General features: G+C 63.5%; 56 protein-coding genes, 2 tRNA genes and 1 riboswitch. Of the genes, 25 read left to right on the top strand and 33 right to left on the bottom strand.

The genetic code is table 11. The features are described from left to right. Positions 1 to 2226: 2226 nt before the first annotated feature. On the bottom strand, positions 2227 to 2541 hold the full coding sequence (locus NKJ94_RS09395; RefSeq protein WP_352524475.1) for a hypothetical protein: 315 nt from the start codon (positions 2539 to 2541) through the stop codon (positions 2227 to 2229). Between the two features lie 111 nt (positions 2542 to 2652). On the opposite strand from NKJ94_RS09395, the gene NKJ94_RS09390 reads away from it, so the two are divergent. After that, positions 2653 to 3714, top strand: coding sequence for a tyrosine-type recombinase/integrase (locus NKJ94_RS09390; protein ID WP_352524474.1), 1062 nt, complete (start codon positions 2653 to 2655; stop codon positions 3712 to 3714). A gap of 25 nt (positions 3715 to 3739) precedes the next feature. On the opposite strand, the gene NKJ94_RS09385 is transcribed toward NKJ94_RS09390, so the two are convergent. Next, positions 3740 to 3824 (bottom strand) — tRNA-Leu (locus NKJ94_RS09385). Positions 3825 to 4001: 177 nt separating this feature from the next. Here NKJ94_RS09385 and lipB point away from each other — a divergent pair. Beyond that, a complete protein-coding gene (gene lipB, locus NKJ94_RS09380; protein WP_352524473.1) occupies positions 4002 to 4745 on the top strand; it encodes a lipoyl(octanoyl) transferase LipB in 744 nt (247 codons plus the stop codon). A gap of 388 nt (positions 4746 to 5133) precedes the next feature. Here the strand turns inward: lipB and NKJ94_RS09375 are convergent, their stop codons facing one another. From NKJ94_RS09375 to NKJ94_RS09265, 23 genes are all read right to left on the bottom strand, one after another. Then, on the bottom strand, positions 5134 to 5817 hold the full coding sequence (locus NKJ94_RS09375; RefSeq protein WP_254818120.1) for an ABC transporter ATP-binding protein: 684 nt from the start codon (positions 5815 to 5817) through the stop codon (positions 5134 to 5136). Continuing rightward, complete coding sequence (locus tag NKJ94_RS09370; RefSeq protein WP_352524472.1) at positions 5814 to 7100, bottom strand: lipoprotein-releasing ABC transporter permease subunit; 1287 nt, start codon at positions 7098 to 7100, stop codon at positions 5814 to 5816. The genes NKJ94_RS09375 and NKJ94_RS09370 overlap by 4 nt, the downstream gene beginning before the upstream one ends. Further along, complete coding sequence (proS, locus tag NKJ94_RS09365; protein WP_352524471.1) at positions 7097 to 8425, bottom strand: proline--tRNA ligase; 1329 nt, start codon at positions 8423 to 8425, stop codon at positions 7097 to 7099. Before proS ends, NKJ94_RS09370 begins: the two co-directional genes overlap by 4 nt. A gap of 561 nt (positions 8426 to 8986) precedes the next feature. After that, the gene (locus NKJ94_RS09360; RefSeq protein WP_292663027.1) at positions 8987 to 9271 is read right to left on the bottom strand and encodes a DUF1467 family protein; all 285 of its coding nucleotides are present in this window, start codon (positions 9269 to 9271) and stop codon (positions 8987 to 8989) included. Further along, positions 9268 to 9672, bottom strand: a complete 405-nt coding sequence (gene mce / locus NKJ94_RS09355) for a methylmalonyl-CoA epimerase (RefSeq protein WP_352524469.1) — start codon at positions 9670 to 9672, stop codon at positions 9268 to 9270. The genes NKJ94_RS09360 and mce overlap by 4 nt, the downstream gene beginning before the upstream one ends. Positions 9673 to 9796: 124 nt before the next feature. Beyond that, complete coding sequence (locus NKJ94_RS09350; protein ID WP_352524468.1) at positions 9797 to 11467, bottom strand: ribonuclease J; 1671 nt, start codon at positions 11465 to 11467, stop codon at positions 9797 to 9799. A gap of 66 nt (positions 11468 to 11533) precedes the next feature. Beyond that, a complete protein-coding gene (locus NKJ94_RS09345) occupies positions 11534 to 12355 on the bottom strand; it encodes a biotin--[acetyl-CoA-carboxylase] ligase (protein WP_352524466.1) in 822 nt (273 codons plus the stop codon). Positions 12356 to 12359: 4 nt separating this feature from the next. Continuing rightward, positions 12360 to 13796, bottom strand: a complete 1437-nt coding sequence (gene nuoN, locus NKJ94_RS09340) for an NADH-quinone oxidoreductase subunit NuoN (RefSeq protein WP_352524465.1) — start codon at positions 13794 to 13796, stop codon at positions 12360 to 12362. Positions 13797 to 13814: 18 nt separating this feature from the next. After that, positions 13815 to 15320, bottom strand: a complete 1506-nt coding sequence (locus NKJ94_RS09335) for an NADH-quinone oxidoreductase subunit M (protein WP_352524464.1) — start codon at positions 15318 to 15320, stop codon at positions 13815 to 13817. Further along, positions 15320 to 17293 carry an NADH-quinone oxidoreductase subunit L gene (nuoL, locus tag NKJ94_RS09330; RefSeq protein WP_352524463.1) on the bottom strand — a complete coding sequence of 658 codons (1974 nt, stop codon included), beginning with the start codon at positions 17291 to 17293 and terminating at the stop codon, positions 15320 to 15322. The genes NKJ94_RS09335 and nuoL overlap by 1 nt, the downstream gene beginning before the upstream one ends. 10 nt (positions 17294 to 17303) lie before the next feature. After that, entirely contained in the window at positions 17304 to 17612 is a 309-nt protein-coding gene (gene nuoK, locus NKJ94_RS09325; RefSeq protein WP_023676620.1) for an NADH-quinone oxidoreductase subunit NuoK, read from the bottom strand. Position 17613: 1 nt separating this feature from the next. Continuing rightward, complete coding sequence (locus tag NKJ94_RS09320) at positions 17614 to 18234, bottom strand: NADH-quinone oxidoreductase subunit J (RefSeq protein WP_352524462.1); 621 nt, start codon at positions 18232 to 18234, stop codon at positions 17614 to 17616. Positions 18235 to 18352: 118 nt separating this feature from the next. Further along, positions 18353 to 18844, bottom strand: coding sequence for an NADH-quinone oxidoreductase subunit NuoI (gene nuoI, locus NKJ94_RS09315; RefSeq protein WP_023676622.1), 492 nt, complete (start codon positions 18842 to 18844; stop codon positions 18353 to 18355). Further along, positions 18844 to 19887 carry an NADH-quinone oxidoreductase subunit NuoH gene (gene nuoH, locus NKJ94_RS09310; protein WP_352524461.1) on the bottom strand — a complete coding sequence of 348 codons (1044 nt, stop codon included), beginning with the start codon at positions 19885 to 19887 and terminating at the stop codon, positions 18844 to 18846. The genes nuoI and nuoH overlap by 1 nt, the downstream gene beginning before the upstream one ends. 2 nt (positions 19888 to 19889) lie before the next feature. Then, positions 19890 to 21971 (bottom strand): NADH-quinone oxidoreductase subunit NuoG, encoded by a 2082-nt coding sequence (gene nuoG, locus NKJ94_RS09305; RefSeq protein ID WP_352524460.1) that lies wholly within the window; start codon positions 21969 to 21971, stop codon positions 19890 to 19892. Positions 21972 to 22045: 74 nt separating this feature from the next. Next, positions 22046 to 22741, bottom strand: coding sequence for a helix-hairpin-helix domain-containing protein (locus NKJ94_RS09300; protein ID WP_352524459.1), 696 nt, complete (start codon positions 22739 to 22741; stop codon positions 22046 to 22048). A gap of 77 nt (positions 22742 to 22818) precedes the next feature. Then, positions 22819 to 24123, bottom strand: coding sequence for an NADH-quinone oxidoreductase subunit NuoF (gene nuoF, locus NKJ94_RS09295; protein WP_352524458.1), 1305 nt, complete (start codon positions 24121 to 24123; stop codon positions 22819 to 22821). Positions 24124 to 24133: 10 nt separating this feature from the next. Further along, positions 24134 to 25204: an NADH-quinone oxidoreductase subunit NuoE gene (nuoE, locus tag NKJ94_RS09290; RefSeq protein ID WP_352524457.1), complete on the bottom strand. Its 1071-nt coding sequence runs from the start codon at positions 25202 to 25204 to the stop codon at positions 24134 to 24136. Next, positions 25205 to 25579: a hypothetical protein gene (locus tag NKJ94_RS09285; protein WP_352524455.1), complete on the bottom strand. Its 375-nt coding sequence runs from the start codon at positions 25577 to 25579 to the stop codon at positions 25205 to 25207. A gap of 2 nt (positions 25580 to 25581) precedes the next feature. Beyond that, positions 25582 to 26772 carry an NADH-quinone oxidoreductase subunit D gene (locus tag NKJ94_RS09280; protein WP_352524454.1) on the bottom strand — a complete coding sequence of 397 codons (1191 nt, stop codon included), beginning with the start codon at positions 26770 to 26772 and terminating at the stop codon, positions 25582 to 25584. Next, a complete protein-coding gene (locus NKJ94_RS09275; protein ID WP_352524453.1) occupies positions 26773 to 27375 on the bottom strand; it encodes an NADH-quinone oxidoreductase subunit C in 603 nt (200 codons plus the stop codon). A 5-nt stretch (positions 27376 to 27380) separates the two neighbouring features. After that, the gene (locus NKJ94_RS09270; RefSeq protein ID WP_192257659.1) at positions 27381 to 27962 is read right to left on the bottom strand and encodes a NuoB/complex I 20 kDa subunit family protein; all 582 of its coding nucleotides are present in this window, start codon (positions 27960 to 27962) and stop codon (positions 27381 to 27383) included. Beyond that, positions 27953 to 28318 carry an NADH-quinone oxidoreductase subunit A gene (locus NKJ94_RS09265; protein WP_023798850.1) on the bottom strand — a complete coding sequence of 122 codons (366 nt, stop codon included), beginning with the start codon at positions 28316 to 28318 and terminating at the stop codon, positions 27953 to 27955. The genes NKJ94_RS09270 and NKJ94_RS09265 overlap by 10 nt, the downstream gene beginning before the upstream one ends. Before the next feature lie 334 nt (positions 28319 to 28652). Here NKJ94_RS09265 and NKJ94_RS09260 point away from each other — a divergent pair, with 334 nt between their 5' ends. From NKJ94_RS09260 to NKJ94_RS09225, 8 genes are all read left to right on the top strand, one after another. Beyond that, positions 28653 to 29861, top strand: coding sequence for a winged helix-turn-helix domain-containing protein (locus tag NKJ94_RS09260; protein ID WP_352524483.1), 1209 nt, complete (start codon positions 28653 to 28655; stop codon positions 29859 to 29861). An 18-nt stretch (positions 29862 to 29879) separates the two neighbouring features. Next, a riboswitch (cobalamin riboswitch) is annotated at positions 29880 to 30085 on the top strand. A 37-nt stretch (positions 30086 to 30122) separates the two neighbouring features. Further along, on the top strand, positions 30123 to 30557 hold the full coding sequence (locus NKJ94_RS09255; protein ID WP_352524452.1) for a DUF1636 family protein: 435 nt from the start codon (positions 30123 to 30125) through the stop codon (positions 30555 to 30557). Then, positions 30554 to 31591, top strand: a complete 1038-nt coding sequence (cobW, locus tag NKJ94_RS09250) for a cobalamin biosynthesis protein CobW (protein WP_352524451.1) — start codon at positions 30554 to 30556, stop codon at positions 31589 to 31591. The genes NKJ94_RS09255 and cobW overlap by 4 nt, the downstream gene beginning before the upstream one ends. Positions 31592 to 31607: 16 nt before the next feature. Then, positions 31608 to 35126, top strand: coding sequence for a cobaltochelatase subunit CobN (gene cobN, locus NKJ94_RS09245; RefSeq protein WP_352524450.1), 3519 nt, complete (start codon positions 31608 to 31610; stop codon positions 35124 to 35126). Further along, entirely contained in the window at positions 35123 to 36607 is a 1485-nt protein-coding gene (cobG, locus tag NKJ94_RS09240; RefSeq protein ID WP_352524448.1) for a precorrin-3B synthase, read from the top strand. Before cobN ends, cobG begins: the two co-directional genes overlap by 4 nt. Then, positions 36604 to 37257, top strand: coding sequence for a precorrin-8X methylmutase (locus NKJ94_RS09235; RefSeq protein WP_352524447.1), 654 nt, complete (start codon positions 36604 to 36606; stop codon positions 37255 to 37257). Before cobG ends, NKJ94_RS09235 begins: the two co-directional genes overlap by 4 nt. After that, positions 37254 to 38015 (top strand): precorrin-2 C(20)-methyltransferase, encoded by a 762-nt coding sequence (locus tag NKJ94_RS09230; protein WP_352524446.1) that lies wholly within the window; start codon positions 37254 to 37256, stop codon positions 38013 to 38015. The genes NKJ94_RS09235 and NKJ94_RS09230 overlap by 4 nt, the downstream gene beginning before the upstream one ends. Next, positions 38012 to 38776, top strand: coding sequence for a precorrin-3B C(17)-methyltransferase (locus NKJ94_RS09225; protein ID WP_352524445.1), 765 nt, complete (start codon positions 38012 to 38014; stop codon positions 38774 to 38776). Before NKJ94_RS09230 ends, NKJ94_RS09225 begins: the two co-directional genes overlap by 4 nt. Here NKJ94_RS09225 and NKJ94_RS09220 read toward each other — a convergent pair. Then, complete coding sequence (locus tag NKJ94_RS09220) at positions 38740 to 39507, bottom strand: cobalt-precorrin-6A reductase (RefSeq protein WP_352524482.1); 768 nt, start codon at positions 39505 to 39507, stop codon at positions 38740 to 38742. The genes NKJ94_RS09225 and NKJ94_RS09220 overlap by 37 nt on opposite strands. Before the next feature lies 1 nt (position 39508). Here NKJ94_RS09220 and cbiE point away from each other — a divergent pair, with 1 nt between their 5' ends. From cbiE to NKJ94_RS09180, 8 genes are read left to right on the top strand one after another with little or no spacing between them, the layout of a single operon-like run. Further along, the gene (gene cbiE, locus NKJ94_RS09215) at positions 39509 to 40753 is read left to right on the top strand and encodes a precorrin-6y C5,15-methyltransferase (decarboxylating) subunit CbiE (RefSeq protein WP_352524443.1); all 1245 of its coding nucleotides are present in this window, start codon (positions 39509 to 39511) and stop codon (positions 40751 to 40753) included. Beyond that, on the top strand, positions 40750 to 41136 hold the full coding sequence (locus NKJ94_RS09210) for a cobalamin biosynthesis protein (protein ID WP_352524442.1): 387 nt from the start codon (positions 40750 to 40752) through the stop codon (positions 41134 to 41136). Before cbiE ends, NKJ94_RS09210 begins: the two co-directional genes overlap by 4 nt. Beyond that, the gene (gene cobM, locus NKJ94_RS09205) at positions 41133 to 41897 is read left to right on the top strand and encodes a precorrin-4 C(11)-methyltransferase (protein WP_352524441.1); all 765 of its coding nucleotides are present in this window, start codon (positions 41133 to 41135) and stop codon (positions 41895 to 41897) included. The genes NKJ94_RS09210 and cobM overlap by 4 nt, the downstream gene beginning before the upstream one ends. Beyond that, on the top strand, positions 41894 to 42709 hold the full coding sequence (gene cobA, locus NKJ94_RS09200; RefSeq protein ID WP_352524440.1) for a uroporphyrinogen-III C-methyltransferase: 816 nt from the start codon (positions 41894 to 41896) through the stop codon (positions 42707 to 42709). The genes cobM and cobA overlap by 4 nt, the downstream gene beginning before the upstream one ends. Beyond that, positions 42706 to 44055 (top strand): cobyrinic acid a,c-diamide synthase CobB, encoded by a 1350-nt coding sequence (locus tag NKJ94_RS09195; RefSeq protein WP_352524439.1) that lies wholly within the window; start codon positions 42706 to 42708, stop codon positions 44053 to 44055. The genes cobA and NKJ94_RS09195 overlap by 4 nt, the downstream gene beginning before the upstream one ends. A 3-nt stretch (positions 44056 to 44058) precedes the next feature. After that, positions 44059 to 44832: an adenosylcobinamide-GDP ribazoletransferase gene (gene cobS / locus NKJ94_RS09190; RefSeq protein ID WP_352524438.1), complete on the top strand. Its 774-nt coding sequence runs from the start codon at positions 44059 to 44061 to the stop codon at positions 44830 to 44832. A gap of 24 nt (positions 44833 to 44856) precedes the next feature. Beyond that, positions 44857 to 45867: a nicotinate-nucleotide--dimethylbenzimidazole phosphoribosyltransferase gene (gene cobT, locus NKJ94_RS09185; RefSeq protein ID WP_352524437.1), complete on the top strand. Its 1011-nt coding sequence runs from the start codon at positions 44857 to 44859 to the stop codon at positions 45865 to 45867. Between the two features lie 7 nt (positions 45868 to 45874). Further along, entirely contained in the window at positions 45875 to 46573 is a 699-nt protein-coding gene (locus tag NKJ94_RS09180) for a hypothetical protein (protein WP_352524436.1), read from the top strand. Positions 46574 to 46724: 151 nt separating this feature from the next. Here the strand turns inward: NKJ94_RS09180 and NKJ94_RS09175 are convergent. Both NKJ94_RS09175 and NKJ94_RS09170 read right to left on the bottom strand, forming a co-directional pair. Further along, positions 46725 to 46800, bottom strand: a tRNA-Lys gene (locus tag NKJ94_RS09175). A 105-nt stretch (positions 46801 to 46905) separates the two neighbouring features. Then, on the bottom strand, positions 46906 to 47808 hold the full coding sequence (locus NKJ94_RS09170; RefSeq protein ID WP_352524435.1) for a PhzF family phenazine biosynthesis protein: 903 nt from the start codon (positions 47806 to 47808) through the stop codon (positions 46906 to 46908). A gap of 111 nt (positions 47809 to 47919) precedes the next feature. Here NKJ94_RS09170 and NKJ94_RS09165 point away from each other — a divergent pair, with 111 nt between their 5' ends. The 4 genes from NKJ94_RS09165 to NKJ94_RS09150 all read left to right on the top strand — a co-directional run bounded on the left by NKJ94_RS09165 (position 47920) and on the right by NKJ94_RS09150 (position 51489). After that, positions 47920 to 49212 carry an efflux RND transporter periplasmic adaptor subunit gene (locus tag NKJ94_RS09165; protein ID WP_352524434.1) on the top strand — a complete coding sequence of 431 codons (1293 nt, stop codon included), beginning with the start codon at positions 47920 to 47922 and terminating at the stop codon, positions 49210 to 49212. Between the two features lie 2 nt (positions 49213 to 49214). Continuing rightward, positions 49215 to 49925: an ABC transporter ATP-binding protein gene (locus tag NKJ94_RS09160; RefSeq protein ID WP_352524433.1), complete on the top strand. Its 711-nt coding sequence runs from the start codon at positions 49215 to 49217 to the stop codon at positions 49923 to 49925. 2 nt (positions 49926 to 49927) lie between these two features. Further along, complete coding sequence (locus NKJ94_RS09155) at positions 49928 to 51145, top strand: ABC transporter permease (RefSeq protein WP_352524432.1); 1218 nt, start codon at positions 49928 to 49930, stop codon at positions 51143 to 51145. Positions 51146 to 51246: 101 nt separating this feature from the next. Further along, on the top strand, positions 51247 to 51489 hold the full coding sequence (locus NKJ94_RS09150; RefSeq protein ID WP_352524430.1) for a hypothetical protein: 243 nt from the start codon (positions 51247 to 51249) through the stop codon (positions 51487 to 51489). An 11-nt stretch (positions 51490 to 51500) separates the two neighbouring features. Here the strand turns inward: NKJ94_RS09150 and NKJ94_RS09145 are convergent, their stop codons facing one another. Further along, positions 51501 to 52217, bottom strand: a complete 717-nt coding sequence (locus NKJ94_RS09145) for a hypothetical protein (RefSeq protein ID WP_352524428.1) — start codon at positions 52215 to 52217, stop codon at positions 51501 to 51503. A 7-nt stretch (positions 52218 to 52224) separates the two neighbouring features. After that, positions 52225 to 53337 carry an endonuclease/exonuclease/phosphatase family protein gene (locus NKJ94_RS09140; protein ID WP_352524427.1) on the bottom strand — a complete coding sequence of 371 codons (1113 nt, stop codon included), beginning with the start codon at positions 53335 to 53337 and terminating at the stop codon, positions 52225 to 52227. On the opposite strand from NKJ94_RS09140, the gene NKJ94_RS09135 reads away from it, so the two are divergent. From NKJ94_RS09135 to NKJ94_RS09125, 3 genes are all read left to right on the top strand, one after another. Then, positions 53336 to 53473 (top strand): hypothetical protein, encoded by a 138-nt coding sequence (locus NKJ94_RS09135; RefSeq protein ID WP_352524426.1) that lies wholly within the window; start codon positions 53336 to 53338, stop codon positions 53471 to 53473. The genes NKJ94_RS09140 and NKJ94_RS09135 overlap by 2 nt on opposite strands. 51 nt (positions 53474 to 53524) lie before the next feature. Further along, positions 53525 to 54109 carry a BA14K family protein gene (locus NKJ94_RS09130; protein ID WP_352524424.1) on the top strand — a complete coding sequence of 195 codons (585 nt, stop codon included), beginning with the start codon at positions 53525 to 53527 and terminating at the stop codon, positions 54107 to 54109. 191 nt (positions 54110 to 54300) lie between these two features. Then, the gene (locus NKJ94_RS09125) at positions 54301 to 54585 is read left to right on the top strand and encodes a PilZ domain-containing protein (RefSeq protein ID WP_352524423.1); all 285 of its coding nucleotides are present in this window, start codon (positions 54301 to 54303) and stop codon (positions 54583 to 54585) included. Positions 54586 to 54596: 11 nt separating this feature from the next. Here the strand turns inward: NKJ94_RS09125 and NKJ94_RS09120 are convergent, their stop codons facing one another. From NKJ94_RS09120 to NKJ94_RS09110, 3 genes are read right to left on the bottom strand one after another with little or no spacing between them, the layout of a single operon-like run. Next, positions 54597 to 55220, bottom strand: a complete 624-nt coding sequence (locus tag NKJ94_RS09120; RefSeq protein WP_352524422.1) for a hypothetical protein — start codon at positions 55218 to 55220, stop codon at positions 54597 to 54599. Further along, the gene (locus NKJ94_RS09115; protein WP_352524421.1) at positions 55213 to 55485 is read right to left on the bottom strand and encodes a hypothetical protein; all 273 of its coding nucleotides are present in this window, start codon (positions 55483 to 55485) and stop codon (positions 55213 to 55215) included. The genes NKJ94_RS09120 and NKJ94_RS09115 overlap by 8 nt, the downstream gene beginning before the upstream one ends. 24 nt (positions 55486 to 55509) lie before the next feature. After that, the gene (locus tag NKJ94_RS09110) at positions 55510 to 55734 is read right to left on the bottom strand and encodes a hypothetical protein (RefSeq protein ID WP_352524420.1); all 225 of its coding nucleotides are present in this window, start codon (positions 55732 to 55734) and stop codon (positions 55510 to 55512) included. Positions 55735 to 56074 lie beyond the last annotated feature (340 nt).

Genomic DNA, 56074 nt, shown 5'->3' with positions numbered 1-56074 from the left:
GGAGTGGGCGATCGGCTCTCCGACTGGACAACGATGAAGCAAGCGCTCGACGAGTCCGATGCCGCATGAGGATCTCGATCCGAGACTACAGCCGCTCACGGAAGCGGACCAACACTCTGCGGCGCAAGCTTGCGCCACGTCACCCAACAGCAGGGAGTCAACGGATACGGTCAGGCTTCGTAACAATGCTCATCGGCAGGCACTGCATTGCCTCTTCTGCATCCGAAGAAGTGACCGCATCGGAGGGTGGAAAAGTTGAACTCTATCCAACTTTCTAAATGGTGTTGCGAACTTTTCCGACGAAGTCGGCGAAAGGGCGTCTAAAGGTAATGAGCATGCGTCCGAGTGGTGGCACGGGTACTTAGCCCCGATGATCGAAGGCATCTAACCGACCCTTGCGGTCATGCCATTGTAGGTTGGCAACGTACCTTGCAACCATGCCTCTACTCCCCGGCTAGGCGGCCTCTTACACTGAACGGGCTTTCGGTTCGCGTGAGGCTGGCACCCCAATTTGAGCAATGTGCAGCCCGGATGCGATCGGCTTGCCGTCGGCATCCCTTTGTGACGACGGCCTCCACGGCAGCCTTCGTTCGAACCTCACCTGCCTTTCTTCAAGACATCCATCATCGTCCCCTGCGGAGAAACAGGGGCCGCGTCCCAACCACGTGGCAACAGCAGAACCTTGGTGCCGCTGAACTATCCAATCCCAAAATTGAGAACCTCCATGCTGATCAATCTTGAGCACTTGACCGTCCGTAAGAATTCCGATGGGACCCTTCGATACTATTTCCGGCGCCGGGGCCGACCCTTGAAGCGCATCTATGGCGAGCCGTTGTCCGACCACTTCATGAATCAGTACCGCGCTTGCTTGGAGTGGGTGGCGCTAGACAACGCTTCAGAAGACAGCTGCAAATAGATCTACATTGGAACCGTCGGCACCAACTCCAAAACCATAGCTGGCGGACAGCACTAGCGTCACCAATTGCGTCGTTACCAAGCTGGCAGCTCTACCCGGCAACCGCGTCCCTCTTCCATTAAAGTCCGATGGAGCCCGCATAGATCTTCCACAGCGCTACGCGCCGCAGCGTGGGTTGGAAGCGAAGGCGGGCGGGGCCCCCTACCTCGCCCGCCTTCAAAAGTGAACACCTGAACTAGCCGCAGCAACGCGTCCGGTATGGTGGATTGGAAGTTGTAAATGTTGAGCCCCGCCGCGACATCGGCTGGAACCCTCTAAATGCTATTTTCGACTTCCCACCTCAAAAGGCGATAGGGCGTCTAAAGGGTAACGGCCAACCTCCGCCAACGGTAGTTAGGCGGCAGACGAGCGCGCCCAGCCAAATGTGAAAACAAGCACCGGAGCCGAACGCTCCTTGGCGTTCATCGCAGAGACGCCTTCCAATTAAACGATAATATATTCTGCGATTTTCCGATGATTATCTCTTAATAATATGAAAGTTAATCGCCCCAGAATCCCACAATATATTGTGGTACACGGACAGCACAAGGGTCTTGCCCCCTAAATATTTCACGAATAAAGTTTTCACAAGAAGGCCGACGGAGCTACCGGATAGAATAGTTCCGAGGCAAAGGGGACTTGATCCTAGCACTTATCAAAAGCTTTGCTCGCGCTTGAATGATTGCCGGTCCTCGAAAAGCACTATCTGGCGACCGGATCAAGGGCTCGCTGACGCCGTCATTGAGCGGATAGAGATGAAATGAAAGGGCGCCAAGAGTCATGAACTTTCCCAAGGTCTATACGCCGGCGATGCTCGCCGATCGGTGGGCATGTTCGGAGCGCCATGTCCGCAATATGATTGCGTCGGTCGAACTGCCTGCCTTTAGATTGGCCGGCAAGCTATTGCGCATCAGAGGGGAGGACGTGGAGAATTTCGAATGTCAGGATCAGATCAGTGGAGAGCCACCATGTTTCGACGAGAACTTGCCGCCCTCTGGTACTAAGGAACCAGCCGCCCACGTTCGACCCTTGGAACCAACGATCCGGAAGAGGCGGCCCCCTGCGCCCCGTCTCGATAGGCGGTGACCAGGCCTAGGTCCGCCGTCAAGAATCTCTGGCGTCCCCTGCATCAGGCAGGGACCGACGTGCCGCACCGAGCCAGGCGAGATGGATCGAGTGCTGAAGGCGAACGATCCGCTTAGCACACAGCAACGGCCCCACATAACTATAATCGCTAAATAATATATTATCCCGATTTTCAGACCATTATCTTAAATAATATTCTTGATAATCAAACTAACACCCCACACTATAACGTGGTTTTCGGAAGTATTAATGTCTTGCTCGCCAAATACTTCCTGTTTACGGTTCTTATTCGAAGCCACCGCCAAGCTGCGCACCAGCAACAGCGACCAAACCCTCCGGCAGCCACCGAGCTGCAACTCAGCAATCCACCTGCAGCGGAGGTCGTCAAAAACCTCCGCACCTGCGCCGACTATTGGATGAACGAAGATGACACGTTCCCTCGCCATCTCGCAGCGGCAAGCCCAGACTTTGATCCGGGCAGCCGAAGCAGAGAAAGCCATCGTTGAGGTCCAGGTCGGAAATACGACCTACCGCCTCATTCCCAAATGCCACGCCCCTAAGCCGGCCGTGACTCTTGACGAACCGAAAGATTTCCGTCTTTGAGCGAGCACATGCCCCGCAAGCTGCCTCCCTTCGTGACACGCGAACGAAGCCGCCACGGCACGCTCGTGTTTTATTTCAGGAAGGGCAAAGGCCCCCGGACTCGTCTGCCCCTGCTTGGCTCGCCTGAGTTCGAGATCGAATATCAGGCAGCCCTGGCCGGCTCACCACCACCCAGGAAGACCGTAGCCGGGGTCGGGAGCCTCAAATGGCTCATCGATCGCTACCGGGACGGCAGCGCCTACAGGGGCCTCTCCGAGGCCACCAAGAAGCAGCGTGACAATATCTTCAAGGGCATCGTCGAAAAAGCGGGTGATGCGCCCTACAAGGCCGTCACCCGCAAAAAGATCGTCGACGGCAGGGAAGACCGGGCGGCTACACCAGCTCAGGCCAGAAACTTCCTGGATGCCATACGTGGTCTGTTCCGCTGGGCACTGGAGGCCGAGCTCGTCTCTATCGATCCGACCGCCGGCGTAAAGAACCCGCTTCGACCCAAGGGTGAAGGCTTCGCAGCCTGGACGGAAGATGACGTGCTTGCCTATGAGGCGAAATGGCCGGCTGGAACCAAGGAGCGAGTATGGCTCCATGTGTTACTCTATACCGGGCTCCGCCGAGGCGATGCTGTCGTCATTGGCAAGCAGCATGTTCGCAATGGTATTGCCAGTCTACGGACTGAGAAGACCGGGACGGAAGTCCATATTCGGATCTTGCCGGACCTGGCCGAGACCCTTGCCACCGGACCCACCGGTGACCTGGCATTCATCGTCGGCGAGAACGGCAAGCCCCTCACCAAGGAGAGCTTCGGAAACATGTTCCGGGTCGCCTGCAATGAAGCAGGCGTCAAAAAGTCAGCTCATGGCGTGCGTAAAATTGGCGCTACCCGAGCGGCCGAGGCCGGCGCAACAATGCGAGAGCTCGAAGCTTTGTTCGGTTGGACCGGTGGAACTATGGCCTCGCTCTACACGAAAACGGCCGATCGCAAGCGCCTGGCAATGGCCGCTTCGGAAAAGATCGAGAACGCCCAACGCCCGCACCCCCCGGTTCAGGTGCGGGGGAGTGAGGAAATTTCGTAATGATTTCAACGGTTAAAAAATCATATGGTGCGGTCGAGAAGACTCGAACTTCCACGGGTTGCCCCACAGCGACCTCAACGCTGCGCGTCTACCAATTCCGCCACGACCGCACGTGGTAGGAGCCGGAACGAACCGGCCCGCGGCGTGTAGCAAATCGTTTCCGGTGAAACAAGTGCGCGGCCAGCAATAATCGGCCGGACATCGGCATAAGTCTTCAAAGAGCCGAACGCGCCCGGAACTGGACGTTTGTACCGATTGCCGCCATATGAGTGGCGAGACGAGATATCATGACAGAACGCAGCCAGATCGCCACGTCGTTCCTGCCCTCGCCCGGCTCGGCGCCGGTCGAATGGTGCATCGAGCCCGGGCTCACCGCCTATCCCGATGCGCTCGCCGTGATGGAGGCGCGCGCCGAGGCAATCCGCAGCGGCGCCGCCGGCGAGATGGTCTGGCTGGTCGAGCATCCGCCGCTCTACACCGCCGGCACCAGCGCCAGCATCGCGGACCTGATCGAGCCAGACCGCTTCCCGGTCTTTGCCGCCGGGCGCGGCGGCGAATACACCTATCACGGGCCGGGCCAGCGCGTCGCCTATGTGATGCTCGACCTGAAGCGGCGGCGCGAGGATGTCCGCGCCTTCGTCGCGGCACTCGAACAATGGATCATCGGCACGCTCGCCGTCTTCAACGTGCGCGGCGAACGCCGCGAGGACCGCGTCGGCGTCTGGGTGGTGCGGCCGGATCGCCCCACACTGCCCGACGGCTCAGCGGCCGAGGACAAGATCGCCGCCATCGGCATCAGGCTGAGGCGCTGGGTGAGCTTCCACGGCATCGCGATCAATGTCGAGCCGGACCTTAGCCATTTCAGCGGCATCGTGCCGTGCGGCGTCCAGGATCACGGCGTCACCAGCCTTGTCGATCTCGGCCTTCCGGTGACCATGGCCGACCTCGACTTGGCGCTGAAATCCGCTTTCGAGGACGTGTTCGGCCCCGCCGTGGTGTCGCCCGTCGAAGCCGCCCGCAGGGCCGGCTGAAACACTCGTCCAACAGCTGCGCCAAGGTTCGAAGGTGTCCCTCGATCATCAGCGTCGAGCCACATCTTTCAGCGATCCTCACATCGCGCCGATCCAGATCGCCATGGAAATGAGGAACGTGCTCATGCACACCAGCGAGACAACATCCTGAACAAGATCGGTCATAACTCTCTCCTGTTGTTAGTATGTTCGTATTTTGTTCTAATTTTGTTCGAATGTCAACGGCCGGAATCCGCGGATGACCGGAATTGCGCGCGGTCAATTCGGCAGGGTTAAGAAAGGGTTGAGAGGGAGATTGCCGATCCGTTCGCGCCGAGAGAGCGCACGGAAAACGGCGCGACAGCTTGCGCCAGTTCACAAGCCGGCATCACCTGAATATCGATATACCCTAAAGCGGCACGACCTTGCCGTCGGCCAGCGTCACGCGGCGGTCCATGCGCGAGGCAAGCTCGTGATTGTGGGTGGCGATCAGCGCCGCCAGGCCCGATTGCCGGACCAGCGCTGCCAGCGCCTCGAACACATAGGAAGCAGTCACCGGGTCGAGATTGCCGGTCGGCTCGTCGGCCAAAAGCACCAGCGGCGCATTGGCGACCGCACGGGCTATGGCGACGCGCTGCTGCTCGCCACCGGAGAGCTCGGAAGGGCGATGCTGCGCCCGCTTGCCGATCTGCATATAGTCGAGCAATTGCGCCGCCCGCTCGGCCGCCTCCTTGCGCGGCAACCCTTTTATCAGCTGCGGCATCATGATGTTTTCCAGCGCCGAGAATTCAGGCAGCAGATGATGGAACTGGTAGACGAAGCCGACGTCGTTGCGGCGGATCGCCGTACGCTCGTCGTCGGAAAGCCGGCCGCAGGCACGGCCCGCCAGGATCACGTCGCCGGCGTCCGGCCGTTCCAGTAGCCCGGCGGTGTGCAGCAGCGTCGACTTGCCGGTGCCTGACGGCGCCACCAGTGCCACCATCTCGCCGCGCTTCAGCGAAAAATCGGCGCCGTTCAGAATGGTCAGCTTGCGTGGCCCCTGGACATAGTGCCGCTCGACGCTCTTCAGCTCGATAATGGCCTCGGCCATCATTCATACCTCAGTGCTTCGACCGGATCGAGCCTGGCCGCGCGCCACGCCGGAAACAGCGTCGCCAGGAACGACAGCGCCAGCGCCATGAGAACGACGGAGATCGTTTCGCTGGCATCCATGCGGGCCGGCAGCTGGCTAAGGAAATAAAGCTCGGGATTGAACAACCGCTCGTTGGCCAGCCAGGAGAAGAACTGGCGGATGCGCTCGACATTGAGGCAGATCAAGATGCCGAGCAGCACGCCGGCGATGGTGCCCACAACGCCGATCGCAGCCCCTGTCATCAGGAAGATGCGCAGGATCGCGCTACGCGTGGCGCCCATGGTACGCAGGATGGCGATGTCGTGGCCCTTGTCCTTCACCAGCATGATCAGGCCCGAGATGATGTTGAGCGCCGCCACCAGCACGATCAGCGTCAGGATCATGAACATGACGTTGCGCTCGACCTGCAGCGCGTCGAAGAACGTCTTGTTGCGTTGCCGCCAATCGACAAGGCTGATCGGCCGCTGCGCCGCCTCTTCGACCTTCGGCTTCAGCGCGTCGATATCGTCGGGATTGTCGGCGTAGATCTCGATCGTCTGCGCCCGGCCGTCCATGTTGAAATAAAGCTGCGCTTCCGAAAACGGCATGTAGACGATGGAGCTGTCATATTCCGACATGCCGACCTCGAAGATCGCCGTAACCGGATAGCCTTTCATGCGCGGTGTCGTGCCAAGCGGCGTGATGTCGCCCTCGGGCGAGATCAGCGTGATCGTATCGCCGAGCACAAGGCCGAGATTCTCGGCCATGCGGCTGCCGATGGCGACGCCCTCGCCGGTATCGAAGCCGACAATCGAGCCTTCCTTGATGTTGTTGGCGACGATCGTGATCTTGCCGAGATCCTCGCCGCGTATGCCGCGCACCAGCGCGCCTGACCCGCCGCCGACATTGCCTTGCGCCAGCACCTGTCCATCGATCAGCGGAATGGCGTATTTGACGCCGGGCAGGCCGGTGATGCGGCCGGCGACCTGGGCGTAGTCCTCCAGCGGCATGTCGAGCGGCTGCACGATCAGATGGCCGTTGACGCCGAGAATGCGCGTCAGCAGCTCGGCGCGAAAGCCGTTCATGACGGCCATGACGACGATCAGCGTGGCGACGCCCAGCATGATGCCGAGGAAGGAGATCGAGGCGATGACCGAGATCACCGTCTCCTTGCGGCGCGAGCGCAGATAGCGCCACGCCACCATGCGCTCGAAGCCGGAAAAAGGTCCCGCGGCCGAAGGTTTGGCTGCTGCCGCTTCGCTCATACGGTGGCACCGAAACGCTTTTTCACATCGCCGATCGGCAGCGTCTCGCGCTCGCCGGTCCTGCGGTTCTTAATCTCGATCTCGCCGGCTGCCACACCCCGCGGCCCGACGATCACCTGCCAGGGAAGACCGATCAGGTCGGCGGTGGCGAACTTGCCGCCCGGCCGCTGGTCGGTGTCGTCGTAGAGCACCTCCTTGCCGGCGGCGGCAAAGGCGGCATGCAGCTCGCCGCAGACGCGGTCGCATTCGGCATCGCCCGCCTTCATGTTGATCAGGCCGATATCGAACGGCGCAACCGCTTGCGGCCAGATGATGCCGTTATCGTCATGGCTGGCTTCGATGATCGCCGCGACCAGCCGCGACGGGCCGATGCCGTAGGAACCTCCAGAGACAAAATGATCCTTGCCGTCCGGACCGGTCACCTTGGCGCCCATCGGCTTGGAATATTTGTCGCCGAAATGGAAGATATGGCCGACCTCGATGCCGCGCGCCGAGACCCGGTCGCTCGCGGGCACCTTCTCCCACGCCGCCTCGTCATGCATTTCGTCGGTGGCGGCATAGGGCGTCGTCCACTGCTCGACGATGCCGCCGATCTCGGCGTCGTTCGAAAAATCGGTGTTCGCGCCGGGCACTGCCAGCGAAAGATAATCGCGGTGGCAAAACACCTCGCTCTCGCCGGTGTCGGCCAGGATGATGAACTCATGGCTGAGGTCGCCGCCGATCGGCCCGGTGTCGGCGCGCATCGGGATCGCCTGCAGCCCCATGCGCGTAAACGTCCTGAGATAGGACACGAACATGCGGTTATAGGCGGACTTGGCGCCTTCATAATCGAGGTCGAAGGAATAGGCGTCCTTCATCAGGAACTCGCGCGAACGCATGACGCCGAAGCGCGGGCGCACCTCGTCGCGAAACTTCCACTGGATGTGATAGAGATTGAGCGGCAGATCCTTGTAGGACTTGACGTAGGAACGGAAGATCTCGGTGACCATCTCCTCGTTGGTCGGCCCGTAGAGCATATCGCGGTCTTGCCGGTCCTTGATGCGTAGCATCTCCTTGCCATAATCTTCATAGCGGCCGCTTTCGCGCCACAGCTCGGCCGATTGGATGGTCGGCATCAGGATTTCGAGCGCGCCGGCGCGGTTCTGCTCTTCGCGAATGATCCGGCAGACCTTGTCCAGCACCCGCTTGCCGAGCGGCAGCCAAGAAAAGCTGCCCTGCCCCTGCTGGCGGATCATGCCGGCGCGCAGCATCAGCCGATGCGAGACAATCTCGGCCTCGCGCGGATTTTCTTTGAGGATGGGCAGGAAATAGCGCGACAAACGCATGGACTGATCCGTGAGAGAGGATGGCGGCGCCGGAATCGGCGCGGCGCAGGCTTGCTTGCCCCGGCTTCATAGCCATTTCATGGCGGAATGGAAACCCGGCCCAGGCGCTGCACAGGCGCCACAATTGCCGCACACGGCTTGCTGGACGTTTCGCAAGCAACGCCTGCCGTACTATTGTGCAGTGCAGCACGAGATTGCCTGTTTCCGGGCAAAATTCTTCGTGACATTTTCACCCGCCTTAGGCTAGTGTGCCCCGATAACCGAGAGGGCGGAGAAAAATCTGCCCTCCTACGCGGTCAAAGTCTTGGGAGGATGCGATCTAGGCGCGGTAACTCGCTGCCGCCGGACACCGGAAACAGATCGGACGCGTTTAAATTGCAAGGCCTCGCGCCTTGCATTTTTTTTGTGCAATCATTTGGTTAGCGCGACAGATTGCCAAACTACATGACGTTGCGTCAGCCCAAACCCGGCCTCCGGCCTTTACTTGGGTTGACCTTGATGGCTCAGCTTGATTTCAGGGCGTCGGCGTAGGCCTTGGACAGCCGGACATCGGGTAGCCGGCTAATGTGCGGGGCTCTGGTTGAAATCCGGCACGATGTGCGGGATGTCGTCGATGCCGAGACCGAGCCCTCTCGTGATGCCGTAGAAGATGCCCATGAGGACCAGCGTGGCGATCGTCGTGCGCAGCGCGGCGCGCAGCATATGCGGTCCGCGCGGTGCACTCGGAACCGTGCCAAGCGTCACGTCCTGGTCCTCGTCCTGCGTCCTCATGCTGAACGGCAGGACTGCGAACAGCACCACCCACCATGTGGCGAAGAACAGGGCGACAAACGAAACCCAGCTCATGCTTGCTCCAGTTCGACCAGCGTGCCGAAGAAATCCTTGGGGTGCAAAAACAGCACCGGCTTGCCATGCGCTCCGGTCTTCGGATTGCCGTCGCCTAGCACCCGCGCGCCGCTGGCTTTGAGACGGTCGCGCGCCGCAAGAATATCATCCACCTCATAGCAGACATGGTGCATGCCGCCGGACGGATTCTTCTCAAGGAATGCCGCGATCGGCGAACCTTCGCCGAGCGGCTCGAGCAACTCGATCTTGGTGTTGCCGACATCGACGAACACCACCGTCACGCCATGGTCCGGCAGCGCCTGCGGCGCGGTCACCCGGGCGCCAAGCGTATCGCGATAGGCCGCCGTCGCCGCGGTCAGATCCGGCACGGCAAGCGCGACATGATTGAGGCGTCCGAGCATAAGGGCTCCAAGTCTGGGGTAGTGAGTAGTGGAGTAGTGGAGTGGTGAATGGTGAATGGAATATTGCGCATTGCAAAACCGCTAACCCACAACAGCCTGCTCACTACTTGCTATTCACTATTCACTACCTCGTCACAAACACCGTCACCAGCGGCTTCTTGCCCCAGGCCTCGTTGGCCGCGCCGCGCACTGCGCGCCGCACCGCCTCCTGGACCAAGTCGAGGTCTTTTCGGCGCTGGCGGGGTATGGAGTCCACAGCGCCGATTGCCGCATCGATCATCAGGTCTTCCAGGCTCTCGCCGCCGGCATCGGCCTCGGCCACGCCGATGGCGACGAGATCGGGATCGCCGGCGAGTTCGTATTTGTCGTCGAGCACGACATTGACGGCGACATGGCCGGCAAAGGACAGCTTGCGACGGTCGCGAATGCCCATCGCCTGGTCGGTGCCGATCAGCCGGCCGTCCTTGTAGATGCGGCCGAACGGCACCTGGTCGATAATCGCGGCAGCACCTGGATAGAGCCTGAGCATGTCGCCGTCGCGCACCTGCGCCACCTGGCCGATGCCGGACGTCGACATCAGCGAGCCCTGCGCCACCAGATGCGCCGCCTCCCCATGCACGGGAACGCCGATCTGCGGCCGCACCCATTCATACATCTTGCGCAATTCGCTGCGGCGCGGATGGCCGGAGACATGCACCAGCGCATCGCCGTCCTCGATGATCTTGACGCCGAGATCGATCAGGCGGTTCTTGATCTCGAGGATCGCCTTCTCGTTGCCGGGAATGGTGCGCGAGGAAAACACCACCGTGTCGCCGGCCGTCAGCGCCACCGACTTCATCTCGTCGCGCGACAGCTTGGCAAGTGCGGCAAGCGGCTCGCCCTGGCTGCCGGTGCAGATGATGACGAGGTTTTCGCGCGGAATGAAGCCGTAATCCTCCTCGGCGATGAATTCCGGCAACCCGTCCATATAACCGAGTTCATCAGCCACATCGATGACGCGCTTCATGGAGCGGCCAAGTACCAGGCACTGGCGGCCGGCATCCCGCGCTGCCTTGGCGATGGAGACGATGCGCCCGACATTGGAGGAGAAGCTGGTGATGGCGACACGGCCCTTGGCATTCTGGATGACACCCTTGAGGCCCTCGCCCACCGCCACTTCCGACGGTGAGTCCCCTTCCCGCAGCGCGTTGGTGGAATCGCAGATCAGCGCCAGCACGCCCTTGTCGCCATAGGCGCGGAAGCGTGCCTCGTCGGTCATCGGCCCCACCGTCGGCGCCGGATCGATCTTCCAGTCGCCGGTGTGGATGACGACGCCGACCGGCGTGGTGACCGCCAGCGACATCGGTTCGGGAATGGAGTGCGCGACGGGGATGGCTTCGATCTCGAACGGGCCGACGGTGAATTTCTCGCCGGCCCGGTAGATCGTCACCGGGATCTTCGGTGCCCCTTGCTCGCCCTGCCGCTTGGCTTCCAGCAGACCGGCGCTGAACGGCGTCATCCAGACCGGCGCCTTGAGCTTCGGCCAGATGTCGTGCAGCGCGCCGTAATGGTCCTCATGCGCATGGGTAATGACGATGCCGCGCAGATTGGCGAGGTTCTCCTCGATGAAACGCGTGTCGGGCAGCACCAGGTCGACGCCGGGCAGGGTGGCATCGGGAAAGGTAACGCCGACATCGACAACGATCCATTCGCGCGCATTGGCCGGCCCATAGCCGTAGAGGGCGAAGTTCATGCCGATCTCGCCGACGCCGCCGAGCGGCACGAAGACAAGTTCGGCGTTTTCCGCTTTCGCCATGATCTTTCCTTCCTTGCCGGTCAAAATCTTGGGCCGTCAAATTCAAGCTGGTCAAATATTGGCCAGTCAAACGCCGGCCGATGCAACCGCGCCGAAATGCACGTCGCCGGCGGCAATCGTCAGAACCGAACCTTGATCGTCGCGGATCACGAAACGGCAGTCCTCGTCAATGGTCTCGAAGGTGCCGCGCACCACATTACCGTCAATTCTGACAGCAACCTGCCCGCCAAGCCCCGCCGCACGCGCCAGCCAGCGCCGCCTGACGGCGGCAAGCCCACGTCCTTCGTTCCACAGCCGGGCATTCTCGCTCCATGCATCCGACAGCGCCAGAAACAGCGTCTCGGCATCGCAAGCAGACCCCAGCGCGTTGAGCGACGTCGCTGGATAGGGCAAATCCTTGGGATAAGCCACCACATTGACGCCGATACCGACGGCCACCGCGGACTTGCTGCCATCGAGCATCGCCGATTCCAGCAGGATGCCGGCAAGCTTGGCGCCGGAAGCGAGCACGTCGTTCGGCCATTTTAGCTCGAAGCGGTTCTTGCCTTGGCTCGCGCCGTCGAGGCCGATTGCGATCCTGTCCTTAGGCACGACGGCGTCGAGCGCGTCGGCCAGCGCCAGTCCGGCAACGAAGCCGAGCGTAGCGGCGAGACGAAGCTCGGCATCGGTGATCACCAGCAGTGTCGCCGCCAGATTGCCCTCGGGCGTCGCCCAGGCGCGCCCACGGCGTCCACGCCCGCTTTCCTGTTTTTTCGATACGACCCAGAGTTTCCCCGGGTCACCGGCCCGCGCGTGCTCCAGCGCCAGCGCATTGGTGGAGCCGACCGTGTCGTGCGCCTCGAGCCGGAACCCTTCCGACGCCGCGGTTGGAGCCAGCCTGAACGTCATTCCGTCAGAAGAAGGTCTTGGCTGCGGCAGCGGCATACGTGCCGATCGGGCCGCCGATCAGCACGTAGAACAGCACGAAGGCGCCACAGAGGCCGAGCACGACCCGCAACTCGGTTGCCATCGGCACGAAGCCGCCGACCGGTTCGTCGAACCACATGATCTTGATGATGCGCAGATAATAATAGGCGCCCACCACCGAGGCCAGCACGCCGATAATCGCCAACGCGTAGAGATTGGCATTGATGGCGGCAAGGAATACGTACCACTTCCCCCAGAAGCCGGCGAGCGGCGGGATGCCGGCCAGCGAGAACATCAGGATGGTGAGGATGGTCGCCATGATCGGATTGGTCGCCGACAGGCCGGCGAGATCGCTGATCTGCTCGACATTGCCTTCCTTGCGCCGCATGGCGAGGATGAAGGCGAAGGTACCGAGCGTCATCACCAGGTAGATCAACATGTAGATGGCGACGCCGCGCACGCCGTCCTGGCTGTTGGCGGCAAGACCGACCAGCGCATAACCCATATGGCCGATGGAGGAATAGGCCATCAGCCGCTTGATGTTGGTCTGGCCGATCGCCGCGAAGGCGCCGAGGGCCATCGAGGCGATCGAGATGAAGACGATGATCTGCTGCCAGTCAGAGGCGATCGGCTTGAACGCCCCCATAGTGACGCGCACCATCAGCGCCATCGCCGCCATTTTGGGTGCCGCCGCCAGAAAAGCCGTCACCGGCGTCGGCGCGCCCTCATAGACGTCGGGCGTCCACATATGGAACGGCACCGCCGAGATCTTGAAGGCAAGGCCGGCCAGCACAAAGACCAGGCCGAAGACGAGGCCAAGCTGGCGCTCGCCGCCGCCCAGCGCCGTGGCGATCTCATGGAAGCCGGTGTTGCCGGTGTAGCCGTAGACCAGCGAGATGCCATAAAGCAGCATGCCCGACGACAGCGCGCCAAGCACAAAATACTTCAGGCCGGCCTCGGTCGAGCGCAGATTGTCGCGGTTGATCGCCGCCAGCACGTAGATCGCCAGCGATTGCAACTCGAGGCCGAGATAGAGCCCGATCATGCCGTTGGCCGAGATCATCAGCATCATGCCGAGCGTGCAAAGCAGGACCAGCACTGGATATTCGAACTTGTCGAAATGCTCCGCCTGGGCGAAGCGGACGGACATGACCAGCGTCACCGCCGAGCCGATCAGCGCCAGCATCTTCATGAAGCGGGAGAACGGATCCTGGACGAAGGCCTCGCCATAGGCATTGCCTTGCCCCGGGGAAAAGATCAGCCAGGCGCCGGCGATCACCAGCACGGCGACGGCAAGGCCGCTCACCGTGACGGTGGTGTTGGCGCGCGAATAGGCGCCGAGCATCAACAGCGCCAGCGCGCCGGCAGCGAGGATCAGCTCCGGCGTCGAGAGCGAAAGGCTGGAGAAAAGGTCCGCCGTCATGGTTCGCTAAATCCTCAGTCAGTTCGCCGCCGCGGTCTGCGCGGAGTCGATGGATGCGGTGACATTTGTGACGAGCGCCTTGACCGATTCGGCCGTCGCGTCAAACACCGGCGCCGGGTAGACGCCGAAGAAGATGACCAGCGCGACGAGTGGGTAGATGATCACCTTCTCGCGCGTCGAAAGATCGAGCAGGCCCTTCAGGCTTTCCTTGGTCAGCGCGCCGAAGATCACCCGGCGATAGAGCCACAGCGCATAGGCTGCCGATAGGATGACGCCGGTCGCCGCGACGAACGCCACCCAGGTATTGACCCGGAACACGCCGAGCATGGTCAAAAACTCGCCGACGAAGCCGCTGGTGCCGGGCAGGCCGACATTGGCCATGGTGAAGATCATCAGCACGGTGGCGTATTTCGGCATGTTGTTGACCAGCCCGCCATAGGCATCGATGTCGCGCGTATGCATGCGGTCGTAGATGACGCCGACGCAGAGGAACAGCGCGCCGGAGACGAGGCCGTGCGACAGCATCTGGAAGATCGCCCCCTGCACGCCTTCCTGGTTCATCGCGAAGATGCCCATGGTGACGAAGCCCATATGCGCGACCGACGAATAGGCGATCAGCTTCTTCATGTCCTCCTGCATCAGCGCCACCAGCGAGGTGTAGATGATGGCGACGACCGACAGCGAGAAGATCAGCGGCGCAAACATCTCCGAGGCGATCGGGAACATCGGCAGCGAAAAGCGCAGGAAGCCGTATCCGCCCATTTTCAGCAGGATGGCGGCCAGGATCACCGAGCCGGCCGTCGGCGCCTCGACATGGGCATCAGGCAACCAGGTATGCACCGGCCACATCGGCATCTTCACGGCGAAGGAAGCGAAGAAGGCAAGCCACAGCCAGGTCTGCATGCTGATTGGGAAATTGTGCGTCAAGAGCGTCGGGATGTCGGTGGTGCCGGACTGGAAGAACATCGCCATGATGGCGAGCAGCATCAGCACCGAGCCGGCCAGCGTATAGAGGAAGAACTTGAACGAGGCATAGACGCGTCGCTTGCCGCCCCACACGCCGATGATGATGAACATCGGGATCAGACCGGCTTCGAAGAAGACGTAGAACAAGACGATGTCGAGCGCGCAGAACACGCCGATCATCAGCGTCTCGAGCAGCAGGAAGGCGATCATGTAAGCCTTGACGCGCTTCTCGATCGATTCCCACGAGGCGAGAATGCAGAGCGGCATCAGGAAGGTGGTCAGGATGACGAACAGCATGGAGATGCCGTCGACGCCCATATGGTAGGAGATGCCGGAATCCAACCAGGCGAACTTCTCGACGAACTGGAAGCCGGGCTGCGAATTGTCGAAGCCGGTCCAGATGAACAGCGAAACCACGAACGTGAAAATCGTCGTGAACAGCGCGATGGCGCGGATGTTGCGGCGCGCGTTCTCGCTGTCGTCACGCACGAAGAGGATGAGCAACACACCAACCAGCGGCAGGAAGGTGACCAGCGATAGGATCGGCCAGGCGGTCATCAGAGCATCATCCAGGTGACGAGTGCGGCAACGCCGATCAGCATGGCGAAGGCATAGTGGTAGAGATAGCCGGTCTGTAGCTTGACAACCCGGTTGGTGACGTCGACGACGCGCGCCGAAATGCCGTCCGGCCCAAGCCCGTCGATGACGGTGCCGTCGCCGGTCTTCCACAGGAAGCTGCCGAGGCGCTTAGCCGGCCGCACGAACAGCAAATCGTAGAGCTCGTCGAAATACCATTTGTTGAGCAGGAAGGCGTAGAGGCCGCGATGATGGGCAGCGAGGTTCCTCGGCATTTCCGGCGCGCGGATATAGAACTGCCAGGCAATCGCAAAGCCGATCAGCATGGCGATGAACGGCGACAACTCGACCCACAACGGCACTTCGTGGATTTCGTGCAGGATGTGATTTACCGGCAGCGTGAACAGCGACGCCTTCCAGAATTCGGCATAGCCCTCGCCGATGAAGGCGCCATGGAAGATCACGCCGGCGAACAGTGCGCCCGCCGCCAGGATGAACAGCGGCACCAGCATGACCGGCGGCGATTCATGGACATGGTGCATGACCTCGTGGCTGGCCCGCGGCTCGCCATGGAAGGTCATGAAGATCAGCCGCCAAGAGTAGAAGGAGGTGAAGCAGGCGGCAACGACCAGCAATATGAAGGCAAGCCCGGCGACCGCATTGTGGCCGGCAAACGCAGCTTCGATAATGGCGTCCTTGGAGAAGAAGCCGGCCGTGCCGATGATCGTCACCGGGATGCCGACGCCGGTCAGCGCCAGCGTGCCGATCACCATCATCCAGTAGGTCGTCGGAATGAGCGTCCTGAGGCCGCCCATTTTGCGCATGTCCTGCTCGTCGGAGACGGCGTGGATGACCGAGCCGGAGCCGAGGAACAGCAGCGCCTTGAAGAAGGCGTGGGTGAACAAATGGAAGATCGCCGCGCCATAGGCGCCGACGCCGAGCGCCACGAACATGTAGCCGAGCTGCGAGCAGGTCGAATAGGCAATGACGCGCTTGATGTCGTTCTGGACGAGGCCGACTGTCGCCGCGAAAAACGCGGTGAAGGCGCCGATGAAAGTGACCACGGTCAGTGCCGAATGCGACAGCTCGAACAGCGGCGACAGCCGCGCCAGCATGAACACGCCGGCCGTCACCATGGTCGCGGCATGGATCAGCGCCGAGACCGGCGTCGGCCCTTCCATGGCGTCGGGCAGCCAGGTGTGCAGCGGCACCTGCGCCGACTTGCCCATGGCGCCCATGAACAGGAGCAGGCAAACGACAGTCATCGCCGCCTGCTTGTCTAACGCATAGCCGAGGAACGTCAGTACGGCCGGACCCTGTTGCGCGCCTTCGGCCGGAATGAACGTCGCCGCATTAGCGAAGATGGTGCCGAGGTTGACCGAGCCGAACAGCACGAACACGCCGAAGATGCCGAGCGCGAAGCCGAAATCGCCGACGCGGTTGACGACGAAGGCCTTGATCGCCGCGGCATTGGCCGACGGCTTCTTGTACCAGAAGCCGATCAGCAGATAGGAGGCAAGGCCGACGCCTTCCCAGCCGAAGAACATCTGCACGAGGTTGTCGGCCGTCACCAGCATCAGCATGGCGAAGGTGAACAGCGACAGATAGGCGAAGAAGCGTGGCCGGTCCGGATCGTGGTGCATGTAGCCGATCGAGTAGATATGGACCAGCGACGACACCGTGTTGACGACGACCAGCATCACCACCGTCAGCGTGTCGATCCTGAGCGCCCATGCCGCCTCGATGCCGCCCGACTGGATCCAGCGCATCACCGGCACGGTGAACACCTCGCCGCCGCCGAAGCCGACCGAGAAGAAGGCGACCCACGACAGCACAGCCGCGATCACCAGGAAGCCGGAGGTGATGTATTCGGAGGCCTTGGCGCCGAGCGAGGTGCCGAACAGGCCGACGATCAGAAAGCCGAGCAGCGGAAGGAAGACGATGGCCTGATACATTTTGGTTCCGTCAACCCTTCATCATGTTCACGTCTTCGACCGCGATCGAGCCGCGGTTGCGGAAGAAGACGACGAGAATGGCAAGGCCGATAGCTGCTTCGGCCGCCGCGACCGTCAGCACGAACAATGCGAACACCTGGCCGACCAGATCGCCGAGCGCCGCCGAGAAGGCGACGAAATTGATGTTGACCGCAAGCAGGATCAGCTCGATCGACATCAGGATGACGATGACGTTCCTGCGGTTCAAAAAGATGCCGAACACGCCGAGCGTGAACAGTATCGCCGAAACGGTCAGATAGTGCGCGATGCCGACGACCATCTCAGACTCCTTCGCCCGTCTTGACCTTGCGAATTTCCATTCCGGTTGCCGGCGTGCGGCCGACCTGGGCGGCGATCGACTGCCGCTTGACGCCCGGCTTGTGGCGCAGTGTCAGCACGATGGCGCCGATCATGGCGACCAGCAGCACCAAGCCCGCAATCTGGAAGTAGTAGAGGTAATCCGTATAGAGGATGTCGCCGAGCCCTGCCGTGTTGGAGCGCGTGGCCAGGTCCGGGATGGGCTTCGCGACCGTCGCCGCCAGTTTCGGCGCGAATGTGTAGCCGCCGAGCACGACGATCAGCTCCGCCGCCAGAATCAGCCCGACCAGCGCCCCGATCGGCGCATATTGCAGGGCGCCTTCCTTCATCTCGGCGAAGTCGACGTCGAGCATCATGACGACGAACAGGAACAGCACCAGGACGGCGCCGACATAGACGACGAGCAGGATCATCGCCAGGAACTCGGCGCCGGTCAGCATGAACAGGCCGGCGGCGTTGAAGAAGGTCAGGATCAGGAACAGCACCGAATGCACGGGATTGCGCGACGAAATGACCATGAACGCCGATGCCACCGCGACAAAGGCGAAGAGGTAGAAAAAGGCCGCCGCTAGTCCACTCAGCATGGGTTCCCCCGGGTTTCCTGTCAGAACAGGACGTTCGTCCTGTTTTTTGCCACCGCCTCCGGTCGGCAAGTTGCGTGTTCCTTAAACGAGGCCCTTTGCCCCGTCCATGCGTCAAATATCAGCGGTAAGGCGCATCCAGCGAGATGTTGCGCGCCAGTTCGCGCTCCCAGCGGTCGCCATTGGCCAAAAGCCTGTCCTTGTCGTAATAGAGTTCCTCGCGCGTCTCCGTCGCGAACTCGAAATTCGGCCCCTCGACGATGGCGTCGACCGGGCAGGCTTCCTGGCAGAAGCCGCAATAGATGCATTTCACCATATCGATATCGTAGCGCACGGTGCGCCGCGTGCCGTCATTGCGGCGCGGGCCGGCTTCGATGGTGATGGCCTGCGCCGGGCAGATCGCCTCGCACAATTTGCAGGCGATGCAGCGCTCCTCGCCGTTCGGATAGCGGCGTAGCGCATGCTCGCCACGGAAGCGCGGGCTGACCGGCCCCTTCTCATGCGGATAATTGATCGTCTCCTTCGGCGCGAAGAACTGGCGCATCGACAGGAAGAAAGCGCTGACGAAATCCTGCAAAAGCAGTGACTTGGCGGCCTGGGACAATGCTGACATCACGCAAACCCCGTGATCTTGAGGAAGGCGGCGGTGGCGACCACCATGAACAGCGAGATCGGCAGGAAGACCTTCCAGCCGAGCCGCATCAGCTGGTCGTAGCGATAGCGCGGCACGAACGCCTTCACCATGGAGAACATGAAGAACACCAGGCAGACCTTGAGCACAAACCAGATCAGCCCCGGCACCCAGGTGAACGGCGCGAAGTTGAAGGGCGGCAGCCAGCCGCCAAGGAACAGGATGGTCGCCAGCGCGCACATCAGGACGACGGCGACATATTCGCCGAGGAAGAACAACAGGAACGGCGTCGAGGAATATTCGACCATATGGCCGGCGACGAGTTCCGATTCGGCTTCCACGAGGTCGAAGGGCGGCCGGTTGGTCTCGGCCAGCGCCGAGATAAAGAAGACGATGAACATCGGGAACAGCGACAACCAGTGCCAGTCGAGGAAGGTATTCGGCAGGCCGATCCGCGTGCCCAACCCGTCCTGCTGCGACAAAACGATGTCGGACAGGTTGAGCGAGCCGACGCAAAGCAGCACGGTGACGATGACGAAGCCGATCGAGACTTCGTAGGATACCATCTGCGCCGCCGAGCGCAGCGCGCCGAGGAACGGGTATTTCGAATTGGACGCCCAGCCGCCCATGATCACGCCATAGACCTCGAGCGAGGAGATGGCGAAGACATAGAGGATGCCGACATTGACGTTGGCGATCGCCCAGCCCTCATTGACCGGGATGACCGCCCAGGCCGAGATCGCCAGCACCGCCGACACCAAGGGCGCCAGCAGGAAAACGCCCTTGTTGGCGCCGGACGGAATCACCGGTTCCTTGAAGACGAATTTCAGCAGGTCGGCGAAAGCCTGCAGCGTGCCCCATGGGCCGACGACGTTCGGTCCGCGGCGCAATTGCACCGCCGCCCAGATCTTGCGGTCGGCATAAAGCACATAGGCGACGAAGATCAACAGAACGACGATCAGCACGACCGACTTCAGCAGGATCAGCAGCGCCGGCAGCACGTAGAAGGAGAAGAAGGTGTCCATGTCTACTCCGCCGCCTGCCTGAAGCCGTTTTTCGCCAGCGCCGAACATTCCGCCATCACCGCGGAGGCCCGCGCAATCGGGTTGGTCAGGTAGAAATCCTTGACCGGCGAGGTGAAGGTGCCCTTGTTCAGCCGCCCGCCGAGCTTCGCCACCCTGGCGATATCGTCGGCGTTGCCTGCCTCGACCTTGTCGATGCGGGCAAGATGCGGATACTCACCGTAGAGTTTTGCGCGCAGCTGCGGCAGCGAATCGAACGGCAGTTTCTTGCCGAGCACATCCGACAGTGCCCTGAGAATAGCCCAGTCCTCGCGCGCTTCGCCTGGCGCGAAGCCGGCACGATTAGTCTGCTGCACGCGGCCTTCGGTGTTGACGAAGGTGCCCGACTTTTCGGTATAGGCGGCTCCCGGCAGGATGACGTTGGCGCGGTGCGCGCCCTTGTCGCCGTGCGTGCCGATATAGACGACGAAAGCGCCGCCGGTTTTGGCCATGTCGATTTCGTCGGCGCCGAGCAGGAACAGCACGTCCATCTCGCCCAGCATACCGGCGACGTTCTTGCCGCCCTCGCCCGGCACGAAGCCGACATCGAGGCCGCCGACCCGTGCCGCCGCAGTGTGCAGCACGGCAAAGCCGTTCCAGTCGGCCCTTGCGGCGTTGACGGCGACGGCGAGCTTCGCCGCCTGGCCGAGCACGGCCGCACCGTCCGGACGCGCCAGCGCGCCCTGGCCGACGATGATCAGCGGATGCGTCGCCTTCTTCAGCAGCTGGAAGAATTTGCCGTTGCCCTCTGCGAGATCCTTCAGCGATTCCGGTCCGGCGCCGAGCTGCTCGTAATCGTAGCGCGTATCGCCGACATCGCCGATGACGGCGACCGGCAGATTGCCGGCCCGCCAGCGCTTGCGGATGCGGGCATTGAGCAAGGACGCCTCGAAGCGCGGATTGGCGCCGATGATCAGCACCGCATCGGCCTGTTCGATGCCTTCGATGGTCGGGTTGAACACATAGCTCGCCCGGCCGAGCGACGGATCGAGTGCGGCACCGTCCTGGCGGCAGTCGGTGTTCTTCGAGCCGAGCGAAGCCATCAGCAGCTTCAGCGCGTAGATTTCCTCGACGGCCGCGAGATCGCCGGCAATGGCGCCGATCTTATCGGAAGCGGCGTTCGAAACGGCCTCCCTGATGGCGGAAAAGGCCTCGGCCCAGCTTGCCGGCACCAGCCGGCCATCCTTGCGCACATAGGGACGGTCGAGGCGCTGCGTGCGCAAGCCGTCCCAGATGAAGCGGGTCTTGTCGGAAATCCACTCCTCGTTCACCGCCTCGTTGGTACGCGGCAGGATGCGCATCACCTCGCGGCCCCGGCTATCGACGCGGATCGCCGAGCCGACGGCGTCCATGACGTCGATGGATTCGGTCTTGGTCAGTTCCCACGGCCGTGCCTGGAAGGCGTAGGGTTTGGAGGTCAGCGCACCGACCGGGCAAAGGTCTATGACATTGCCTTGCAGTTCCGAAGTCATGGCGCTTTCGAGATAGGTGGTGATCTCGGCATCCTCGCCGCGGCCGATCAGCCCAAGCTCCGATATGCCGGCAATCTCGGTGGTGAAGCGGACGCAGCGCGTGCAATGGATGCAGCGGTTCATGATCGTCTTGACCAGCGGCCCGATATACTTGTCTTCGACCGCTCGCTTGTTCTCGTGGTAGCGCGAGGAATCGACGCCGAACGCCATCGCCTGATCCTGCAGGTCGCACTCGCCGCCCTGGTCGCAGATCGGGCAATCCAGCGGATGGTTGATCAGCAGGAATTCCATGACGCCTTCGCGGGCCTTCTTGACCATCGGCGTGTTGGTGAAGATTTCCGGCGGCTCGCCATTCGGGCCAGGGCGCAGGTCGCGCACGCCCATGGCGCAGGACGCCTGCGGCTTGGGCGGCCCGCCCTTCACCTCGATCAGGCACATGCGGCAATTGCCGGCGATCGACAGCCGCTCATGGAAGCAGAAGCGCGGCACTTCAGCACCTGCGTCCTCGGCCGCCTGCAGCAGCGTGTAGTGGTCGGGTACAGTGATCTCTTTCCCGTCGACCTTGAGCTTTGCCATTTCGCCTCAAACCCCTGCGGACGTTCCGCAATCTTTCCTTCCGGGCGCAGCCGAGACCGCGCACGGCATCGAATTCACTTTTTGGCCCCGGCCAACGCGGCCGCCTGACCGATCCAGCCGTCACGACCGATACGGCCCTTCAACGACAGGTAATCCTCGACCCAGGCGATCTCTTGCGGCGTCCACGCGGCAATCTGGGCGTATGTCCAGATGCCAAGGCCGTTCAGCACCTTTTCCAGTTTCGGTCCGATGCCCGATATTGCCTTGAGGTCGACGGGCACGGCTGGCCGGTCCATCGGCTTGGGCTGCTTGAAATCTTCCGGCATCAGCCCGGCCGATGCGTCCGCTGCAACGGTGCTCGCATTCGCCACGCTCCGCGCCGCAGTGCTTGTCGCAATGTCGGTCACGTCATTGGCGAAGGACTGCGCCTCGGCAATCAGGGTTTTGGTGGCTGCGCGCGCCTTTGTCGACGAGCTTTTGCCGGTCGCAGACACGCGTTCGGTCCGGGCCTCGAAATCCTCGGTGACCGGCTGCCAAAGGCGCTGCGAGGTCTCGGCTGCGCCTGAAAGCACGCCCATCCAGATGCCAAAGGCGTGGTTGGCAAGGCCGATGCCGAGTGCCGTCATCGCCGCCGCGCCGGCGACAGGATGCGCCAGGAGATTGACGGCGCTGGCCATCTCCTTCGGCATCATCCTGGTCAGGTCCTGGTTCATCTTCAAGAACGGGTCCATATCGGGCGTCAAATCGTCGGGTATCGAAAACAGCGACATAGGTGGTCTCCTGGTCGTTTCCGTCTGCCCCGCGCTCGTTTCCTCGTTTCGGACATTCGCCCGCATTTCGAATTCTTCTATTCCGCCGCCGCCAACACCGGTTCGGCGCGGTGCGCGTTGCGCGAAAACTCGTCGATGCGCCGCTCCACCTCGCCGCGGAAATGCCGCATCAGGCCCTGGATCGGCCACGCCGCCGCATCGCCAAGCGCGCAGATCGTGTGGCCCTCGACCTGCTTGGTCACGTCGAGCAGCATGTCGATCTCGCGCTTCTGCGCCTCGCCGCGCACCAGCCGTTCCATCACCCGCCACATCCAGCCGGTGCCTTCACGGCAGGGCGTGCACTGGCCGCAACTCTCATGCTTGTAGAAGTAGGAAAGCCGGGCGATCGCTTTCACGACATCGGTCGATTTGTCCATGACGATGACAGCCGCCGTGCCTAGGCCCGATTTCAGGTCGCGCAGCGCGTCGAAATCCATCGGCGCGTCGATAATCTGCTCGGCCGGCACCAGCGGCACCGAGGCGCCGCCCGGAATGACCGCCAGCAGATTGTCCCAGCCGCCGCGAATGCCGCCGCAATGCGTCTCGATCAGTTCGCGGAACGGGATCGACATCGCCTCTTCGACGGTGCACGGATTGTTGACGTGGCCGGAGATGCAGAACAGCTTGGTGCCGACATTGTTGGGCCGGCCGAAGGACGAAAACCACGCCGCACCGCGGCGCAGGATGGTCGGCGCGACCGCGATAGACTCGACATTGTTGACCGTCGTCGGGCAGCCATAGAGGCCGACATTGGCCGGAAATGGCGGCTTCAGCCGCGGCTGGCCCTTCTTGCCCTCGAGGCTTTCGAGCAGCGCCGTTTCCTCGCCGCAGATATAGGCGCCGGCGCCATGGTGCATGTAGATGTCGAAATCGTAGCCGGAGGTATTGTTCTTGCCGATCAGCTTGGCCGCATAGGCCTCGTCGATGGCGCGTTGCAGCGCCTCGCGCTCGCGGATGAACTCGCCGCGCACATAGATATAGGCGGCGACCGCGCCCATGGCGAACCCGGCAAGCAGGCAGCCTTCGACCAGCGTGTGCGGATCGTGGCGCAATATGTCGCGGTCCTTGCAGGTGCCGGGCTCGGATTCGTCGGCATTGACGACGAGATAGCTCGGCCGGCCGTCGCTTTGCTTGGGCATGAACGACCATTTCAGCCCGGTCGGGAAACCGGCGCCGCCGCGGCCGCGCAGGCCGCTGGCCTTCATCTCGTTGACGATCCAGTCACGCCCCTTGGCGATGATGCCCGGCGTGTTGTCCCAGGCGCCGCGCGCCATCGCGCCGGCCAGCGACTTGTCGAAGCGGCCGTAGATATTGTTGAAGATGCGGTCTCTGTCCTGAAGCATTGCTCGTTCCTCAGACCGGCTTCTTGCCGGTCGGCCGGCTCTTGTTTGCGGGCGACGGCTTGGCCGGCTTGGCGGCAGCCTTCGCCGATGCGCCCTTGACCTCCGGCGCTTTGAAAGCAGACGCCGGCTCGGCCTTGTTCTTGGGGCCTTTGCGCTGTTTCGAGACGTCTTCGACCTGCGGCTCGGCCTTGTTGGCGTTGGCGGCCGAATGCAGCGGGGCTGCAACACTCGCCGCCTTCTCTGCCGCGGGCGCGACTTTTGTCGCCGATGGCGATTTCAGCGCGGGGCTGGTCTCGACTGCATCGGTCTTCGGCTTACTGGCATTCGACGGCGCAACAGGCGCCGGTGCGGGCGCGGCAGCAGGCGGAACCGGCGCTGCGGATGCTGCGGCAGCGGCGGCTGGCGCCGTTTCCTTGGCGGCTTTGGTTGCCGCTTTGGCTTCCCGGTCGCGGGTCGCCTTGAGGATCGCCTTTTCACTCTTAAGGGTCGTCAGGCCGCTTGCCGGCTCGGAAGTGACGCGGCCGTTTTGCGGTCCCGGTTTCACCGTGGCGCCCTTGCCGGCGTCATAAAGGTCGATGATCTCGGCAAGCCGCTTCGGCGTCAAATCCTCAAAAGTGTCCCTAAAGATCATCACCATCGGTGCGTTGACGCAGGCGCCGAGGCATTCGACCTCCTCCCACGACAGCGTGCCCTTGTCGTTGGTGTGGAACTGGTCGTGATGGATCTTCGAGCGGCACACATCCATCAGCGCTTCCGAGCCGCGCAGCATGCAGGGCGTGGTGCCGCAGACCTGGATGTGTGCGCGGGTGCCTACCGGATTGAGTTGGTACTGCGTATAGAAGGTGGCGACTTCCAGCCCGCGAATATAGGGCATGTCGAGCATGTCGGAGATCGTCTCGATCGCCGCCTTGGTCACCCAGCCTTCCTGCTCCTGCGCCAGCATCAGCAAGGGGATGATGGCGGACTGCTCGCGCCCCTTCGGGTATTTCTTGATCCACTGCTTCGCCGCTGCCGCATTCGCCCGGTTGAAGGCGAAGGAGGCTGGCTGGACGCTGGCTTCTGCGAGACGACGGACTGACATTTAGTTTTGAGCTCTGTTGTAGCAGTCGAAATAAAAACGAGGGTCGGACCTGGCCAAGACCGCGGTACTCTCATCGTTTCCGATCTTTTCCCAAGTAGTGTCGACATAGTCGCGATATTCGCGGTACCGATCCGAGCAATCCGCGCCAAGTGCCACCTTCCAATCCGGGTAATGCGCATCGGCACTGACATACCAACCCGAATCCAGGTTCCAAAGCCTGCCCATCTTGGTCACCCTGCACTTGACATCTGTCTTCACGCCCTCAAGCCCGCAGGACACCCAATAGGCTTGCGGCGAGCTGCCCCAGGCGGCAATTGCACCCATGCCGGCGACACCGGCGGCAAAACCGGCAGCAACGTGCAGGGCGCTCCCCATCTTCACCGGTCCACCTCACCAAACACGATATCGAGGGAACCCAACACGGCGGTGACGTCGGCCAGCATGTGGCCGCGGCACAAGAAATCCATGGCCTGGAGATGCGCAAAGCCCGGCGCGCGCAGCTTGCAGCGGTACGGCTTGTTGGAGCCGTCGGAGACGAGATAGACGCCGAACTCGCCCTTCGGCGCCTCGACGGCCGCATAGACCTCGCCGGCCGGCACGCGGTAGCCTTCGGTGTAGAGCTTGAAGTGATGGATCAGCGCTTCCATCGAGCGCTTCATCGCCGCGCGCTTCGGCGGCACCACCTTGCCGTCGAGGTTCGACACCGGCCCCGCGCCTTCCTTGCCGAGCAAAAGGTCGACGCACTGGCGCATGATTTTGGCCGATTGCCGCATCTCTTCCATGCGCACCAGATAGCGGTCGAAACAGTCGCCGTTCTTGCCGATCGGAATGTCGAAATCCATCTCGGCATAGCATTCGTAGGGCTGCGATTTGCGCAGATCCCAGGGAGCACCCGAGCCGCGCACCATGACGCCCGAAAAACCCCAGGCCCAGGCATCGGCCAGGGAGACGGTAGCGATGTCGACATTGCGCTGCTTGAAGATGCGGTTGCCGGTCAAAAGCGCATCGAGATCGTCGAGCGATTTCAGGAACGGGTCGATCCAGTTGCCGATGTCCTCGATCAGCTTCTGCGGCAGGTCCTGGTGGACGCCGCCGGGGCGGAAATAGGCGGCATGCATGCGCGACCCCGAGGCGCGCTCGTAGAAGACCATCAGCTTTTCGCGCTCGACGAAGCCCCACAGAGGCGGCGTCAGCGCACCGACATCCATCGCTTGCGTCGTCACGTTGAGAATATGCGACATGATGCGGCCGATTTCCGAATAGAGCACTCGGATCAACTGCCCGCGCTTTGGCACCTCGATGCCGAGCAGCCGCTCGACGGCGAGCGCAAAGGCATGCTCCTGGTTCATCGGCGCGCAATAATCGAGCCGGTCGAGATAGGGCACGGCCTGCAGATAAGTCTTGGCCTCGATCAGCTTTTCGGTGCCGCGGTGCAACAGCCCGATATGCGGATCGACCCGGTCGACGACTTCGCCGTCAAGCTCGAGCACAAGGCGCAAAACGCCATGCGCCGCCGGATGTTGCGGGCCGAAATTGATGTTGAAGTTGCGAACCGAGGTCTCAGCCATTCACTGTTTTGCCTTCTCATCCCCCGGAAGCACGTAATCCGTACCTTCCCACGGAGATAGAAAATCGAAATTGCGGAATTCCTGTTTCAATTCCACCGGTTCGTAGATGACGCGCTTGGCTTCATCGTCGTAGCGCACCTCGACGAAGCCGGTCAGCGGAAAGTCCTTGCGCAGTGGATGGCCTTCGAAACCGTAATCGGTCAGAATGCGGCGCAGATCGGGATGGCCTGAGAACAGCACGCCATAGAGATCGTAGGTTTCGCGCTCGAACCAGTCGGCGCCGGGATATATCCCGGTGATCGACGGCACCAGCGTCTCTTCATCGGCCTGGACCTTGATGCGGATGCGGATGTTCTGTTTCGGCGAAAGCAGATGATAGACGACGTCGAAGCGCTTCGCCCGCGACGGATAATCGGCGCCGCAGACGTCGATGATCGAAATGAACTGGCATTTCGGGTCGTCGCGCAGGAAGGTCGTCACCTCGATCAGGTCGCGCGGTTCGACAGAAATGGTGAGCTCGCCATAAGCGAACACCGCCTCGCCGATCCGGCCGATCAGCTTCTCGCCGAGATAGGTCGAGAGGTCATTCAACGCCTGGGTCATGCCGCTCACCGCTCGATCGTGCCGGTGCGGCGGATCTTCTTCTGAAGGAGAAGGATGCCGTAGAGCAGCGCTTCGGCGCTCGGCGGGCAGCCGGGCACGTAGATGTCGACCGGCACGATGCGGTCGCAGCCGCGCACCACCGAATAGGAATAATGATAATAGCCGCCGCCATTGGCGCAGGAGCCCATCGAGATGACGTAGCGCGGCTCCGGCATCTGATCGTAGACCTTGCGCAGCGCCGGCGCCATCTTGTTGGTCAGCGTGCCGGCAACGATCATGATGTCGGACTGGCGCGGAGACGCGCGAGGCGCAACGCCGAACCTCTCCGAGTCATAGCGCGGCATCGAGGTATGGATCATCTCGACGGCGCAGCAGGCGAGGCCAAACGTCATGAACATCAGCGAACCGCTGCGCGCCCAGGTGATCAGCGCCTCGGTCGAGGTGACGAGAAAACCCTTGTCGGCGAGCTCGTTGTTGATCTCCAGGAAGAACGGGTCGTCAGACCCGATCGGCCTGCCGGTGTTGGGGTCGATGAGGCCTTTGGGCTTCGGCGCGACGAGCGTGCCGGAACTGTCGTTCAATCCCATTCCAGCGCTCCTTTTTTCCATTCATAGGCAAAGCCGATGGTCAGCACCGCCAAAAACACCATCATCGACCAGAAACCGAGCATGCCGATCTGGCTGAACGACACCGCCCACGGAAACAGGAAGGCCACCTCCAGATCGAAGATGATGAACAGGATCGACACCAGGTAGAAGCGGATGTCGAACTTCATGCGGGCGTCGTCGAACGAGTTGAAGCCGCACTCATAGGCCGAAAGCTTTTCCGGATCGGGGTTGCGATAGGCCACCAGGAAGGGTGCGGCAAGCAGCGCCAGGCCGACAACCAGCGCCACGCCGATGAACAGGACGATGGGCAGGTACGAACTCAACAATGCGTTCATGCTGCAGCTTTCCGTTGGCGGCCAATCCACTCTGATTACAGCACGGGACCCACTTGCGGAAGCGTGACAGTTTAACCACTGAACCGTTTTAGGGGCTCTATGCTGCAACGCGGCGAGGGTTAGCGCAGCGCTTTCGGCGAAGCAAGTCAAACCTTGTTCAAATCGCGGCGCTGAACGGCATATCCGGGAAAACTGGTCCGATCCGCTCCTGTTTGATTTCCTTCACTTTTCACTCCACTTTTCTCTCCTGACATGGATCCCGCCAAAACCCTGCTAGCATGGCGCGGAATCGCAGGTCCTCTGCTCTGTCTGACATCATCAGGATGCCGCCTTGATAAAGGAAAAAATCTCGCTCGCCATGGCCCGCCGCATCGCGCTGGCGGCACAGGGATTCAATGACCCGCGCCCTACCGGCACGCCCGACCGCCGGCATTTGGCCCGGGTGCTTGCCCGTACCGGCCTGCTGCAGATCGATTCCGTCAGCGCTGTCGTGCGCGCCCATTATATGCCGCTCTATTCGCGGCTTGGCCGCTACAAGCTGGCGCTGCTCGACGACGCCGCCGTGACGCGCAAGCGCCTGGTTTTCGAATATTGGGCACACGAAGCCTCGTTCCTGCCGGTCGAGACCTATCCGCTCATGCGCTGGCGCATGCAGCGGGCCGAGCGCGGCGACGAGATGTATCTGGGGCTGGCGAAATGGGGGCGTGAACGCGTCGCCTACATTGAAGACATCTATCGCGCGGTGGTTGATCGCGGCCCAGTCGCCGCATCCGCTCTCGAAGGCCAGAAAGGCTCCGGCGGCTGGTGGGGCTGGAGCGACGCCAAGCACGCTTTCGAATGGCTGTTCTGGGCCGGCCGCATCACAACGGCGTCGCGTCGCGGCTTCGAGCGGCTTTATGATCTGCCCGAACGCGTGCTGCCGCCGGCGATCCTAGCCCTGCCGGTGCCCTCCGCGGAGGACGCGCATCGCGAATTGCTGCGTATCTCCGCCCGCGCCCACGGCGTTGCGACAGCAGGCGACCTGCGCGACTATTTCCGCCTCTCTCCCGCCGACATCAAGGGCCGGATCGAGGAACTGGTCGAGGCGGGCGAGCTATTGCCGGTACGCGTCGAAGGCTGGGATAAAACAGCCTATCTCCACAAGGACGCCCGTTTTCCGCGCAAGATCGAGGCACGCGCCCTGCTTGCCCCGTTCGATCCGGTCGTCTTCGAGCGGTCGCGCACCGAAAGACTGTTCGACTTCCGCTACCGTATCGAGATCTACACGCCGGCCGAAAAGCGCCAATACGGCTACTATGTGCTGCCTTTCCTGCTCGGCGACAGGATCGTGGCGCGCGTTGACCTCAAGGCCGACCGCCCGGCCGGCGTGCTGCGTGTCCATGCCGCCTACGCCGAACCCGGCGCGCCGGCTGAAACCGCGGCCCAACTCTTCGAGGAACTGAAGCTGATGCAGGGCTGGCTCGGGCTTGAGCGCATCGAGGTGACGGCTGCCGGGGACCTAGGCCAGCCGCTCGCCGATGTTGCCGCCGTAGACGTGCGTTGACACAACTGCCTCCACAAGCCTAAATCCGCTTCAGACGGTCTCCTCTCGGCAAAGGGAGGAGCCAAGAGGGAATGCGGTGCGAGATCGCAAGATTTCAAATCCGCGGCTGTCCCCGCAACTGTAAGCGACGAGCCTCGGCCGAAAACCACTGGGACGTTCCCGGGAAGGCGGCATCAAGGCGATGACCCGCGAGCCAGGAGACCTGCCGTCTAGGACAAAGAATCCGATCGCCTGGCGGGTTTTCCGGGCAAGGAGCCTGATTTGGAACGCGACAGCAGTTTTTTGGCTGAGACAGCGGATTTATTGTCCGGCCATGGCGATTCCCTGGCCGGCGTTACCGTGATCGTCTGCTCTTCCTGCCGCGACGAAACCGGCTCGGACGCTCATCCTCGCGCCGGCGAGTTGCTCGCCGAGGACACGCGCAGCGCCGCCTCCGGCGAAAATATCCGCATCCGCAGCGTCGAGTGCCTCGGCAACTGCAAGCGCCGGCTCAGCGCCGCCATCCTGCGCGACGGCTGCTGGAGCTATGTCTTCGGCGATCTGACCACGACCAGCGGCGCCGACCTCGTCGCCGGCGCAAAGCTCTTCGCCACCTCGACGGACGGTCTCATTCCATGGCGCGGCCGCCCCGATTGCCTGAAGCGCGGCCTTGTGGCTCGAATCCCTCCCCTCGACCTTTTGAAGGATCAGATATGACCGCTTCCGTCTCCCGCGTGCCCTGCACCGTCGTCACCGGCTTTCTCGGCGCCGGCAAGACGACGCTGATCCGCCATCTGCTCGAAAATGCCAAAGGCAAGCGGCTGGCCATCATCGTCAACGAGTTCGGCGACATCGGCATCGACGGCGAGATTCTCAAGGGCTGCGGCATTGAAACTTGCCCCGAGGAAAACATCGTCGAACTGGCCAATGGCTGCATCTGCTGCACCGTCGCCGACGATTTTGTCCCCGCGCTGGACCAGATCCTGTCGCTGACGCCGAGGGTCGACCATATCCTGATCGAAACCTCCGGCCTCGCTCTGCCCAAGCCGCTGGTCCAGGCCTTCCAATGGCCGTCGGTGAAGAGCCGGGTGACGGTCGACGGCGTCATTGCCGTGGTCGACGGACCGGCCCTGGCCGATGGCCGCGTCGCCAATGACATGGACGCCCTGCGGGCGCAGCGCGCGCAGGACGAGACGTTTGACCATGACGATCCGGTCGAGGAGGTGTTCGAAGACCAACTCGCTTGCGCCGACCTGATCATATTGTCGAAGAGCGACCTGATGGACGCCGCCGGCTCGGCCCGCGCCAATGCCGTCATCGGCAAGCACGTGGCGCGCGCGGTGAAGATCGTGCCGACCTCACAAGGCAAGGTCGATCCGTCTGTGCTGCTCGGCCTCGGCCTCGCCGTCGAGGACGACATCGAGAACCGCAAGACCCATCACGATGACGAACTCGACCACGAGCATGACGATTTCGATTCGTTCGTCATCGACATCGCGTCGGTGTCCAATCCGGACGAGCTGGCACAGCGCGTCGCCACGGCTGCGGAGGAAGAAAACGTGCTGCGCGTCAAGGGTTTCGTCGAGGTCGGTGGCAAGCCGATGCGACTCTTGCTGCAGGCGGTCGGTCCGCGCGTCAACCATTATTACGACCGCGCCTGGACCGCAGAAGACGATCGCCGCTCGCGCCTCGTCGTCATCGGACTGAAAGGGCTGAACCGCCCGGCCATCGAGCGTATACTCGCCGGCTGACAAAGCACGAACCGCGATGCACATCCTCACCACCACATCCGCCTCGCTCGACGATCTCGCCGAGCCTGTTGATCTCAGGCAAACGCCTGCGGATGTCGTGGCGCTGTCCTTCACCGACAGCGACCTGGCAGGGTTGGCGGCGGCGTGGAAGGCAGATGCGGATCGCTTGCCGTCGATGCGGCTCGCGGCCTTGCGCGATCTGCGCCATCCGATGTCCGTAGACCTGTGGATCGACAGCGTTGCCCGGCACGCCAAGGTTATCCTGGTCCGCATCCTCGGCGGCTATGAGTGGTGGCGCTATGGCTGCGGCCAGCTTGCCTCGACCGCCCGGGCGCGCGGCATAAAACTGGCGCTGCTGCCCGGCGAATGCCGCGACGAGGATTTGCGGCTGATCGAATGCTCGACGTTGCCGCGCGAAGAGCTCGATGGATTGCTCGACTATTTCCGCGAAGGCGGCCCGGCAAATATGACGGCGCTGGTGCAGAGGCTGGCGCGACTGGCGGGGCAAGACGCGGCTGTCGCCGAACCGGTCAGCGTGCCGAAAGTCGGCTACTATCAACCAGGACTAGGCGTCGTACAGCGCGACGTTCCCCTCCCCCTCGAGGGGAGGGTCCGGCCGCAGGCCGGGGGTAGGGTCCTCTCTGAAGCGTGCCAACACTTTGAAGCGCGCCAACAGAAAGCGTCGAGCACTTCCGCAACGACCCCACCCGGCCCTGCGGGCCACCCTCCCCTCGAGGGGGAGGGAGAGGTCGCCCCCGTCATCCCAATCCTCTTCTACCGTTCGATGCTGCTCGCCGCCGATGTCGCGCCCATCGACGCGCTTTTTGAAGCGCTGACAGCGCGCGGCATGGTTCCCGTGCCGATCTTCGTCTCCAGCCTCAAGGACCCCGCGTCGCTCGCCTTCGTCGAGACCGTGCTTGCATCGTTGAAGCCTGCCGCAATCATCACCGCGACCGCCTTCGCCTCGGGCGCCGAGCCCGGCGTCGAAACCCTATTCGACCGCGCCGGCGTGCCGGTGTTCCAGGTGATCGTCGCGACGACACGCCGCGACACTTGGCAAAACAATCAGCGAGGCCTTGCGCCCGCCGACCTCGCCATGCATGTCGTCCTGCCGGAACTCGACGGCCGCATCCTCGCCGGCGCCATTTCGTTCAAGAGCGAAAGCGAGACCGATCCCGCATTGGCCTTCCGCGCCCTCGCCAACCGGCCGGAGCCGGACCGCGTGGCGCAGGTGGCGAACCGTGTCGAAGCCTTCGTGCGCCTGCAGCGCACGCCGCGCGCCGAACGCAAGCTCGCCATCCTGATCCCCGATTATCCGAGCGCCCCCGGCCGCACCGGCTACGCCGTTGGCCTCGACGTGCCGTCCAGCGTGCTGGCGATGCTGCATGACCTGAGAGAGCAGGGCTACGCCGTTGAAGGAATTCCGCAAACGCCGCGTGAGTTGCTTGAGGTGCTGGAGCGCGGCGGCGAAGAATTGGGTCTGGCGGACTATCTGGCCTTCTCCACAGAATTGCCGACGGCGGCAATCACTGCGGTGGAGGCGGCTTGGGGGAAGGCTGAAGATGAGACAGGTTTGCGCGAGGGGGGTGTTCAAGCGCCTACGGCAAAATTCCCCTTCCGCGCAGCCACCTTCGGCAACGTCACCGTGGCGCTGGCTCCCGATCGCGGGCGTTCGGCCGACCGCCGTGCCGACTATCACGACCCGACGCTGCCGCCGCGCCATGCGCTTATCGCTTTTGGTCTCTGGCTGCGCAAGTCCCTCGGCGTCCATGCCCTCGTCCATGTCGGTGCGCATGGCACGCTGGAATGGCTGCCCGGCAAAACCGTCGCGCTTAGCGAAGCCTGTTTTCCCGAGATCGTCACCGGCGCCCTGCCCGTCATTTATCCCTTCATCGTCTCCAACCCAGGCGAGGCAGCACAAGCCAAGCGGCGCATTGCCGCCGTCACGCTTGGCCATCTGCCGCCGCCGCTGACCGGCGCCGGGCTGGACGAAAACCAGCACAGGCTTGAACGACTGGTCGACGAATATGCCCAGGCCGACGGGCTCGACCGCCGCCGCCGCGACCGGCTGGCGAAGCTGATCGTCGAAACCGCCCAAACGACCGGGCTCGCGTCCGAGGCGGGTGTCGCCGGAACCGACGCCCCCGACGAAGCGCTGCGTCGCATCGACGCCTGGCTCTGCGATCTCAAGGATTTCGCCATCAAGGACGGCCTGCACATCTACGGCCGCTCGCCCAATGGCGAGGCCGATCCACTGCGGCGGCAAAGCGCGGCAGCCGAGCAAGCCGCACTGCTTGCCGCCCTCGACGGCCGCCACGTCCCCGCCGGTCCCGCTGGCGCGCCGGCGCGTGGCCGGCGCGATGTGCTGCCCACCGGCCGCAATTTGTTCACCGCCGACCCGCGCACCATGCCGACGCCGACATCCTTCGATCTCGGCAGGGCGGCGGCCGACGAGGTCTTGCGCGGCTACATGCAATCGCATGGCGACTGGCCGCGCTCGCTGGTTATCGATCTCTGGGGCTCGGCCTCGCTGCGCACCGGTGGCGAAGAGATCGCGCAAGGCCTGGCGCTGATGGGCTGCCGGCCGCAATGGGATTCCGTCACCGGCCGCGTCACCGGCATCGAGGTGCTGCCGCCGGCAGCGCTCGGCCGCCCGCGTGTTGACGTCACCTGGCGCATTTCAGGCCTGTTCCGCGACATGTTCCCGACCCAGATCGCGCTGATCGACGCTGCAGCCAACGCCGTCGCCGCCCGCGACGAGGACGCGTCGGAAAACCCGCTTGCCGCCAAGACTCGCGCCGACGGCAAGATCAGCCCACGCATTTTCGGCACCTCGCCCGGCACCTACGGCGCCGGCGTCGAGGACTTATTGTCGAGCGGCGACTGGGCGGGGCGCGAAGAGATCGGCCGCGCCTATCTCGACGCCACCTCGCATGCCTATGGCGGCGCAGAGGGCGAAGGGGTTTCGGTACCCGGCGCGTTCGAGGGCCGCATCGCCGAGGCCGACCTTCTCGTCCACACCGGCGACGATCCCGGCCGCGACATCCTCGAAGGCTCGGCCGATGTCGCCTTCATCGGCGGCTTTTCGGCAGCCCTTGCAACACTCGGCAAGAACGCCGACGTCATCGTCCTCGACACCACGGACCCGCAAAAGCCAAAGCCACGCTCGGTGAGCGAGGCCGTGTCGCGCGTCGTGCGGGCGCGTGCCGTCAATCCACGCTTCATCGCCGGCCAGATGCGGCACGGGCCGCGCGGCGCCTCGGAATTCGCCGAGACCGTCGACCGGCTGGTCGGTTTTGCCGAAACCACAAATGCCATATCAGGCACGCTGATCGAAGCCGTGCACGACGCCTATCTCGGCGACCCCGTGGTCCGCGCCTTCATACTGCGCGAGAACCCGGTGGCGGCGAAAGTCATCGCCGAGCGCTTATTGTCGGCACGGCGGCGCGGTCTCTGGCATCCGCTGCGCAATTCAATCGATAACGATCTCGCGGCACTGATTGCCGAAGCGCAAGCGCTGGGGGTGGCGGCATGAACGCCTTCTCCCGCCGCGGCGCCTGCCCCGCTTTGTCGGCGCCGATGGAAACCGGCGACGGGCTGCTGGTGCGGCTCAACCCCATTGCTGGAGGCCCGATTGCTGGAGGATTGTCGCCGAAGTCGTTGATCAGACTCGGTGAATCGGCTCTGCGGCAGGGCAACGGCATCATGGAAGTGACCGCCCGCGGCAGCCTGCAAATACGCGGCCTGACGCCCGAAAGCGCCCGGCTGCTGGCGACGGAGGTCGATGCGCTAGGCATCGCGGTGCGCATCGGCGTGCCGGTCGAGACCGGCCCACTTGCGGGGCTCGACCCCGAAGAGATCGCCGACCCGCGCCCGCTGGCGGAGCGGATTCGCAAAACCATCGAGGCGGCCGGGCTGACGCAACGCCTCGGGCCGAAGGTTTCGGTCGTTGTCGATGGTGGCGGTCAGCTTGGCATAGGTACGGTGAGCGCCGATGTCAGGTTGGTCGCCACGCGGAAGCACGAGGGAACTCGATGGCGCGTGTCCGTCGCCGGAGATGCACAGGGTGCGACGCCGCTCGCCGTGGGCGAGGAAGATGCGGCCTGTGACATCGCCCTCGCCATTCTAAGGATGATTGCCGAAAAAGGCCGCGATGCCCATGCGCGGGATTTGACGGAGAGACAGCTGAGATCTCTGGCAAATTGGCGTTCCGTCGCGCCCCCCTCTGTCCTGCCGGACATCTCCCCCACAGGGGGGGAGATTGCGCCCTCGTCTCAGCTTTCGCCAATCGCAAAGGATGCTAAGGGTGAGCCGCCGGCGAAGCTGCCGATCTCCCCCCAAGTGGGGGAGATGTCCGGCAGGACAGAGGGGGGCGCGACGGATCGCCGGCCCATCGGAGTTTTCGACTTGGCTGCAGCCGGAACCGCCCTCGGCATCGGCCTGCCCTTCGGCAGCATGCCGGCGGACCAAATCATCGCTCTCGTGCAGAGTGCCCTCACCCTTGGCGCAACCGAAGTCCGCTCGGCGCCGCAGCGCGCGCTGCTTTTCCTTGGCCTTGCGCCAGCCGCCTGCCTGCTGCTTCAGCAAGCCGCCGCAACCCTCGGCTTCGTCATCGACGCTGCCGATCCGCGCACCAGGATCGCCGCCTGCCCCGGCGCACCGGCTTGTGCCTCCGGCCGCATCGCGACGCGCGAAATCGCCGAGACCATCGCCGTGGAAAACCGCGACATCCTCGATTCTTCCTTGACGCTGCACATCTCCGGCTGCGCCAAGGGCTGCGCCCATCCCGGTCCGGCGGCACTGACATTGGTCGGCGGCGAAAACGGAGCCGGACTTGTCGTGGACGGGACGGCAAAGGCACTGCCCGCCGGATACAGGCCGGGCTACGACGTCGCGCACGGCATCGGCCGCGTTGCAACGGCAATCCGCAGCGCACGATATCCCGGCGAAACCACTGCTGCCTGCCTGGCAAGGCTTGGCACGGCCGGCATCACCGAAATCTACCGACAGGAATGAGCATGCCCGCCCAGAACTCCATCGCCTACGACTACATCCATGATGGTACGGCGATCTATGAGCGCTCTTTCGCCATCATCCGCGCCGAGGCCGACCTGTCGCGCTTTTCCGAGGCCGAGGCCGACGTCGCTATCCGCATGATCCATGCATGCGGCCAGGTCGAGGCTTGCAGGCACTTCGTTTTCTCGAGCGATTTCGTAGCCGCCGCGCGCACGGCGCTGGGGGCCGGCGCGCCGATCTTCTGCGACGCTCAGATGGTCTCGCATGGCGTCACCCGTGCCCGGCTGCCGGCCGGCAACGAGGTGATCTGCACGCTGCGCGATCCCCGGACCGCCGATATCGCGAAAAGGATCGGCAACACCCGCTCGGCCGCGGCCATCGACCTGTGGGGTGAGCGCATGGGTGGTTCGGTCGTCGCCATCGGCAATGCGCCGACCGCCCTGTTTTATCTGCTGGAAAGGCTGCGCGACGGCGCGCCCAAGCCAGCGGCAATCATCGGCATGCCGGTCGGTTTCGTCGGTGCCGCCGAATCGAAGGCTGCGCTGGCCGAAAATTCCTATGGCGTGCCCTACGCCATCGTGCGCGGCAGGCTCGGCGGCAGCGCCATGACCGCCGCAGCCCTCAACGCTTTGGCGAGGCCGGGCCTATGAACGCGATCGCAAAAGGTCGACTGGTCGGCGTCGGCACCGGTCCCGGCGACCCCGAACTTTTGACGCTGAAGGCGGTGCGCGCGCTGGCCGAGGCCGATGTCGTTGCGCATTTCGCCAAGCGCGGCAACAACAGCAATGCGCGCGCCATCGTCGGCGTCCATTTTCGCCCTGATTTGATAGAGTTGCCGCTGCTTTATCCAGTGACCACCGAAATTAACAAGGATCACAGCGATTACCGCTCGCAGATCACCGATTTCTACGAGGAATCGGCCGAAAAGGTCGCCGCGCACCTCAGCGCCGGCAGGATGGTCGCGGTGCTTTCGGAAGGCGACCCGCTTTTCTACGGCTCCTACATGCATCTCCACATCAGGCTGGCGCACCGCTTCCCGACCGAAGTCATTCCCGGCATCACCGCCATGTCCGGCTGCTGGTCGGCAACCGGTCTGCCGATCGTCCAGGGCGACGACGTGCTGACCGTGCTGCCCGGCACAATGAGCGAATTCGAGCTGACCCGCCGCCTCGCCGATACCGATGCCGCCGTGATCATGAAGGTCGGCCGCAACCTGCCCAAGATCCGGCGCGCACTGGAAGCCACCGACAAGCTGGCTCGGGCAATCTACGTGGAACGCGGCACCATGCCCGGCGGCGTCTCGATGCGGCTTGCCGACAAGCAGGACGACCAGGCGCCCTATTTCGCCATCGTGCTGGTGGCCGGCTGGTCCGGCCGTCCCGAAGCATTGATGGAGGCGGGGGTATGAGCGGCCGCCTGACCGTCATCGGCCTCGGGCCCGGCAATGCCGACCAGATGACGCCGGAAGCAAGCCGCGCCGTTGCCGAGGCAAAATTCTTCTACGGCTACAAGCCCTATCTCGACCGGCTCGAGCTGCGCCCGGACCAGATTCGTGTCGCCTCCGACAATCGCGAGGAACTCGCCCGTTCCAGGGACGCGCTGCTGAAGGCCGCCGAAGGCCACGAGGTTGCGGTCGTATCGGGCGGCGACCCCGGCGTGTTCGCCATGGCGGCGGCCGTCTGTGAGGCGATCGAGGCAGGGCCGGCCGAATGGTGCGCGGTCGACATCGCCATCGTGCCCGGCATCACCGCCATGCTCGCCGTCGCCGCCCGCATCGGCGCGCCGCTCGGCCATGATTTCTGCGCCATCTCGCTGTCCGACAATCTGAAGCCGTGGGAACTGATCGAACTGCGCCTGTTGGCTGCGGCCGGCGCCGGCTTCGTCATCGCGCTGTATAATCCGATCAGCAAGGCGCGCCCCTGGCAGCTAGGCCGCGCCTTCGAATGCCTTGCCGCGATCCTGCCCGGCACCACGCCGGTCATCTTCGGCCGCGCCGCCGGCCGCCCCGACGAGCGCATCGAGGTTTTCCTGCTGGCGGACGTCGACGCGCAAAGAGCCGACATGGCGACCTGCATCATCATCGGCTCGCCGGAAACCCGAATCATCAAGCGCGGCGAGCGGCAGGTCCTGGTCTATACGCCGCGTTCGGCAGCGGGCTCGAGGACATGATCGACCATCGCGGCAAGGACTTCGACGGTGTCAGCCGACGCAACGTCCGGCAGCGCCGGCCTGCGGATCATGACCACCTCAAGACCCAGCGCCCGCGCTGCCGCGATCTTGCCGTAGGTCGCCTCGCCGCCGCTGTTCTTGGAAACGACGACATCTATGTGATGTTCCTGAAGCAGAGCCTGTTCGTCCGCCTCCGGGAATGGCCCGCGCGCCTGCAGGTACGCCGCATTCGGCACCGCGAGTTCCGGTTCAACAGGATCGACGCTGCGGATGACATAATGATGCTGAGGTGCGGCCTCAAAGGCGGCGACTTCTTGCCGGCCGAGCGCCAGCAACACGCGGCGCGGCATCGGTCCCAGCGCTTTGACTGCATCGACAACGGTATCGACCAGGACCCAGCGGTCGCCTTCGACCCTCTCCCAGCCTGGGCGTCTAAGCGCCATGATCGGCACGCCGGATCGGCGCGCCGCCTCCGCCGCATTGGCGGAGATTTGCGCCGCATAGGGATGCGTGGCGTCAATCAGCAGGTCAATGCGTGTTTCGCTGAGATACGCCGCCAGCCCGTCGACGCCGCCAAAGCCGCCGACCCGCACCGGCACCCCTTGCGCGACAGGGTTTTCGGTGCGGCCCGCCAGCGACAGCGTGATCGAGATATCCGTGCGCGCGGCCAGCTTTCCGGCCAGTTGCCGGGCTTCGGTGGTTCCGCCGAGGATCAGAATGCGGTGGGTCATCATGCCTGCTGAAGCTCAATCGCGCGCCGCCGTGCTCACTCCAAAATGGCTCACGATCGTCGGCATCGGCGAGGACGGTGTAGCGGGTGTCGGCGACGAGGCCAAGCGGTTGATTGCAGAGGCGGAATTCGTCTTCGGCGGCAAACGCCACCTTGCCCTTGTCGCCTCGCTCGTCAAAGGTGAAGCGCGCGCCTGGCCGGCCCCTTTCGATGCCGAGATGCGCGACGTGCTGGCGCTCGCCGGCAGACGCGTCTGTGTGCTGGCCTCCGGCAATCCGTTCTTCCACGGTGTCGGCGTCACTCTAGCCCGCAAGGTGGCGGTGGAGGATATGCGGGTGATCCCCGCGCCCTCGGCCTTCTCGCTGGCCGCTTCCCGCCTGGGCTGGGCGCTGCAGGATGTCGAGACCGTCTCGCTGCATGGCTGCCCGCTCGACCTGATCCGGCCTTTGCTGCATCCCGCCATTCGCATTCTCGCGCTGACCTCGGACGGCGATGCGCCGGGAGCGATTGCCCGTCTCATGACCGAGCTCGGCTTCGGCGCGTCGCGGCTGACCGTGCTGGAGGCGCAGGGCGGGCCGAATGAAGGACTGCGCACAGCTCGGGCCGACGCCTTCGATCTTGAAAAGATCAATCCGCTCAACGTGCTCGCGATCGAAGTTGATTCGACTCCGCAAGCACGCATCCTGCCGCTGACGGCGGGCCTTGCCGATCATTTGTTCGAGCATGACGGCCAGATCACCAAGCGCGAGATCCGCGCCATCACCCTGTCCGCCCTCGCCCCCAGGCGCGGCGAATTGCTGTGGGATATCGGGGCTGGCTCAGGCTCGATCGGCATCGAGTGGATGCTGGCCCATCCCTCCATGCGCGCCATAGCCGTTGAGGCCGATCCGGCCCGCGCCGCCCGCATCCGGCGCAACGCTGCTGCCTGCGGGGTTCCCGGTCTCGCCGTCGTCAAAGGTGCGGCACCGCAGGCTCTTGCCGGACTGGAAACGCCGGCTGCGATCTTCATCGGCGGTGGCGGCAGCGATGCCGGCGTGCTGGACGGCGCGATCGATGCCTTGTCCGCCGGCGGCCGCCTCGTCGCAAACGCCGTTACGCTGGAGATGGAGGCGCTGCTGCTTTCCCGTCACGCCGCGCTCGGCGGCGAGCTCACCCGCATCGCCATGTCCCGTGCTTCGCCAGTTGGTTCGATGCAGGCCTGGCGGCCGGCTATGCCGGTCACCCAATGGAGCTGGATCAAGCCATGATGGTCGCGGGCATCGGCAGCCGCAAAGGCGTCAGCGCAAGAGACGTGCTAGCCGCGATAGAAACCGCGCTGGAAGCGCACGGATTGGCGCTGACGGCGCTTTCGGCACTCGCCACCGCTTCTCTCAAGCGTGACGAAAACGCAATCTCCGCCGCCGGACGACAACTCCGCCTTCCGGTGATCGTTATCGAAGAGGACGAGCTCGAAGCCGTATCGTCCCAGACAACCAGCAATTCCGACCTGTCGCAGGCGCATGCCGGCACGCCGTCGGTTTCCGAAGCCTCCGCGCTTGCTGCTGCCGGCAAAGGCGCGAAACTGCTCGGGCCGCGCACCGTGCTCGGTCCTGTCACCTGCGCCATCGCCATCAGCGGAGACGCGGCATGACCGTCCATTTCATCGGCGCCGGTCCAGGTGCTGCCGACCTGATCACCTTGCGCGGCAGCAGGCTGCTGGCGAGCTGTCCGGTCTGCCTCTATGCCGGATCGATCGTCGCGCCGGAGCTGTTGCAGCACTGCGCGCCCGGAACGAGGTTGATCGACACCGCGCCGATGTCGCTCGACGAGATCGAGGCGGAATATCTGGCAGCTCACGAGGCCGGCCATGATGTCGCCCGCCTGCATTCCGGCGATCTTTCGGTATGGAGCGCAGTTGCCGAGCAGATCCGCCGGCTGGAGAAGCATGGTATCCCTTATACGCTGACGCCAGGCGTGCCGTCCTTCGCCGCCGCGGCGGCAGCGCTGCGCCGCGAGCTGACCATTCCAGAAGTCGCGCAAAGCCTGGTGCTGACCCGCATCTCCGGCCGCGCCTCGAAAATGCCGCCCGGCGAAACCCTGGCCGGCTTCGGCCGCACCGGCGCCACGCTCGCAATCCACCTCGCCATCCATGCCGTCGACCGTGTGGTCGCCGAGCTGACGCCCTACTACGGCGCCGACTGTCCGGTCGCGGTCGTCTTCCGCGCCTCCTGGCCGGACGAACGCGTGCTGACCGGCACGCTGGCGACAATTGAAGCGCAATTGGCTGCCGACCCGATGGAGCGCACGGCGATCATCTTCGTCGGCCGCTCGCTGGCGGCGGAAGACTTTGGCGAAAGTTCACTTTACGACGCCCACTACCAGCGGCGTTTTCGCGGGCGGGACAGATTGTGAGCGGCGGCGGCAACAGAAACGAAACCAACACGGTCGAGCAGGCGCTCGCCCGGCTGAACTTCAAGCCGCGCAAGCTGGAGCCCGGCCATGTCTGGCTGGCCGGCGCCGGCCCCGGTGATCCCGGCTGCCTGACGCTGGAAGTGCTGGCCGCCCTCGGACAGTGCGACGCGCTGGTCTATGATGCGCTGGTCTCGCCCGAAGTCGTCGCCGTCGCCGAGGGCGCGGAACTGTTCTATGCCGGCAAGCGCGGTGGCAAGCCATCGATGAAGCAGGACGACATCACCGATCTGCTGGTCCGGCTGGCGCGCGAGGGACGGCGCGTCGTCCGACTGAAGGGCGGCGATCCCTATGTTTTCGGGCGTGGCGGCGAAGAGGCGCTGGCGCTGGCAGGGGAAACCATCCCATTCCGCATTCTGCCTGGCCTGACGTCCGGCCTCAGCGCGCTGGCTGCCACCGGCATTCCCGGCACGATGCGCGGCATCAACAAGGCGCTTATTCTGGCGACCGGCCATGCCGCCGGCACCGATGACGATCTCGACTGGGCGGCCATCGCCCGTACCGGCCAGCCGGTGGTCATCTATATGGGCATGGCCAATCTGCCGCTGATCGCCGCCTCGCTGCTCGAGGGCGGACTGGCGCCTTCGACGCCCGCCGCGGTGATCGTCGCTGCGACGACACCGCAGGAACGGATCGTCATCGCCACGCTCGCGACCATTGCCGAGGAAGCGGCGGCAGCCGGCTTGACCTCGCCGGCGCTGATTGTCATTGGCGGCATCGTCGCGATGCGCGCTGCACTGGCGGGTGAGCCATGACCCGCGCGATCATCATCGGCGCGCCGCGCTCGGGCTCGGGCAAGACCAGCGTCACCATCGGCATTTTGCGCGCCCTCGCCCGGCGTGGCCTGAAAGTACGCGGCGCCAAATCCGGCCCCGACTATATCGATCCCGGCTTCCACACCGCCGCCACGGGCTTGTCCGGCGTCAATCTGGACAGCTGGGCGATGCCGCCCGCACTGCTCAACGCGCTGGCCGGCGAAGCGACCGAGGACGCCGACTTCATCTTCCTCGAAAGCGCCATGGGCTTGTTCGACGGGATCCCTGCTGCTCCAGGCCGTACTGGCTCGGCGGCCGACCTCGCCCGGCTCTACGCCCTGCCGGTGCTGCTGGTGCTCGACGTCTCCGGTCAGTCGACCACGGCGGCGGCCGTCGCCAAGGGTTTTGCCACCTACGATCCGGATGTGCGCATGGCCGGCGTCGTGCTCAACCGGCTGGGCAGCGAGCGCCATCGCCGGCTTTGCGGCGATGCCATCGAAGCGCTCGGCCTGCCCGTCGTCGGCGCCATCCTGCGCGATCCCTCGCTCAACCTGCCCGAGCGCCATCTCGGCCTCGTCCAGGCCGGCGAATATGAGAATCTGATGGCGCATCTCGACCGCCTGGCCGACATGGTCGAGCGCTCGCTCGACCTCGACGCGATCATGGCGCTGGCGGCCCCTTTCACGCCGGCGCCCGGCAACTTCGGCGACGCGCTGCCGCCGCCAGGCCAACGCATTGCGTTGGCCGAGGACGCCGCCTTTACCTTCCTCTATCCGCATGTCGCCGCGCATTGGCGCAAGGCCGGCGCCGAGATCGTCCCATTCTCGCCGCTCGCCGATGAAGCGCCCGGCGACAATTGCGATGTCTGCTGGCTGCCCGGCGGCTATCCCGAGCTCCACGCCGGCCGCCTCGCCGCCGCCGCGAATTTCAGGGCGGGCATGGCGAGGTTCGCCGCCACGCGGCCGGTGCATGGCGAGTGCGGCGGCTTCATGGTGCTCGGCGAGGCGCTCGAGGACGCATCGGGCGAGACGCATCTGATGCTTGGCCTGCTCGGCCATTCGGCCAGCTTCGCCAAGCGCAAGATGAACCTCGGCTACCGAGAGGCACGGCTGCGTTCCGAGTGTCCGCTCGGCAGCCAAGGCACGCTGATCCGCGGCCACGAATTCCACTACGCGCAGATGATCGCGACTGGCAATGACGAGCCGCTGGCCGACCTCGCCGACGGTCAAGGCAATCCGCTCGGCCCCTCCGGCTACCGGCGCGGCAATGTCAGCGGCACGTTCTTTCATGCCATTGCGAGGGGCGAGAGCATGATCCCGAAAAGTGGTAGCCGGTTTTCGGAATAGATCATGCTCAAACTCCAGATCCCCTCGCAACGGCAGATCCTCGAAGACGTCGCGCTTTGCCTCGTCTTCTTCACCCGGCTGCCGCTGCCCGGAACCGACTTCCGCGGCCGCAGCCTTGCCGCCGCGATCTGGGCGGCGCCCGTGGCCGGCCTCGCCGTCGCTCTCGTCGGTGCGCTGGTCTACGCCGTCGGCACAAGGCTCGGCCTGGCCGGAGGGTCTGCCGCCGCATTGACCCTTGCGGCGATCTTGCTCGCCACCGGCTGCCTGCATGAGGACGGGCTTTCGGATGTCGCCGACGGTTTTGGCGGCGGCAAGACACGCGACAGAAAGCTGGAGATCATGCGCGACAGCCGCATCGGTGCCTACGGCGCTTGTGCGCTTGCTGTCTCGCTGCTGATCCGCTGGAGCGTGCTCTCGGAACTCGCCGGCCCGGCTCATGTCTTCTTGGCCCTCATTACCGCGCATGCCGCGTCGCGCGGTCTGCTCGGCGCCTTCATGCACCTGCTGCCGCCGGCCCGCAGCGACGGCCTTTCGGCCGAAGCGGGCACCGTTTCCGCCGAAACCGCTGGTATCGGTGCCATGCTTAGCGCGGTCGCGCTGCTGGCGCTTGGGCTCGGCGGCGCCTTCACAGCACTCATCCTGCTCGGTCTGTTATTCGCCGCCTTCCGCGCGCTTTGCCTCAACCAGATCGGCGGCCAAACCGGCGACACCGTCGGCGCCCTTCAGCAGCTCGGCGAGATCGCGATCCTGCTCGTCGCTTCCGTTTCCCTATCCTGACTCTGTTTCGGAGATTTTGCCCCCATGCCTTTCAAATCACTCGATGAACTGCGTGCCGCCTGCCTCGACCTGCCTGCAGGCAGCGACGCCGCGGCCAACGCCGTCGCCCGCCGCCAGGACACGCTGACCAAGCCGCAAGGCAGCCTCGGCCGGCTGGAGACAATTGCCGCCTGGCTGGCGTGCTGGCAGGGCCGCGACATGCCAAAACTCGACCGCGTCAAGGTCTTCGTCTTCGCCGGCAATCACGGCGTCACCGCGCAAGGGGTGTCGGCCTTCCCCCCGGAAGTCACCGTGCAGATGGTGGCGAATTTCGCCGGCGGCGGCGCCGCCATCAACCAGCTTGCCCGCATCGCCGGCGCGGAGCTGGACATCATCCCGCTCGACCTCGATCACCCGACCGGCGATTTCACGCAAGAGCCCGCAATGGACGACGACGCCTTCCTGTCCGCCGTCTCGGCCGGCTACGACGCGGTCAGCAAGGATCTCGACCTGGTCTGCTTCGGCGAAATGGGCATCGGCAACACCACGCCGGCGGCGGCCATTTCAACCGCCCTGTTCGGCGGCGGCGCGGAAAGATGGACCGGGCGCGGCACCGGCGTCGACGACGCCGGCCTGGTGCGCAAGATCACCGCCATCGAGGCCGGCCTCAAACGCCACGCCGAGGCTCTCACTGATCCCCTGAAGGTAGCAGCGGCCCTCGGCGGCCGCGAATTTGCCGCGATCTTTGGTGCGACGCTGGCGGCGCGCCATCTCGGCGTGCCGGTATTGCTCGACGGCTTCGTCTGCACCGCCGCCGCGGCACCCTTGGCAGCGCTGCACCCCGCTGGCCTCGCCCACACGCTGGCAGCCCACGTCTCGGCCGAATCCGGCCATCGCCGCCTGCTCGAAGCGCTTGAACTGCCGCCGCTGCTCGATCTCGGCATGCGGCTCGGCGAAGGCTCCGGCGCCTGCCTCGCCGTCAACATTGTTCGTTCAGCGCTCGAATGCCACGCCCGCATGGCGAGCTTTGCGGAGGCTGGTGTTTCGGAGAAGTGAGGACCAGATGGCTGCGATGAATGAACCGCCATATCCTTTTCGTGACCCGAAGCAGGGCCTTCGCGAAATCTATGCGCGAATTGTCCGCGATTTCGATCGGAAGGCTGGGGCCTTTGCCGGGCTCACATACAGTTCACCATGGATGTTGGCCACGGAGGATTGGGCTGAACGATCAGGCCATTCGGTCGAGGACCTATGCGAGATGATTTCTCAAAAGCGGATTTGCTACTTTTCCAAGGAACCCGCGGATCCAGAAACCGTCCAGATTTTTGAGGATTTTCGCAACGCCGCTGAGGAGTGGAGAGAAGAGACCGGCTACGCTGATCTGCCCACGCGCCTCACCCCCGAGATAAGAAGATTTACGAATTACAAGGAGTTAAAAGCACACACGTGGAGACTGTGGAGTTCCATGGGGCTGGATAGACCGTCACACGATTATTTTCTTCGTGACCTCAGCTTTAGGGGCATGATGGAAGATGCTTTTGGCCACGAGGTTCTAGTCGGGATGAAACTAAAGCTTGGATATGGTGGGCCTATCCGGCTGGATTTTCACTTTCCTTACTACGCAGACGATGAACCTACATCCTTTGGACTGGGCGGTCTCTCGGGCGAGGCGCTATTCAATGCACTTCGACTGCCCAGGCATCCTGAACTCGAATGGATCGCAGGCAGAGCAAAACAAACTTCGATGCCGTCGACGGCGTGATAGCCATAACGCGAGCAATCCTGACCTATCTGAGGCCCACCATCCAATAGTCGGGCGAGCCGAGCGCAGCTGGCTGATACGTGCAAACCTGCAAAACGCCGTCTCGCGTTCCCAGCTCGTTAAAGTCTTTCCACCAAATCCTAGGGATTTTTGGTGGGTGCGCACAGGATTGAACTGTGGACCCGCTGATTAAGAGTCAGCTGCTCTACCAACTGAGCTACGCACCCACTCGGCCGGTAAAACCGGCGTTGGCGGGCATATAGCCGCCGACATCCGCCATGTCCAGCCCCGTGGTATTCATTTCCCGACAAATCGCCGAAGTGCCGAGGTCGTCAAACAAAAAGCCTGCCTTCCGCCACCTTCACCGCATGGCCGCCGATGCGGGCGGCCGCCAGTTTGCCGCCTTCGACATTCAGTTCGAGGCGAATGCGCGAAGGCCGGCCCATCTCCAGCCCCTGCTCGATCCACAGTTGTGAAACGCCGTCGGTCGGGCCGTCGAAATGCATCGCGCCGGCGAACGCGGCCGCCGCTGAGCCGGTCGCCGGGTCTTCGTAGGACGGATTGCCGGGCACCATCATGCGGACATGGAAGGCACTGTCATGGTGCACCGTCTCGCGGCAATAGACATAGGGGCTGGCGAAGGCCCATTCGCTCTTGCGTGGTGCGAGCTCCGACCACGCCTGGTTGTCCAGCCTGATCCGGGCGGCCGCCTCCAGATTGGCGACGGGGATGGTCACGTAGGGCACGCCCGCCGACCAGAATGAAACGCGGTGGTTCTCGAAGCCGATCTCGTGCGGCCCAAGGCCAAGGGCCGCGCCGATCGCCTCGGGATCGGCCGACAATTCCAGCTGCGCCGGCAGTTTCGCCAAGTCGAACTCGGCAAAGGTCGAACCATCGTGCTTGCTGACAGCGCAGCGCACCGGGCCGATATTCTCCTCGAGCACGAAGATGCCGGCGGCCTCTCCCGCCATTTCGGCGAGCGCTATCGCCGAGCCGACGGTTGGGTGGCCGGCGAACGGCATTTCATAGTCGGGGGTGAAGATACGGATGCGGGCCCGGTGCTTCGGATTGTCCGGCGGCAGCACGAAGACGGTTTCGGACAGGTTGAACTCGCGCGCCACCGCCTGCATCGCCGCGACGTCCAGCCCGTCGCAGTCGAGCACCACGGCCAGCGGGTTGCCGGCCAGCCGGGTGGTGGTGAATACGTCGTAAAGCAAGTAATTCCGCGGCTGCATCTCAGTAAGTCCTCTGCCTCATTCCCAACATGAGCGAAATTTAATTTGAATTTTGAACCATTAGGCCTGATTTGTGCACTGATGGGATATCACTGAACATAGGGGTCCGGCGTGGACCAGGTTGTCAATCTGCCAAAGACGGAATCCGCTTCCGCCATCGAGACGGCGCTCGGGCTTGACCACCAGGGCCTGAAGACAAAACGCCGTCGCGGTTGGCTTTACGCAGTGTTCGCACTGCTTGCCGTCGCCGCGAGTGTCGTCGGCTACCAGTGGTATGCGGGCTCGCCCGCCAAGATCGAGTATACCACGACACTGGCCGTCATGGCCGACCTTACCGTCGCGGTTTCGGCTACCGGCACGCTGCAGCCCCTCACCCAGGTCGATATTTCCAGCGAACTCTCCGGGGTCGTCCGCTCGGTTTCGGTCAACGAGAACCAGCTGGTGAAGAAGGGCGATGTGCTGGCCGCGCTCGACACCGCCAAGCTTGAGGTGCAGATCGAGCGCGCCCAGGCCTCCGCCAAGGCAGCGGCGGCGAGCGTCGAGGACGCCACAGTGACCCTGGCCGAAAACGAAAAGGCGCTGGTGCGCGCGGCACAACTGACCAAGCGCGGCATGGCGACGGACCAGTCGCTCGAAGCGGCAACCGCCACGCGCGACCGCTCGAAGGCGGCGCTCGATATCGCCAAAGCCAACCTCGCCATGGCCAGTGCCGATCTCAAGGCGCAGCAGACGGATCTTGCCAAGAGCACCATCTACGCTCCGATCGACGGCATCATACTGACGCGCTCGGTCGATCCAGGCCAGACGGTCGCTTCTTCGCTGCAGGCGCCGGTCCTGTTCGTCATCGCCGCCGATCTGAAGAACATGGAGTTGAAGGCGGCGGTCGACGAGGCCGATATCGGCGCCGTCAAACCCGGCCAGCATGCGCGCTTCACCGTCGATGCCTTCCCGGAACGGCCGTTCGACGCCGAAATCCGCGACATCTCCTATGCCTCGGTCACCACCGACGGCGTCGTCACTTACGATGCAAGGCTGGATGTCGACAACAGCGAGCTTCTGTTGCGGCCCGGCATGACAGCCACCGTCTCGGTCGTCACCAAGCAGGCCAGGAACGTGCTCACCGTGCCGTCGATCGCCTTCCGCTACCGGCCGGCCCAGACGGCGGAGCGCGGCTGGAGCCTCACCGACCTGTTCACCGGCCGCATGGGACGCCCCGGCGGCAACCGCCAGCACCAGGCGGCGACGAAGCCCACCGACGGCTCGCGCACACTCTACGTGCTGGAAAATGGGCGGCCGCATCCGGTCAACGTCAGGGTCGGCTCGACAGACGGAGAACTGACCGAGATCGTCTCCGGCCTGGAGGAAGGCGCACAAGTCATTACCGCCTCGCAGCAGCGGAGCTGATCGTGGCATCGGGCGCGATCACCCTCATAGGCTTCGAGAAGGTCTGGAAAAGCTATGGGCACGGCGAAGCCCGGGTGCACGCGCTGGCCGGCGTCGACCTCGCCATCAGGCGCGGCGAATTCGTCGCCATCATGGGCCCGTCCGGTTCCGGCAAATCGACGGCCATGAACATCATTGGCTGCCTCGATACGCCGACCGCTGGGACTTACAGCTTCGAAGGCATCGATGCCGGCCGTCTCGACCGCAACCGCCGTGCTCAGCTGCGCAATCTCTATGTGGGCTTCGTCTTCCAGGGCTATAATCTCTTGCCGCGCACTACGGCGGCGGAGAATGTCGAACTGCCGCTGATCTACCGCGGCGTTCGCGCCCGCGAGCGTCGCAGCCTTGCTATGCAGGCACTTGCCGAGGTCGGCCTTGTTGGCCGCGAGCATCATACGCCAGCCGAGCTGTCCGGCGGCCAGCAGCAGCGCGTGGCGATCGCCCGCGCCATCGTCACCAGGCCGACGCTGCTCGTTGCCGACGAGCCGACCGGCAATCTCGACACCGCACGCACGCACGAGATCATGGAGCTCCTGACGCAGCTGAACAGCGAGCTTGGCCTGACCATCGCCATGGTCACGCACGAAGCCGATGTTGCCGGCTATGCCCAGCGCACGATCCGTTTCCTCGATGGCCATGTCGCCTCGGATACAGCCAATCTCGAGATGGCCTAGCCATGATCTGGGAAACCGTCCGCCTCTCGCTCCGCTCCATCCGCCGCAACGTGCTGCGCTCGTTCTTGACGCTGCTCGGCATCGTCATCGGCGTTGCCGCCGTCATCGCCATGCTGACCATCGGCTCGGGCACCACCGAGAAGGTCAAGTCCGACATCTCCAAGCTCGGCAGCAACCTGCTCGTCATCCGTTCCGGCCGCCCGGCCGGGCCCGGCGGACCGGGAGGGCTCGACCAGGTAGTCCGGCCGCTGGGCGACAAGGATCTTGCAGCACTTGTCGCGCATCTGGACGGCGCGCGCGCGGTCTCGCCGGCCTCGCAAAAACAGGTGCGCGTCATTTTCGGCACCGAAAGCCTGACCTCGGGCGTCACCGGCACCGACAGCGCCTATCTCGATGCGCGCGACTGGAAGCTGGTTTCGGGCCGTCCGTTCAGCGATTCGGAAACCCGCTCGGGCACCGGCGTCTGCCTCATCGGCGAGACGGTGCGCCAGCAGTTCTTCGGCGCCGGCGACCCAGAAGGCGAGATCATCCGCGTCAACCGCACCTCCTGCAAGATCATCGGCCTGCTGGAACCAAAGGGCTATACCGGCTTCGGTCAAGACCAGGACAATGTCGTGCTGATGCCGCTTGCGGCCTATCAGCGTCGCATTGCCGGCAATCGCGACATCGAATCGATCTATGTCGCCGCCGACGACCGTACGCCAACCACGGTGCTGCAGCAGCGCGTCGAGGACATATTGCGCGACACGCGCCGCATCACGCCAGACCGTGACGATGATTTCTCGATCCGCGACATGACCCAGATTGCCGACGCCATGGCCAGCGCCACCACCACGATGACCGGCATGCTCGGCGCCGTCGCCGGCGTCAGCCTGCTCGTCGGCGGCATCGGCATCATGAATATCATGCTGGTCTCGGTCACCGAGCGCACGCGCGAGATCGGCATCAGGCTCGCCATCGGCGCCCACGAAAAGCACATCCTCATCCAGTTCCTGGTCGAGGCGACGGTGCTGTCGCTGCTTGGCGGCATCATCGGCATCCTGATCGGCCTGGCGCTGGCCGGCCTCGCCTCGGTGACGCTGACGATCCCGTTTGCGCCGAGCCCGGCGGTCATCCTGCTTGCCGTCGGCTTTTCCGCACTGATCGGCATGGTGTTCGGCTTCTTCCCGGCACTGCGCGGCGCCCGGCTCGACCCGATCGATGCGCTGAGGCACGAGTAGAGAGCGCCTCCAGACGCTGCCAATTTTTTATGCAGCCTGCCCTTGTCGCGGCACAATCTGCAATGATAGCAATGCTGTTGGGGATAAGGGGGGAATAATGGATGAGCAAGAAAGGGCGACTGGCTCTGGCGATGGTGATCGTCGAAGCCGCCTTGGCAGGGCTTTGGTGGAATTTGATCCGTTATGGGATGGACAATCCCGATCGCGTCACCCCTGACTTCCAGCAGGTTATTGGACAGACGATGGGAACGGCGATGGGCGCGCTCCTGGGTCTCGGCGCGCTCTTGTATTTTGTCGCTGCCCGCAACGACCGCAAGGCCATTGAAGGCAGGTCGCGACGTTAGAGTCGGATGTTCTAATCCCTGCTCGCAAAATGCCACTCTATCAGCGGCCCCATATGCGGCATCAGCCCGTCCGGCAGGTCGGCGGCATTGCGGATGATGACAGGCCCTTCGATTTCCGGCTCTGCCTCGGCGGTGACGAAAGCGCTGATCCGCTGCGCCAGGTCGTCGGCGGAAGCAGTCTCACGATAGCGGCGAAAGATCACCGTGCCGCTTGCCGTCGACAGGGCGTAATAGCGCCTGCCGCGTGTCGCGCCTGATAGATCGAGGCCGGTCTCTTCCCGCACCTCGCGGATCATGTTGAAGTCGACGTCGACAAGGCCGTCGCGGAAATCGGTTGGCTCGAATGAACCGGCGGCGAAGTAGATGCGCCCGGCATTGACCGTATGCGGCGCCATGCGGATCGCCACCAGCGCATTGTCGCCAGCGACCAGCATGGCGTGCGCGTAGGCATGTTCGGCGCCAGGCACCTGTCTATTGCTGCGCCAAAGCATGAAGGTCGAATAACGCACCGCATGGCAGTGGCCGACGAGGCGATTGTCGCGATAGCTGAGTGCGGAAAGCAGCACCACGGTGCCGTCGAAAAGCGCCGGCTTCGATGCGGTCTCACGCCGCCAGTTCGCCGCGATCGCCTCGGCATTATCGCGCTCGAACGGATGCGGGCCAGGATCGAGCCTGACGTCGATGGCATCGACCGGCAGGATGACGTTGCGCGGCAGATCGAAACTCACGCCTGTCTCACGCCATGCCGAGGGCAATTGCTACCGGGCAATGGTCGGATGCCTTCGGCCGGTCCCACCCGGCGCGTGGGAAGCGCTCGACCTCTTGGCCCGCCGGAAATATGGTGCGCCAAGGCTGCCCGTTACGGATGATATCGGGAACGGCGGTGGCGTTCTGCCTGGCTAGCGCCCTCGACAAAAGGATGTAGTCGAGCTGGCAGAGATGCCGCTCTTCCGGTCCGCGCGTGTGATAGAAAGTCCAGCGGTCCATTTCCGGCCGCCGCTCGACCGCGTTTTCGCAAAAACCGCCGGCAGTGAGCACGTCGATGCAGGACCGGGTCTCGTCGATGACCTCGAAGCGATGGCCGTCGAAAACATCGCCAGTGATCTTCACGCGCTGCCGGTAGTCGTTCATGTCGCCGCAGATTGCCCAGCGCTTGTCGGCGGCATGGTCCTTGCCGAAGCGCTCCTCGATGATCCGGCGCACCGCCTGCGCCTCGGCGATGCGCAGCGGCATTGTCGCCTCGCGGCCGTCGAGGCCGTTACGGGGCGAGCCCATCGACTTGAAATGCACGAGATAGAGCGTCAACGGCGCGCCACCCACGGTCACATCGACTTCCAGGCAGTCGCGCCGGAAGACGCGCTCATTGGCCTGATGCCCCAGCGCAGCCAATTCCGGCGTGTGCAGCCCGAATTGCTCGAACGTGACATAGGCGTAGCTGGTCATGCGCACGAATTCGATCGGCTGGCCCTGCGCGGTCTCGTTGCGCATCATCACGGCGACGTCGATGCCGCGCGAATCATTGCCGGCGGTGGTGTATTTCTGCCGGTAGCCTTGCCCCACCATCTTGAACAGATAGCCATATTCGAAGGCCTTCAGCGCCTCGATATTGTCGACCTCCTGCATGCAGATGATGTCGGCGCGGGTGGCCGCGATCGCCAGCGCCGTCAACTGCCGGGTGTCGTCGGACTGCGCGATGGCCCGCGCCTGCTCGAGCATCTTGTATTCGGCCTCGCTCTGGATGTCGAAAAGCGCCAGCGTGCGATCTTCGTTGAGCTGATTGCGGTATCCGGAATAATCAAACCTGTTCATCAGGTTTTCGACGTTGAAGGTGGCAAGGCGCAGCGACATGGCTTTGACCTTTGCCCGCAAGCGCGCCCGAAAACAAGGGCGCAGAAATCAGGCGGCTCTGATTGATCGCGCGTTCGCCATGGTTGACGGAACCTTTTTGTTCATCTTCCGTTCAGATGGAAAGTTCCATCAATAGGCCCTTCCCTGGGGTATTCTGGGCGTGGGGCCTGAATCTTCGGAGAGTGCGATGAAACCGCTCTATTTATCTTCTGTCAGATCCGGGCTGATGGCCCTCGGTCTGATCGCCGGCCTCTCGGCCCCCTCGCTTGCCGGGCCGATGCCCAAACCCCTGCTGCCGGTGGCGGGCAATGCCGCCGACATCGTGCAAATTCGTGAAGATTGGGCAGGCGGCAACGACAGGCAGATCTGGCGTTGGCGCAATCGCGGCTTTCGGCAATGGCACGGCGACAACGATTGGAGATGGCGGTCCAACAATTTCCGCGGCCGTCATTTCTCAAGACACTGGGACAATGGCGACTGGAACGACAGCTGGCGTTGGCGCCATCACCGCCGCCATTACCGCGGCGGTTACTACGATGATGGTGCCGGCGCCGCGATTCTTGGGCTGGGCCTGGGGCTTGGCCTCGGCAGCCTATACAACAACTACAACTACTACGATGCCCCCGCACCGCGGCGCTACTACCGGACACAGCGGCTTTCCAGCGCGCATGTCCAATGGTGCTACAATCGCTACCGGTCGTACCGCGCCTGGGACAACACGTTCCAGCCCTATAACGGGCCGCGCCAGCAATGCTACTCGCCCTATAGCTGAGCAGGCCGACAACAGACATCATCCGGCGCCGTGCTTCGCGGCGCCGTTTTTATTTGGGCTGCCATCCGCTTCCGGCAAAAGTCGCGATAATTCTCGCAGCTCTGCCGATGATAACGCTATGTTTATCAGGCAGGCCTAATGATTGGCGATCAGACCACCCGCGATGCGACGATCGCCAGGGATTGCGTGCGATGGCCGAGGACGAACAGAGGGACAAACACCGGCAGCGCGTCTTCAAGGGCGCGACGATCCTGACCGGCATGACCAATTCCGAGGTCACATGCACGCTGCGCAACATGCATGCGGGCGGCGCCGAATTGAAAGTCGCGATCGACGCGCGCGTGCCCGACGAGTTCCTGCTCTACGTGCCGACCGACGGCATCGCCTACAAGACGGTGGTCCGCTGGCGCCGTGATGACCGCATCGGCGTGATGTTTACCGGCACCCAACCAAAGCCCAGCTGGCATTACGGCTGAGATTCCCGGCTTTATCCAGGTGGCAGGATTTGCAGCGTCTGCTCGTCAAACAGCGGCTCTTCCTGGCCGACGCGAACGAATAGAAGCTTTCGCAGTTCGGGTGATTGCACCTCGAAATACTGAATGCCGTCCGGGGCTTCGCCCCATTCGCCGCACGGTGGTTCGCCGACCTCGTCAGGGTCGGCAACGGCTTTCAATTCCTCGCGATAGGCGGCATCGGGACTGAAGACGTATCGCATGGTTCCCGCGGGCGCGGCCCCTTCGGTGTAAGGCATGAGCACGCAACGTGTGCTGATAGCCTTCTCCGTCTTCTGCGAGAATATACGTCCCAACACAGCGTCAGCGGCTTCGCCGGGCAGCATATCGAAGACTTCGACGACGGGATCGGCCGGGCCGCCGTCGCTGTATTTGATGGCAAGAGCATTGCCGCCAAGCTCGAAATGGATTTGGCGAAAACCGAAATCACAGCGCTGCACCCAGGCCGCAAGCCCGACATCCCTGTCCGCCAGCCGTTCCCAGGTGCATTTGTCGACAGGCGGACGCGACGGCTTGCTTTGGTCGGCACGAGCCCCGGTGGCCATGGCCATAAGGACCGGCAGGGCGCAGATGCAAGCCGGCAGTCTCTTGCTATTCATCGCTGCAACCCGTCAAGGTAAAGGCATCCCAGGCTGAACCATCGGGATTGGCTTTGGCGAAATCGGGCCATTCGGTAAAAATCGCGCCGAAGTCAGGCAACAGCAACCCTGTCGGTGCCGGCGAGGCCTCGCGGGAGCTCAACTGCTCGGGACCGCCTGCGTTGAACGCATAGACCTGCCCGTCCCACACTCTGCACAGTCCGGTGCCGTCCTCGAGATCCGCCTCGCGATCATCGTCGGTGCAGGTGTGCCGGATCGTGCCCACAGGAAACGATTGCTTGCCATTGGTCTAGGTGATGTCCGACGGCAGACGAATGTCGGTATTCGGCACGATCAGCGAAAAGACCTCCGTCGTGAGCGCAGCCGGCTCGTTGTCGGTTGGCCGGAATTGTATCGTCGCCCCTGATCGCGGCTCGCGATAGGTCGCGTGGCTGAGTGAACATTCTGTTGCGTTCGCCGCTTGCAACAGGCTCAGCATGCTCAGAAAAATAGCTGCTGCTTTGCGGATGATCATTTAAGTTCCTTGGAGCAGCATCATTGTGAAGTTTGAGCATCGATGCTTTAGCATGGCCCAAGGTCATGGTCGAAAGAAAGAAATCGGTGATGCGAAATTCCATGATGATCATTTCGATCTGCGCATTTTTGTGCGGCCGCGCCTTCGCCGCGGAACCCTATGTGGGCACATGGTCCGGGGACAGATCGAACTGTACTGCCGTCGCGGATGTTCAACGCCAGACTGTCTACGCATTATACCCCGAGGCACTGTCGGTTCCTGCTTTCGGCTGCGAACACGCAACGTTTCGCAAGACACCCACAGGCTGGGTGGCGCGGGCCAGCCAATGCTACGGATCCGA

This window comes from Mesorhizobium sp. M0060, from assembly GCF_040323155.1.
In the GTDB taxonomy this organism is placed as follows: domain Bacteria; phylum Pseudomonadota; class Alphaproteobacteria; order Rhizobiales; family Rhizobiaceae; genus Mesorhizobium.
Note: the sequence above shows the minus strand (reverse complement) of the source record. Positions and strands in the feature narration are given on the sequence as shown.

Bases quoted from the DNA above. Each gene is read 5' to 3' on its own strand.
- NKJ94_RS09395 (WP_352524475.1), bottom strand. From the start codon at position 2,541: ATGGCTTTCTCTGCTTCGGCTGCCCGGATCAAAGTCTGGGCTTGCCGC.
- NKJ94_RS09390 (WP_352524474.1), top strand. From the start codon at position 2,653: ATGCCCCGCAAGCTGCCTCCCTTCGTGACACGCGAACGAAGCCGCCAC.
- lipB (WP_352524473.1), top strand. From the start codon at position 4,002: ATGACAGAACGCAGCCAGATCGCCACGTCGTTCCTGCCCTCGCCCGGC.
- NKJ94_RS09375 (WP_254818120.1), bottom strand. From the start codon at position 5,817: ATGATGGCCGAGGCCATTATCGAGCTGAAGAGCGTCGAGCGGCACTAT.
- NKJ94_RS09370 (WP_352524472.1), bottom strand. From the start codon at position 7,100: ATGAGCGAAGCGGCAGCAGCCAAACCTTCGGCCGCGGGACCTTTTTCC.
- proS (WP_352524471.1), bottom strand. From the start codon at position 8,425: ATGCGTTTGTCGCGCTATTTCCTGCCCATCCTCAAAGAAAATCCGCGC.
- NKJ94_RS09360 (WP_292663027.1), bottom strand. From the start codon at position 9,271: ATGAGCTGGGTTTCGTTTGTCGCCCTGTTCTTCGCCACATGGTGGGTG.
- mce (WP_352524469.1), bottom strand. From the start codon at position 9,672: ATGCTCGGACGCCTCAATCATGTCGCGCTTGCCGTGCCGGATCTGACC.
- NKJ94_RS09350 (WP_352524468.1), bottom strand. From the start codon at position 11,467: ATGGCGAAAGCGGAAAACGCCGAACTTGTCTTCGTGCCGCTCGGCGGC.
- NKJ94_RS09345 (WP_352524466.1), bottom strand. From the start codon at position 12,355: ATGACGTTCAGGCTGGCTCCAACCGCGGCGTCGGAAGGGTTCCGGCTC.
- nuoN (WP_352524465.1), bottom strand. From the start codon at position 13,796: ATGACGGCGGACCTTTTCTCCAGCCTTTCGCTCTCGACGCCGGAGCTG.
- NKJ94_RS09335 (WP_352524464.1), bottom strand. From the start codon at position 15,320: ATGACCGCCTGGCCGATCCTATCGCTGGTCACCTTCCTGCCGCTGGTT.
- nuoL (WP_352524463.1), bottom strand. From the start codon at position 17,293: ATGTATCAGGCCATCGTCTTCCTTCCGCTGCTCGGCTTTCTGATCGTC.
- nuoK (WP_023676620.1), bottom strand. From the start codon at position 17,612: ATGGTCGTCGGCATCGCGCACTATCTGACCGTTTCGGCGATACTGTTC.
- NKJ94_RS09320 (WP_352524462.1), bottom strand. From the start codon at position 18,234: ATGCTGAGTGGACTAGCGGCGGCCTTTTTCTACCTCTTCGCCTTTGTC.
- nuoI (WP_023676622.1), bottom strand. From the start codon at position 18,844: ATGTCAGCATTGTCCCAGGCCGCCAAGTCACTGCTTTTGCAGGATTTC.
- nuoH (WP_352524461.1), bottom strand. From the start codon at position 19,887: ATGGACACCTTCTTCTCCTTCTACGTGCTGCCGGCGCTGCTGATCCTG.
- nuoG (WP_352524460.1), bottom strand. From the start codon at position 21,971: ATGGCAAAGCTCAAGGTCGACGGGAAAGAGATCACTGTACCCGACCAC.
- NKJ94_RS09300 (WP_352524459.1), bottom strand. From the start codon at position 22,741: ATGTCGCTGTTTTCGATACCCGACGATTTGACGCCCGATATGGACCCG.
- nuoF (WP_352524458.1), bottom strand. From the start codon at position 24,123: ATGCTTCAGGACAGAGACCGCATCTTCAACAATATCTACGGCCGCTTC.
- nuoE (WP_352524457.1), bottom strand. From the start codon at position 25,204: ATGTCAGTCCGTCGTCTCGCAGAAGCCAGCGTCCAGCCAGCCTCCTTC.
- NKJ94_RS09285 (WP_352524455.1), bottom strand. From the start codon at position 25,579: ATGGGGAGCGCCCTGCACGTTGCTGCCGGTTTTGCCGCCGGTGTCGCC.
- NKJ94_RS09280 (WP_352524454.1), bottom strand. From the start codon at position 26,772: ATGGCTGAGACCTCGGTTCGCAACTTCAACATCAATTTCGGCCCGCAA.
- NKJ94_RS09275 (WP_352524453.1), bottom strand. From the start codon at position 27,375: ATGACCCAGGCGTTGAATGACCTCTCGACCTATCTCGGCGAGAAGCTG.
- NKJ94_RS09270 (WP_192257659.1), bottom strand. From the start codon at position 27,962: ATGGGATTGAACGACAGTTCCGGCACGCTCGTCGCGCCGAAGCCCAAA.
- NKJ94_RS09265 (WP_023798850.1), bottom strand. From the start codon at position 28,318: ATGAACGCATTGTTGAGTTCGTACCTGCCCATCGTCCTGTTCATCGGC.
- cobW (WP_352524451.1), top strand. From the start codon at position 30,554: ATGACCGCTTCCGTCTCCCGCGTGCCCTGCACCGTCGTCACCGGCTTT.
- cobN (WP_352524450.1), top strand. From the start codon at position 31,608: ATGCACATCCTCACCACCACATCCGCCTCGCTCGACGATCTCGCCGAG.
- cobG (WP_352524448.1), top strand. From the start codon at position 35,123: ATGAACGCCTTCTCCCGCCGCGGCGCCTGCCCCGCTTTGTCGGCGCCG.
- NKJ94_RS09235 (WP_352524447.1), top strand. From the start codon at position 36,604: ATGAGCATGCCCGCCCAGAACTCCATCGCCTACGACTACATCCATGAT.
- NKJ94_RS09230 (WP_352524446.1), top strand. From the start codon at position 37,254: ATGAACGCGATCGCAAAAGGTCGACTGGTCGGCGTCGGCACCGGTCCC.
- NKJ94_RS09225 (WP_352524445.1), top strand. From the start codon at position 38,012: ATGAGCGGCCGCCTGACCGTCATCGGCCTCGGGCCCGGCAATGCCGAC.
- NKJ94_RS09220 (WP_352524482.1), bottom strand. From the start codon at position 39,507: ATGACCCACCGCATTCTGATCCTCGGCGGAACCACCGAAGCCCGGCAA.
- cbiE (WP_352524443.1), top strand. From the start codon at position 39,509: ATGCCTGCTGAAGCTCAATCGCGCGCCGCCGTGCTCACTCCAAAATGG.
- NKJ94_RS09210 (WP_352524442.1), top strand. From the start codon at position 40,750: ATGATGGTCGCGGGCATCGGCAGCCGCAAAGGCGTCAGCGCAAGAGAC.
- cobM (WP_352524441.1), top strand. From the start codon at position 41,133: ATGACCGTCCATTTCATCGGCGCCGGTCCAGGTGCTGCCGACCTGATC.
- NKJ94_RS09195 (WP_352524439.1), top strand. From the start codon at position 42,706: ATGACCCGCGCGATCATCATCGGCGCGCCGCGCTCGGGCTCGGGCAAG.
- cobS (WP_352524438.1), top strand. From the start codon at position 44,059: ATGCTCAAACTCCAGATCCCCTCGCAACGGCAGATCCTCGAAGACGTC.
- cobT (WP_352524437.1), top strand. From the start codon at position 44,857: ATGCCTTTCAAATCACTCGATGAACTGCGTGCCGCCTGCCTCGACCTG.
- NKJ94_RS09180 (WP_352524436.1), top strand. From the start codon at position 45,875: ATGGCTGCGATGAATGAACCGCCATATCCTTTTCGTGACCCGAAGCAG.
- NKJ94_RS09170 (WP_352524435.1), bottom strand. From the start codon at position 47,808: ATGCAGCCGCGGAATTACTTGCTTTACGACGTATTCACCACCACCCGG.
- NKJ94_RS09155 (WP_352524432.1), top strand. From the start codon at position 49,928: ATGATCTGGGAAACCGTCCGCCTCTCGCTCCGCTCCATCCGCCGCAAC.
- NKJ94_RS09150 (WP_352524430.1), top strand. From the start codon at position 51,247: ATGAGCAAGAAAGGGCGACTGGCTCTGGCGATGGTGATCGTCGAAGCC.
- NKJ94_RS09135 (WP_352524426.1), top strand. From the start codon at position 53,336: ATGGCTTTGACCTTTGCCCGCAAGCGCGCCCGAAAACAAGGGCGCAGA.
- NKJ94_RS09140 (WP_352524427.1), bottom strand. From the start codon at position 53,337: ATGTCGCTGCGCCTTGCCACCTTCAACGTCGAAAACCTGATGAACAGG.
- NKJ94_RS09130 (WP_352524424.1), top strand. From the start codon at position 53,525: ATGAAACCGCTCTATTTATCTTCTGTCAGATCCGGGCTGATGGCCCTC.
- NKJ94_RS09125 (WP_352524423.1), top strand. From the start codon at position 54,301: ATGGCCGAGGACGAACAGAGGGACAAACACCGGCAGCGCGTCTTCAAG.
- NKJ94_RS09120 (WP_352524422.1), bottom strand. From the start codon at position 55,220: ATGAATAGCAAGAGACTGCCGGCTTGCATCTGCGCCCTGCCGGTCCTT.
- NKJ94_RS09110 (WP_352524420.1), bottom strand. From the start codon at position 55,734: ATGATCATCCGCAAAGCAGCAGCTATTTTTCTGAGCATGCTGAGCCTG.